The 56561-nt window shown below is 67.2% G+C and carries 50 protein-coding genes, 1 tRNA gene and 2 riboswitches (2 of these 53 cut by a window edge); of the genes, 29 read left to right on the top strand and 22 right to left on the bottom strand.

Annotated features, from left to right (window positions below; genetic code table 11):
* Both KV697_RS07275 and KV697_RS07270 read left to right on the top strand, forming a co-directional pair.
* Positions 1-846 carry the 3' portion of a methyl-accepting chemotaxis protein gene (locus KV697_RS07275; RefSeq protein WP_257575688.1) on the top strand. 411 nt of this gene lie to the left of the window's left edge, so 846 of the gene's 1257 nt are visible here — the last part of the coding sequence; its start codon lies off the left edge, out of view; the stop codon is at positions 844-846.
* 272 nt (positions 847-1118) lie between these two features.
* The gene (locus KV697_RS07270) at positions 1119-2978 is read left to right on the top strand and encodes a glycoside hydrolase family 35 protein (protein WP_257575686.1); all 1860 of its coding nucleotides are present in this window, start codon (positions 1119-1121) and stop codon (positions 2976-2978) included.
* Positions 2979-3106: 128 nt separating this feature from the next.
* Here the strand turns inward: KV697_RS07270 and KV697_RS07265 are convergent, their stop codons facing one another.
* Positions 3107-3412 (bottom strand): hypothetical protein, encoded by a 306-nt coding sequence (locus KV697_RS07265; RefSeq protein ID WP_219020726.1) that lies wholly within the window; start codon positions 3410-3412, stop codon positions 3107-3109.
* A gap of 134 nt (positions 3413-3546) precedes the next feature.
* Here KV697_RS07265 and KV697_RS07260 point away from each other — a divergent pair, with 134 nt between their 5' ends.
* Genes KV697_RS07260 through KV697_RS07250 form a run of 3 tightly spaced genes read left to right on the top strand, consistent with a single transcriptional unit; the run spans position 3547 to position 5926 of the window.
* The gene (locus tag KV697_RS07260; protein WP_219020725.1) at positions 3547-4755 is read left to right on the top strand and encodes a trans-sulfuration enzyme family protein; all 1209 of its coding nucleotides are present in this window, start codon (positions 3547-3549) and stop codon (positions 4753-4755) included.
* Positions 4752-5150, top strand: coding sequence for a Co2+/Mg2+ efflux protein ApaG (gene apaG, locus KV697_RS07255; RefSeq protein WP_056431721.1), 399 nt, complete (start codon positions 4752-4754; stop codon positions 5148-5150). Before KV697_RS07260 ends, apaG begins: the two co-directional genes overlap by 4 nt.
* Positions 5147-5926, top strand: coding sequence for a LysR family transcriptional regulator (locus tag KV697_RS07250; protein WP_219020724.1), 780 nt, complete (start codon positions 5147-5149; stop codon positions 5924-5926). The genes apaG and KV697_RS07250 overlap by 4 nt, the downstream gene beginning before the upstream one ends.
* Before the next feature lie 212 nt (positions 5927-6138).
* Here the strand turns inward: KV697_RS07250 and hslO are convergent, their stop codons facing one another.
* From hslO to parE, 4 genes are all read right to left on the bottom strand, one after another.
* Complete coding sequence (gene hslO / locus KV697_RS07245; RefSeq protein WP_219020723.1) at positions 6139-7053, bottom strand: Hsp33 family molecular chaperone HslO; 915 nt, start codon at positions 7051-7053, stop codon at positions 6139-6141.
* Between the two features lie 116 nt (positions 7054-7169).
* Complete coding sequence (gene argF / locus KV697_RS07240) at positions 7170-8093, bottom strand: ornithine carbamoyltransferase (RefSeq protein WP_219020722.1); 924 nt, start codon at positions 8091-8093, stop codon at positions 7170-7172.
* A gap of 63 nt (positions 8094-8156) precedes the next feature.
* Complete coding sequence (locus tag KV697_RS07235; RefSeq protein ID WP_219020721.1) at positions 8157-9347, bottom strand: aspartate aminotransferase family protein; 1191 nt, start codon at positions 9345-9347, stop codon at positions 8157-8159.
* Between the two features lie 91 nt (positions 9348-9438).
* On the bottom strand, positions 9439-11418 hold the full coding sequence (parE, locus tag KV697_RS07230) for a DNA topoisomerase IV subunit B (protein WP_219020720.1): 1980 nt from the start codon (positions 11416-11418) through the stop codon (positions 9439-9441).
* A gap of 152 nt (positions 11419-11570) precedes the next feature.
* Between parE and KV697_RS07225 the strand changes: the two genes are divergently transcribed.
* Positions 11571-12431, top strand: a complete 861-nt coding sequence (locus tag KV697_RS07225) for an outer membrane protein (protein ID WP_219020719.1) — start codon at positions 11571-11573, stop codon at positions 12429-12431.
* 185 nt (positions 12432-12616) lie between these two features.
* Here KV697_RS07225 and KV697_RS07220 read toward each other — a convergent pair whose 3' ends face one another.
* On the bottom strand, positions 12617-13276 hold the full coding sequence (locus tag KV697_RS07220; RefSeq protein WP_219020718.1) for a GcrA family cell cycle regulator: 660 nt from the start codon (positions 13274-13276) through the stop codon (positions 12617-12619).
* Positions 13277-13363: 87 nt separating this feature from the next.
* On the opposite strand from KV697_RS07220, the gene KV697_RS07215 reads away from it, so the two are divergent.
* The 3 genes from KV697_RS07215 to queE all read left to right on the top strand — a co-directional run bounded on the left by KV697_RS07215 (position 13364) and on the right by queE (position 15760).
* Positions 13364-14215, top strand: a complete 852-nt coding sequence (locus KV697_RS07215) for an ABC transporter permease (protein WP_219020717.1) — start codon at positions 13364-13366, stop codon at positions 14213-14215.
* Positions 14216-14427: 212 nt separating this feature from the next.
* Positions 14428-15123 (top strand): 7-cyano-7-deazaguanine synthase QueC, encoded by a 696-nt coding sequence (gene queC / locus KV697_RS07210; protein ID WP_219020716.1) that lies wholly within the window; start codon positions 14428-14430, stop codon positions 15121-15123.
* A gap of 4 nt (positions 15124-15127) precedes the next feature.
* The gene (gene queE / locus KV697_RS07205) at positions 15128-15760 is read left to right on the top strand and encodes a 7-carboxy-7-deazaguanine synthase (protein ID WP_219020715.1); all 633 of its coding nucleotides are present in this window, start codon (positions 15128-15130) and stop codon (positions 15758-15760) included.
* A gap of 191 nt (positions 15761-15951) precedes the next feature.
* Here the strand turns inward: queE and KV697_RS07200 are convergent, their stop codons facing one another.
* The 7 genes from KV697_RS07200 to KV697_RS07170 all read right to left on the bottom strand — a co-directional run bounded on the left by KV697_RS07200 (position 15952) and on the right by KV697_RS07170 (position 26966).
* Positions 15952-16749: a LytR/AlgR family response regulator transcription factor gene (locus KV697_RS07200; protein WP_056431755.1), complete on the bottom strand. Its 798-nt coding sequence runs from the start codon at positions 16747-16749 to the stop codon at positions 15952-15954.
* Positions 16746-17885, bottom strand: coding sequence for a sensor histidine kinase (locus KV697_RS07195; protein ID WP_219020714.1), 1140 nt, complete (start codon positions 17883-17885; stop codon positions 16746-16748). The genes KV697_RS07200 and KV697_RS07195 overlap by 4 nt, the downstream gene beginning before the upstream one ends.
* A 104-nt stretch (positions 17886-17989) precedes the next feature.
* Positions 17990-21337, bottom strand: coding sequence for a TonB-dependent receptor (locus KV697_RS07190; RefSeq protein WP_219020713.1), 3348 nt, complete (start codon positions 21335-21337; stop codon positions 17990-17992).
* Between the two features lie 316 nt (positions 21338-21653).
* A complete protein-coding gene (ligA, locus tag KV697_RS07185) occupies positions 21654-23798 on the bottom strand; it encodes an NAD-dependent DNA ligase LigA (RefSeq protein ID WP_219020712.1) in 2145 nt (714 codons plus the stop codon).
* A gap of 65 nt (positions 23799-23863) precedes the next feature.
* The gene (locus tag KV697_RS07180) at positions 23864-24067 is read right to left on the bottom strand and encodes a hypothetical protein (RefSeq protein WP_219020711.1); all 204 of its coding nucleotides are present in this window, start codon (positions 24065-24067) and stop codon (positions 23864-23866) included.
* Positions 24068-24157: 90 nt separating this feature from the next.
* Positions 24158-25819 (bottom strand): DNA repair protein RecN, encoded by a 1662-nt coding sequence (recN, locus tag KV697_RS07175; protein ID WP_219020710.1) that lies wholly within the window; start codon positions 25817-25819, stop codon positions 24158-24160.
* A 211-nt stretch (positions 25820-26030) separates the two neighbouring features.
* Positions 26031-26966: an outer membrane protein assembly factor BamD gene (locus KV697_RS07170; protein ID WP_219020709.1), complete on the bottom strand. Its 936-nt coding sequence runs from the start codon at positions 26964-26966 to the stop codon at positions 26031-26033.
* A gap of 194 nt (positions 26967-27160) precedes the next feature.
* On the opposite strand from KV697_RS07170, the gene KV697_RS07165 reads away from it, so the two are divergent.
* Entirely contained in the window at positions 27161-27985 is an 825-nt protein-coding gene (locus tag KV697_RS07165) for a phosphoheptose isomerase (protein ID WP_219020708.1), read from the top strand.
* Positions 27986-28207: 222 nt separating this feature from the next.
* Here the strand turns inward: KV697_RS07165 and KV697_RS07160 are convergent, their stop codons facing one another.
* The gene (locus KV697_RS07160; RefSeq protein WP_219020707.1) at positions 28208-29653 is read right to left on the bottom strand and encodes a S41 family peptidase; all 1446 of its coding nucleotides are present in this window, start codon (positions 29651-29653) and stop codon (positions 28208-28210) included.
* A 205-nt stretch (positions 29654-29858) separates the two neighbouring features.
* Here KV697_RS07160 and KV697_RS07155 point away from each other — a divergent pair, with 205 nt between their 5' ends.
* Positions 29859-31031 carry a glycosyltransferase gene (locus tag KV697_RS07155; RefSeq protein WP_219020706.1) on the top strand — a complete coding sequence of 391 codons (1173 nt, stop codon included), beginning with the start codon at positions 29859-29861 and terminating at the stop codon, positions 31029-31031.
* 41 nt (positions 31032-31072) lie between these two features.
* Here KV697_RS07155 and KV697_RS07150 read toward each other — a convergent pair whose 3' ends face one another.
* From KV697_RS07150 to yajC, 4 genes are read right to left on the bottom strand one after another with little or no spacing between them, the layout of a single operon-like run.
* Positions 31073-31456 carry an Mth938-like domain-containing protein gene (locus tag KV697_RS07150; protein ID WP_257575678.1) on the bottom strand — a complete coding sequence of 128 codons (384 nt, stop codon included), beginning with the start codon at positions 31454-31456 and terminating at the stop codon, positions 31073-31075.
* A gap of 8 nt (positions 31457-31464) precedes the next feature.
* The gene (gene secF, locus KV697_RS07145; protein WP_219020705.1) at positions 31465-32445 is read right to left on the bottom strand and encodes a protein translocase subunit SecF; all 981 of its coding nucleotides are present in this window, start codon (positions 32443-32445) and stop codon (positions 31465-31467) included.
* Between the two features lie 16 nt (positions 32446-32461).
* Entirely contained in the window at positions 32462-34066 is a 1605-nt protein-coding gene (secD, locus tag KV697_RS07140; protein ID WP_219020704.1) for a protein translocase subunit SecD, read from the bottom strand.
* A gap of 4 nt (positions 34067-34070) precedes the next feature.
* Entirely contained in the window at positions 34071-34421 is a 351-nt protein-coding gene (gene yajC, locus KV697_RS07135; protein WP_056433418.1) for a preprotein translocase subunit YajC, read from the bottom strand.
* 192 nt (positions 34422-34613) lie between these two features.
* Here yajC and KV697_RS07130 point away from each other — a divergent pair.
* Positions 34614-34690, top strand: a tRNA-Pro gene (locus KV697_RS07130).
* 141 nt (positions 34691-34831) lie between these two features.
* Entirely contained in the window at positions 34832-36091 is a 1260-nt protein-coding gene (locus tag KV697_RS07125; protein ID WP_219020703.1) for an aspartyl protease family protein, read from the top strand.
* Between the two features lie 16 nt (positions 36092-36107).
* On the opposite strand, the gene KV697_RS07120 is transcribed toward KV697_RS07125, so the two are convergent.
* Positions 36108-36683 carry a septal ring lytic transglycosylase RlpA family protein gene (locus KV697_RS07120; RefSeq protein ID WP_257575673.1) on the bottom strand — a complete coding sequence of 192 codons (576 nt, stop codon included), beginning with the start codon at positions 36681-36683 and terminating at the stop codon, positions 36108-36110.
* Positions 36684-36782: 99 nt separating this feature from the next.
* Positions 36783-36984, top strand: a riboswitch (cobalamin riboswitch).
* A 173-nt stretch (positions 36985-37157) separates the two neighbouring features.
* Between KV697_RS07120 and KV697_RS07115 the strand changes: the two genes are divergently transcribed.
* The 7 genes from KV697_RS07115 to cobJ all read left to right on the top strand — a co-directional run bounded on the left by KV697_RS07115 (position 37158) and on the right by cobJ (position 46212).
* Positions 37158-38228: a HoxN/HupN/NixA family nickel/cobalt transporter gene (locus KV697_RS07115; protein ID WP_219020702.1), complete on the top strand. Its 1071-nt coding sequence runs from the start codon at positions 37158-37160 to the stop codon at positions 38226-38228.
* Between the two features lie 25 nt (positions 38229-38253).
* Positions 38254-38453: riboswitch (cobalamin riboswitch) on the top strand.
* Positions 38454-38634: 181 nt separating this feature from the next.
* Positions 38635-39672 (top strand): cobalamin biosynthesis protein CobW, encoded by a 1038-nt coding sequence (gene cobW / locus KV697_RS07110; protein ID WP_219020701.1) that lies wholly within the window; start codon positions 38635-38637, stop codon positions 39670-39672.
* A gap of 4 nt (positions 39673-39676) precedes the next feature.
* Positions 39677-42997, top strand: coding sequence for a cobaltochelatase subunit CobN (gene cobN / locus KV697_RS07105; protein ID WP_219020700.1), 3321 nt, complete (start codon positions 39677-39679; stop codon positions 42995-42997).
* A complete protein-coding gene (locus KV697_RS07100; protein WP_219020699.1) occupies positions 42994-44115 on the top strand; it encodes a cobalamin biosynthesis protein CobG in 1122 nt (373 codons plus the stop codon). Before cobN ends, KV697_RS07100 begins: the two co-directional genes overlap by 4 nt.
* Positions 44115-44744, top strand: a complete 630-nt coding sequence (locus tag KV697_RS07095) for a precorrin-8X methylmutase (RefSeq protein WP_219020698.1) — start codon at positions 44115-44117, stop codon at positions 44742-44744. Before KV697_RS07100 ends, KV697_RS07095 begins: the two co-directional genes overlap by 1 nt.
* Positions 44741-45466 carry a precorrin-2 C(20)-methyltransferase gene (locus KV697_RS07090; RefSeq protein ID WP_219020697.1) on the top strand — a complete coding sequence of 242 codons (726 nt, stop codon included), beginning with the start codon at positions 44741-44743 and terminating at the stop codon, positions 45464-45466. Before KV697_RS07095 ends, KV697_RS07090 begins: the two co-directional genes overlap by 4 nt.
* Positions 45463-46212 carry a precorrin-3B C(17)-methyltransferase gene (gene cobJ / locus KV697_RS07085; protein WP_219020696.1) on the top strand — a complete coding sequence of 250 codons (750 nt, stop codon included), beginning with the start codon at positions 45463-45465 and terminating at the stop codon, positions 46210-46212. Before KV697_RS07090 ends, cobJ begins: the two co-directional genes overlap by 4 nt.
* Here cobJ and KV697_RS07080 read toward each other — a convergent pair.
* The gene (locus tag KV697_RS07080) at positions 46188-46934 is read right to left on the bottom strand and encodes a cobalt-precorrin-6A reductase (RefSeq protein WP_219020695.1); all 747 of its coding nucleotides are present in this window, start codon (positions 46932-46934) and stop codon (positions 46188-46190) included. The genes cobJ and KV697_RS07080 overlap by 25 nt on opposite strands.
* On the opposite strand from KV697_RS07080, the gene cbiE reads away from it, so the two are divergent.
* From cbiE to cobF, 6 genes are read left to right on the top strand one after another with little or no spacing between them, the layout of a single operon-like run.
* Entirely contained in the window at positions 46933-48132 is a 1200-nt protein-coding gene (gene cbiE, locus KV697_RS07075; RefSeq protein ID WP_219020694.1) for a precorrin-6y C5,15-methyltransferase (decarboxylating) subunit CbiE, read from the top strand. The genes KV697_RS07080 and cbiE overlap by 2 nt on opposite strands.
* Positions 48126-48476, top strand: a complete 351-nt coding sequence (locus tag KV697_RS07070) for a cobalamin biosynthesis protein (protein WP_219020693.1) — start codon at positions 48126-48128, stop codon at positions 48474-48476. Before cbiE ends, KV697_RS07070 begins: the two co-directional genes overlap by 7 nt.
* A gap of 1 nt (position 48477) precedes the next feature.
* The gene (gene cobM, locus KV697_RS07065) at positions 48478-49242 is read left to right on the top strand and encodes a precorrin-4 C(11)-methyltransferase (protein WP_219020692.1); all 765 of its coding nucleotides are present in this window, start codon (positions 48478-48480) and stop codon (positions 49240-49242) included.
* On the top strand, positions 49239-50546 hold the full coding sequence (locus KV697_RS07060; protein WP_219020691.1) for a cobyrinate a,c-diamide synthase: 1308 nt from the start codon (positions 49239-49241) through the stop codon (positions 50544-50546). Before cobM ends, KV697_RS07060 begins: the two co-directional genes overlap by 4 nt.
* Positions 50543-51265, top strand: coding sequence for a uroporphyrinogen-III C-methyltransferase (cobA, locus tag KV697_RS07055; RefSeq protein ID WP_219020690.1), 723 nt, complete (start codon positions 50543-50545; stop codon positions 51263-51265). The genes KV697_RS07060 and cobA overlap by 4 nt, the downstream gene beginning before the upstream one ends.
* Positions 51262-52026 (top strand): precorrin-6A synthase (deacetylating), encoded by a 765-nt coding sequence (cobF, locus tag KV697_RS07050; RefSeq protein WP_219020689.1) that lies wholly within the window; start codon positions 51262-51264, stop codon positions 52024-52026. Before cobA ends, cobF begins: the two co-directional genes overlap by 4 nt.
* Positions 52027-52331: 305 nt before the next feature.
* On the opposite strand, the gene cobO is transcribed toward cobF, so the two are convergent.
* Both cobO and cobU read right to left on the bottom strand, forming a co-directional pair.
* The gene (gene cobO, locus KV697_RS07045; protein WP_374011396.1) at positions 52332-52931 is read right to left on the bottom strand and encodes a cob(I)yrinic acid a,c-diamide adenosyltransferase; all 600 of its coding nucleotides are present in this window, start codon (positions 52929-52931) and stop codon (positions 52332-52334) included.
* Complete coding sequence (gene cobU, locus KV697_RS07040) at positions 52931-53455, bottom strand: bifunctional adenosylcobinamide kinase/adenosylcobinamide-phosphate guanylyltransferase (protein ID WP_219020687.1); 525 nt, start codon at positions 53453-53455, stop codon at positions 52931-52933. The genes cobO and cobU overlap by 1 nt, the downstream gene beginning before the upstream one ends.
* Before the next feature lie 27 nt (positions 53456-53482).
* Between cobU and KV697_RS07035 the strand changes: the two genes are divergently transcribed.
* The 3 genes in view from KV697_RS07035 to KV697_RS07025 are tightly spaced (each overlapping or abutting the next) and all read left to right on the top strand, a layout consistent with a single transcriptional unit that may run on beyond the window.
* Positions 53483-54472, top strand: a complete 990-nt coding sequence (locus KV697_RS07035; protein ID WP_257575663.1) for an aminotransferase class I/II-fold pyridoxal phosphate-dependent enzyme — start codon at positions 53483-53485, stop codon at positions 54470-54472.
* A complete protein-coding gene (cbiB, locus tag KV697_RS07030; protein WP_219020686.1) occupies positions 54465-55403 on the top strand; it encodes an adenosylcobinamide-phosphate synthase CbiB in 939 nt (312 codons plus the stop codon). The genes KV697_RS07035 and cbiB overlap by 8 nt, the downstream gene beginning before the upstream one ends.
* Positions 55391-56561 carry the 5' portion of a cobyric acid synthase gene (locus tag KV697_RS07025; RefSeq protein ID WP_219020685.1) on the top strand. The gene runs 284 nt beyond the window's last position, so 1171 of the gene's 1455 nt are visible here — the first part of the coding sequence; it begins with the start codon at positions 55391-55393; the stop codon falls past the right edge of the window. Before cbiB ends, KV697_RS07025 begins: the two co-directional genes overlap by 13 nt.

Raw genomic sequence — 56561 nt, 5'->3', positions numbered from 1 at the left:
CTGCGCCTTCACTTCAACGAGGCGGCGCAGATGCTGGGCGGATCGATCCAGTCGATCGACTCGTCGTCGCGGCGGGTGCACAGCGCGGCGCTGGAGATCGGCAAGGCGGCCGGCGACCTGTCGCGCCGTACCGAGCATCAGGCCGCCTCGCTGGAGGAAACCGCCGCCGCGATGCGCCAAGTGACGAGCGCGATTCAGGAAACCGCGCAGTTCGGCAACAAGGCCGCGCAGGTCGCCGTCTCCGCACAGGAAAATGCGGCGCAGAGCGGCGTGGTGGTGCAGCGGGCGATGGACGCGATGGGCGGGATCGAGCGCACCTCCAACGAGATATCCGAGATCATCGGCGTCATCGACGGCATCGCCTTCCAGACCAATTTGCTGGCGCTCAACGCCGGGGTCGAGGCCGCGCGTGCCGGTGACGCGGGCAAGGGCTTTGCGGTCGTCGCCAGCGAAGTTCGTGCACTCGCTCAGCGGTCGGCCGATGCCGCCAAGGACGTGAAGAGCCGCATCGGTGCCTCCGACGCGCAGATCCGTTCGGGCGTGCAGGAAGTGGACGCCGCCGGATCGACGCTGCAACGCATCGCGGCACAGGTCAGCGAGATGGCCACGCTGATCGGCGACATCGCCAGCGCATCCCAGCAGCAGGCGAGCAGCGCGTCGCAGATCACGATCGCGATCGGCGACCTCGATTCCGTCACCCAGCAGAACGCTGCGATGGTCGAGCAAGCTTCCGCCGCCGCCCGCGAAATGGTGAGCGAGGCGAGCGCGATGGCCGATCAGGTCGGTCGCTTCCGCGTGGGCAACCACTCCGCCGCGATGGCGCAGCCGATGTGGAAGGCGGCCTGAGCAGCTCATCCTCCCCGGTACGGGGAGGGGGACCGCCGCGAAGCGGTGGTGGAGGCGGCGTGCCGCCAATGATGCCGTGCGTGGAAGCCCCCCTCCGTCAGGCCTGACGGCCTGCCACCTCCCCGTGCCGGGGAGGATAATCTCGTTCATTCGTCAGACAATTTGACGAAACCCCGTCCCGCATGGCACCCATGGGTCCGAAGCGGGGGCGGGATGCGATATGTCCCAAACCCCGTCTGTGCGAAATGCGACAGAATGAACGGGAGAGTGACGTGACGCAGCGGTTCCGACCGATGATCCTGACCCTATTGGCGGCCAGCGCGCTGTCGCCCCTATCGGCGCAAAGTCCTCTATCGAATGACGGTCCGGCCAGGACCTTCGAGGTGAAGGGCAAGGGTTTCCTGCGTAACGGCCAGCCGCATCAGGTGATCTCAGGCGAGATGCATTACACCCGCATCCCGCGCGCCTATTGGCGCGACCGCTTGCGCAAGGCCAAGGCGATGGGGCTGAACACCATCACCACCTATTCCTTCTGGAACGCGCATGAGCCGCGTCCGGACGTCTATGACTTCAGCGGCCAGAACGACATCGTCGCCTTCATCCGCGATGCGCAGGCCGAGGGGCTGGACGTGATCCTGCGCCCCGGTCCCTATGTCTGCGCCGAGTGGGAGCTGGGCGGCTATCCGTCCTGGCTGCTCAAGGACCGCAAGCTCGTGCTGCGTTCGACCGACCCCAAATACACGGCCGCCGTCGATCGCTGGCTGATGCGGCTGGGGCAGGAGGTGAAGCCGCTGCTGCTCAAGAACGGCGGGCCGATCGTCGCGGTGCAGCTCGAGAATGAATATGGCGCATTCGGCGACGATCAGGCCTATTTGCGCGGGCTGGAGGCGAGCTACAAGCGCGCCGGGCTGGGCGACGGCATCCTGTTCACCTCCAACCAGGGGGGCGATCTGGCCAAGGGGTCGCTGCCCAACCTGCCCTCGGTCGTCAATTTCGGGTCGGGCGGCGCGCAAAGCTCGGTCGCCAAGCTGGAGGCGTACCGCCCCGATGGCCTGCGCATGGTCGGCGAGTACTGGGCGGGCTGGTTCGACAAATGGGGCGAGGAGCACCACGAGACGGACGGCAAGAAAGAGGCCGAGGAAATGGCCTATATGCTCAAGCGAGGCTATTCGATCTCGCTCTACATGGTGCATGGCGGCACCACCTTCGGCTGGATGAACGGGGCGGATTCGCACACCGGCAAGGACTATCATCCCGACACCACCAGCTATGATTATGACGCGCCGATCGATGAGGCGGGCAATCCGCGCTACAAATACGGCCTGATCGCCGCCGCCATCGCCGAGGTGACCGGCAAGCCCGCCGCGCCGACGCCTGCGCCCACGGTCGCGACGACCTTCCCGGTTTCGGCGGTGCGGCGCAGTGCCTCGCTGTGGGAGAATCTGCCCGTGCCGGTGCGCGCGGCGCAGCCGAAGACCTTTGAGGAACTGGACCAGAATTACGGCTATGTCCTCTACCGTGTCGCGGTTCCGGCGGGGCCTGCCCAGACGCTGACGCTGAAAGGCATGCACAGCTATGCGCAGGTCTATCTGAACCGCGCGCTGGTCGGCACGCTGGACCGGCGTCTGGATCAGGAAACGGTGGAGCTACCGGCGCGCGCCAAGCCCGCGACGCTCGACATTCTGGTCGAGAATACCGGCCGGGTGAATTATTCGCACGCGATCCGCACCGAGCAGGCGGGCCTGACCGGCGCGGTGACGCTGGCGGGGCAGCCGCTTAGCGACTGGCAGATGTTCCGCCTGCCGATGGATAACCTGTCGTCGCTCAAGCTGTCGGCCAAGCCTTGCACCGGTCCGTGTTTCTACGAGGCGGAGATGACCGTCGCCAAGCCCGGCGACACCTATCTCGACATGCGCGGCGCGCATAAGGGGCAGTTGTGGCTGAACGACCATAATCTCGGTCGTTTCTGGAGCGTCGGGCCGGTCCACACGCTCTACACGCCGGCCCCGTGGCTGAAGGCAGGGGCGAACCGCATCTTGTTCTTCGACCTTACCGGTGACGCCAGCGACAAGCTGACCAGTGTGGCCAAGCCGATCTATGGTAAGGTCACGAACCACCGCGAGGCGCAGTAGTCACAATCCTCCCCTGCAAGGGGAGGGGGACCAGCGAAGCTGGTGGAGGGGTGTCCCCGCTGATGGTGACACCCCTCCGTCAGTCCTGCGGACTGCCACCTCCCCTTGCAGGGGAGGAAATTGCTGCCTCAGCGCACCGCTGCCGCCTGGTTGTCGATGACCGCCTCGCGCTGCTCGGGGCTCATCGCGGCGGCATTGACGTCGGCGGCCTTTATCGCATCGGCGCGGTCCTTGGCATAGTCGCGAGTCTTTTCCGCCTGCTTGTCCAGCATCTTGGCCTGGTTGCGCAGCGCGTCGGCCTGGTCTTCCATGCCGTCGGCGCGGTTGTCGGCGGCCTTTTCGACATTCTCGGCCAGCTTATCGGTGCCCTTGCCGTTGCAGGCGGACAGCGACACCAGGCTGGCGGCCATCAGCAGGCCGATGCGGATCTTCATGACTATTCTCCCTGTTTGGATCGGTGGAATAACCGGATCGGGCGCTTTTCCGTTCCGCTGGCGTAACGCGGACATATCGGGTGCGCGACCGAATATCCTTGAACCCCGCCCCCCGGACCGGCAAATGGACGGGCATGAAGCGCAAGACTGGCCAGGACCGTTCGATCACCTCCCAATGGCGCCCCGCGACGCAGGCCGTGCGCGGCGGCACCGCGCGGTCGGAATATGGCGAAACCTCCGAGGCGCTCTTCCTGACCTCGGGCTATTGCTACGACCGGGCAGGGGACGCGGCGGCACGGTTCGCGGGCGAGCAGGAGGGGATGACCTATTCCCGCCTCCAGAACCCGACCGTCGAGATGCTGGAGCAGCGCATCGCGCTGCTGGAGGGCGCGGAAGCGTGCCGCACCATGGCGTCGGGCATGGCGGCGATGACGGCGGTGCTGCTCTGCCAGTTGCAGGCGGGCGACCATCTGGTCGGCGGGCGTGCGGCGTTCGGGTCGTGCCGTTGGCTGACTGATACGCTGCTCCCCAAGTTCGGCATCGCCACCACCGTCGTCGATGCGCGCGACCCGCAGGCGTTCCTGGATGCGGTGCGCCCCGAGACCAAGGTCTTCTTCTTCGAGACGCCGGCCAACCCGACCATGGACGTGGCCGATCTTCAGGCCATCTGCGACATCGCGCGCGAGCGCGGCATCACCACGGTCGTCGACAATGCCTTTGCGACCCCGGCGCTCCAGCGGCCGATGGATTTCGGCGCGGACGTGACCGCCTATTCCGCCACCAAGATGATGGACGGGCAGGGGCGCGTGCTGGCGGGCGCGGTCTGCGGGACCGAGGATTTCATCACCAACACCCTGCTGCCCTTCACCCGCAACACCGGCCCGACCCTATCGGCGTTCAACGCCTGGGTGGTGTTGAAGGGGCTGGAGACGCTGGACCTGCGTATCCATCGCCAGTCGGAATCGGCGCTGAAGGTCGCGACCTTCCTGGAGGGCCGCGTGCCGCGCGTCCTGTGCCCTGCGCTGCCCAGCCATCCGCAGCATGAACTGGCGATGCGCCAGATGAAGGCGGGCGGCAGCATCTTCGCGCTGGAACTCGATGGCGGTCGCGAACAGGCGCACGGCCTGCTCGACGCGCTGGAGCTGATCGATATCTCGAACAATATCGGCGACTCGCGCTCGCTGATGACCCATCCCGCCTCGACCACCCATGCGGGTGTCGCCGAGGACAAGCGGATCGAGATGGGCATCGGCGAGGGCATGCTGCGCCTGAATGTCGGGCTGGAGGATGCGGACGACCTGATCGACGATCTCGACCAGGCGCTACGCGTCGTGGGTCTGTGAAGGCGCTCTTCCCCCATGCGCTGACCACCGGGCCGGTGACGGTCCGCGTGTCGGTCAGCTATCTGCCCGAACAGTCCGAGCCGCAGCGCGGGCGCTGGTTCTGGGCCTATCATGTCCGTATCGAGAATGAGGGCGACCAGCCGGTCCAGCTTCTCACCCGGCGCTGGATCATCACCGATGCGCGCGGTGCGCGGCATTCGGTCGAGGGCGAGGGCGTGGTCGGCGAACAGCCGGTGATCCAGCCGGGCGCGTCCTATGACTATGTCTCGGGTTGCCCGCTCGCCACGACCAGCGGCGCGATGCAGGGCAGCTATCGCATGGTCGGCGCGGACGGCGTGACCTTCGACGTGGCCATCCCGCATTTCGCGCTCATCGCCCCGGCGGTGGAAACATGAAGCGGACGCACCTGCCGCTCAACGGCCTGCGCGTGCTCGACGCCGCCGCGCGCCATCTGAGCTTCACCCGCGCCGCCGACGAGCTGGCGGTGACCCCGGCGGCGGTCGGCCAGCAGATTCGCGCGCTGGAGGATACGTTGGGCGTCGTCCTGTTCCGCCGCACCACGCGCGGATTGGAACTGACCCCTGAAGCCGAGGCGGGTCTTGCACCGTTGCGGGCCGGTTTCCTGCAATTCGAGGATGCCGTGCGCGCCATGCAGGCGGGGCAGTCGTCCAAGTCGCTGACCATCGCCGCCCCGCGCGACGTGACCGAGAAGTGGCTGATGCCGCGCCTCGCCGCCATCGCCGCAAGCGACCCGGACCTGCGTTTCTCGCTGATCGCATCGGACGAGGGACTGGACTTCACCGAGGCCAATCTCGACCTCGCCATCCGCTGGGGTGACGGACCCGGCGGACTGGAGGGCGAGGCGATCGAGTCGGACGGGATGATCGCGATCGGGCCCGAAGACGCGCCGCTGATCGCCTGGCCAGGTGCGCCGGAGGAGGGGACGCCGTTGGTACGTGTGACGGATGCCGGCCTGGCGATCGACGCGGTCGCGGCGGGGCTGGGCCGGGCGATCGTGCCGCAACTGCTGGCCGAGCGCGATCTGGCCGAGGGGCGGGTGATCGCCACCGGCGAGGCGGTGCCCTCGCGCATGGGCTATTGGCTGGTTGCCCCGCTGCCGCAATGGCGCCAGCAGAAGGTCAAGGCGCTCGTCGAGGCGCTGGGGGGGTAAGCGCCTGCCCCTGTACCCTGGCGAAGGCCGGGGCCCAGTTGCGATACGATTCCAGAGACGGCTTCCCTTTGCATGGGAGGCAAAAGCGAGCGAGGAGCGATGCCTCCCACGCGTCGTACCGCGCCGTCTCCCTGACATGGCAGCTGGACCCCGGCCTTCGCCGGGGAACACGGCGGTATTCTAATCCTCCCCTGCAAGGGGAGGAAGGAGATTTAGGCCGCAGGTTCTGCGTCGAACGGCACCGGAAACTTCTTCGCGCAGAAGGCGCAGTCCACCTGGATCAGGCCATCGGCATCCGCCATTTCGCGCCGTTCCTCGACCGAGAATTTCGTAATGACGCTGGCGATATATTCCGCCGAGCAGCGGCAGCCGCGGACGATGGCGGGGCTTTCCGATACGCGCACGTCCTGCTCCTCATGGAACAGCCGCCACACGAGCGTCTCCAGCGGCAGCGCGGCGTCGGCCAGTTCCTCGACCTGCATCGTCTGGCCGAGCGCCTGGACATGCTCCCATTCGGGATGGTCGAGCTTGACGTGCAGGCGCTCGCGGCCTTCCTCGCCCTCGGGCAGGTGCTGGAGGAACAGGCCGCCCGCGACGGTCCGGCCGTCCGGCCCCTTGCTGATCCCGACGCGCAGCAGGCTGGGGATTTGCTCGGACTGGATGAAATAGCTCTCGGCGGCGGCCGACAGCGTCTCGCCGTCGATCGGTACGATGCCCTGATAGCGCTCGCCCGTCACCGCCAGATCGAAGGTGATCGCCAGATAGCCCTGGCCGAACAGCGCGAACAGGGTCGGGTCAGCGGGCAGCTCGGCGAGCCGTTCCTCGTCATACTGGATATAGCCGCGCAGCTCGCCGCCGCGATAATCGCAGACGAGCAGCCGAATCACGCCGCTGTCGCTGCGCGTCTGGATGGTCAGCTGGCCGTTCGTGTCCTTCAGCGTCGCGCCCATCAGCGCGGTCAGGGTCAGCGCCTCGGCCAGCAACCGCTCGATCACCGGGGGATAGGCGTGCGCCGCCAGAATCTCGTCCAGCACGGGGCCCAGCCGCACCAGCCGTCCGCGTGCATGTTGCTCGGGGATGGTGAACGCGATCGCGCGGTCGAGGTCGGGCAGGGTGATGTCGGTCATGCTCGTGCCTTTACGCACCGGAGGATGTCCGGGCGATATGGTGCCGGTGGGCGGGGAAAGAGAAAAGGCCGACGAACCCGCCGGCCTCTCCATAGATAGTATGAGCTTGGCCGCGATCAACCGATCTGGCCGAAGCACCAGCGCAGTACCGATTTCTGCGCATGCAGGCGGTTCTCCGCCTCGGGCCAGATCAGCGACTGCGGACCGTCGATCACTTGCGCCGTTACTTCCTCGTCGCGGTGCGCGGGCAGGCAGTGGAGGAACTTGGCATCGGGTTTGGCCAGCGCCATCAGGTCGGCATTGACCTGATAAGGCATCATCGCGGCCAGCTTTTCCTCGGCATGGGCCTGGCCCATCGAGATCCAGGTGTCGGTGACGACGATGTCCGCGCCTTCGACCGCCGCACGCGGATCGGTGGTGCAGGTCGCGCGGCCCTGGCCCAGTTCCAGCGTACCCGGCTCCGGGTGATAGCCATCGGGGCAGGCGGCGACCACGTCGAAGCCGAGCAGCCCGCCCGCCTCGACGATCGAGTGCAGCACGTTGTTGCCGTCGCCCAGCCACGCGACCTTCATGCCCGACAGGGTCTTGCCCGCCTCGATCACGGTCAGCAGGTCGGCCATGATCTGGCACGGATGCGACAGGTCGGTCAGGCCGTTGATGACCGGCACGGTGGCATAGTGCGCCATCTCCTCAACCTTGGCATGGTCGTCGGTGCGGATCATGATCGCATCGGTATAGCCCGACAGGATGCGCGCGGTGTCGGCGATCGTCTCGCCGCGCCCCAGCTGCATGGTACCCGCATCGAGCACGATCGAGGTGCCGCCCAGCTGGCGGATCGCCATGTCGAAGCTGACGCGGGTGCGGGTCGAGTTCTTTTCGAACACCATGGCCAGCGTGTGCCCGGCCAGCGGGGCATCGGCATCGACGCGGCCCTTGGTGAAACCGGCGCGCGCGGCCTTGCGGGCCTGCGCATCGGTCAGAATGGCGGTCACACCCTCGGGACCGGCGTCGGCGAGGTTCAGGAAGTGGCGGATCGTCATGGGTCTATACTCCGTCCCCCGGCGGTTTGCCGCCGCCGGGGTGCCAAAGATCAGTATTTGGGATCAGTCGTCGGCGGCGGGGACGTAGACGCGCGCGGCGTCCGACAGCTTCGTCGCGAACTCGGTGATGTGGCTCTCGTCGATGACCAGCGGCGGCAGGATGCGGATGACGTTTTCGCCCGCCGCGACCAGCAGCAGCCCGTGGTTGTCGCGGCAATGTGCGACGAAACGACGGCTGTCACTCTTCATCTTCAGGCCCTGCATCAGCCCGTGGCCGCGCACTTCCTCGAACAGATGGTCAAAGTTCGGGATCATCTGCTCCAGCGTCGAGCGCAGGCGCTGGCCCATCGCCTCGACATGCTCCAGGAAGCCCGGCTCCTGCATCACGTCGAGCACCGCCTCACCGGCGGCCATGGCGAGCGGGTTGCCGCCATAGGTCGAGCCGTGGGTGCCGATCACCATGCCCTTAGCCGCTTCCTCGGTCGCGAGGCACGCGCCGAGCGGGAAGCCGCCGCCGATGCCCTTGGCCGACGCCATGATGTCGGGCTTCACGCCGTACAGCTCATGCGCGAAGAATTTGCCGGTGCGGCCATATCCACACTGCACCTCGTCCAGCACCAGCAGCAGGCCATGCTCGTCGCACGCCTTGCGCAGCCCTTGCAGGAATTCCATGCTCGCGGGGCGCAGACCGCCTTCGCCCTGGATCGGTTCGACCAGGAAACCGGCGGTGTTGTCGTCGATCAGCGCGAGCGCGGCTTCGAGATCGTCAAACGGCGCATAGGCGAAGCCCGGCAGCAGCGGCTCGAACCCGTCGCGCATCTTGGGCTGATTGGTCGCCGAGATCGCGCCCAGCGTCCGGCCGTGGAACGCGTTGTTGAACGTGATGAGCGTGTGGCGTTGCGGATTGCCATTGGCGAAATGATAGCGGCGCGCGGTCTTGATCGCGCACTCGACCGCTTCCGCGCCCGAATTGGTGAAGAACACCGTATCGGCAAAGGTCGAATCGACCAGCCGCTGGGCGAAATGCTCGCCCTGCGGGCTGCCATACAGGTTCGACACATGCATCAGCGTCGCGGCCTGCTTGGCGATCGCCTCGACCAGCTTGGGATGGCCATGGCCCAGCGCGTTCACCGCGATACCGGCGGCGAAGTCCAGATACTGCTCGCCGTCCTCGCCATACAGATAGACGCCCTCGCCTCGGACCGGACGCACCCCGCACCGTGGGTAAACGGGCATCAGGGCGGTGATGGTCACGGGACGTCTCCTTCAAACAGCAAAGGGCGGCACAGGTGGCCGCCCGATGTCACGTTAGCCGATCGCAAAAAGCGAAACAACACCTGGCCGATCAGGCGTCGATGACCTCTTCGTCCAGCCGCGCCGCATTTTCCTGGATGAAGGCGAAGCGGTGCGCCGGGTTGTTGCCCATCAGCCGGTCGACCAGGTCCTTGACGCCTGCGCGCTCCTCATATTCCTGGGGCAGGGTGATGCGGATCAGGCTGCGGGTGGCGGGGTCCATCGTCGTTTCGCGAAGCTGGCCGGGGTTCATCTCGCCCAGGCCCTTGAATCGGGCGACGTCGACCTTCTTGCCCTTGAAAGCGGTGCGTTCCAGCTCGGCGCGGTGGGCGTCGTCACGGGCGTAGAGCGACTTGGCGCCGACCGTCAGGCGATAGAGCGGCGGCTGGGCGAGATAGAGGTGCCCGCGCCGCACCAGATCGGGCATTTCCTGGAAGAAGAAGGTCATCAGCAGCGTGGCGATATGCGCGCCGTCCACGTCTGCGTCGGTCATGATGACGATCTTTTCGTAGCGCAGCTGGGTCGGGTCGCAATCCTTGCGCGTGCCGCAGCCCATGGCCAGCGTCAGGTCGGCGATTTCCTGATTCTGCAGGATTTTGGTCGAGGTGGCGCTGGCGACGTTCAGGATCTTGCCGCGGATCGGCAGGATCGCCTGCGTCTTGCGGTCGCGTGCCTGTTTCGCCGAGCCGCCTGCCGAGTCGCCCTCGACGATGAACAGCTCGGTCCCCTCGGGGCTGTCGGCCGAACAGTCGGTCAGCTTGCCGGGCAGGCGCAGCTTGCGTGCCGACGTGGCGGTCTTGCGCTTGACCTCGCGCTCGGCCTTGCGGCGCAGGCGCTCGTCCATCCGGTCGAGCACATAGCCGAGCAGCGCCTTTCCGCGCTCCATATTGGCCGAGAGATAATGGTCGAAATGGTCGCGCACCGCCTTTTCGACCAGACCGGCGGCTTCCGGGCTGGTGAGGCGGTCCTTGGTCTGGCTCTGAAATTGCGGTTCGCGGATAAAGACCGACAGCATCAGTTCGGAGCCGACCATGACGTCGTCGGCGGTGATGTCCTTGGCCTTTTTCTGGTTCACCAATTCGCCGAACGCACGAAGCCCACGCACCAGCGCCTGGCGCAGGCCCTGTTCGTGGGTGCCGCCATCGGGGGTCGGGATGGTGTTGCAATACCAGCTATAGCTGCCGTCGCTCCACAGCGGCCATGCGACCGCCCATTCGACGCGGCCCTGCTCGGCGGGGAAATCCTGATTGCCCGAGAAGAAATCGGCCGTCGCGCATTCGCGGCCGGCAATCTGTTCCTTCAAGTGATCGGCCAGGCCACCGGGGAACTGGAAGACCGCCTCGGCAGGGGTATCGTCGGTGATGAGCTCGGGCGCGCAATGCCAGCGGATTTCGACGCCCGCAAAGAGATAGGCCTTGGAGCGGACCAGCTTGTGCAGGCGCGCGGGCTTGAAGTGCAGCTCCGGCCCAAAAATCTCTGTATCGGGGGTGAAGGCGACGCTGGTGCCGCGCCGGTTGGGGGCGGCGCCCACCGTCTCCAGCGGACCCAGCGTCGCGCCTTTCGCGAAACGCTGGCGATAGAGGACACGCTCGCGCGCCACCTCGACCACCGTGTCCGACGACAGTGCGTTGACCACCGAAATGCCGACGCCGTGCAGACCGCCGGAGGTCGCATAGGCCTTGCCGGTGAACTTGCCGCCCGAGTGGAGCGTCGAGAGAATGACCTCCAGCGCCGACTTGTCGGGGAATTTGGGGTGCGGATCGACCGGGATGCCGCGCCCATTGTCGACGATGGTCAGGCGGTTGCCCGGTTCCAGCTTCACCTCGATTCGGTTAGCATGGCCCGCCACCGCCTCGTCCATCGCATTGTCGAGCACTTCGGCCGCCAGATGATGCAGCGCGCGCTCGTCGGTGCCGCCGATATACATGCCCGGGCGGCGCCGAACCGGCTCCAGCCCCTCCAGCACCTCGATCGAGGAGGCGTCATAGGCGGGCTGGGGACGGGCACCGCCCGCGAACAGATCATTGGACATAACGGGAACTATAGGCGCTGCGGCGCGCTTGCGCCAGCTTCGTGGCGCGTGGCAGGTTTGCAACAAAACTTTGCCAAAAATCTAACCTGGGATATTTCCACGGGGCCGGACCGTTTGCCCGTCACCTTTATGCCAAGGGTACGGGAGTGATAATGATGAAATTCTGGATGGCGGGGGCCATGGCCTCGGCGTTGATCGCCGCGCCTGCCATGGCGCAGGACGGCACCTATGCGGGCGAGGACGATGCGCCTTTCTCCGGCGTCTATGTCGGCGGCAGCTTCGGCTATGACGTGCAGCCCAATGATGTCGGTTCGCGCTTTCTGTTCGACCGCAATCTGGACGGACGGTTCGGCGACACGGTGACGACCTCGACCGGCGCCAACGCCTTCTCGCCGGGCTTCTGCAACGGCCGCGCGCGCAGCGTGCTCTCGCCGCAGAATGCCGCCACCGGTTGCGACAACGACAAGGACGGCATCGCCTATTATGGCCGTGTCGGCGTCGACCATCAGGTCGGCAACATCGTGTATGGCGCGGTGGGCGAGTTCGGTAAGTCGGAGATCACCGACAGCGTCTCGGCCTTCTCGACCACGCCTGCCTGGTACACCTTCACCCGCAGCATCGACTGGGAAGCCTCGGTCCGTGGTCGCGCGGGTTATGCGGCGAACAACACGCTGTTCTACGGCACGTTCGGCGGCGGCTATGCGCGGATCAACCGCGAGTTCGCGACCTCGAACGGGTCGAACGCCTTCGCCCTCAGCGGCAAGCGCAACCAGTTCGGCTTCCTCGGCGGCGGCGGTATCGAGCAGAAGATCGGGCGCAACTTCTCGATTGGTATGGAATATATGTACCACCAGTATCGCGACGACGATACGCGCGTCCGGGTGACGCAAGGCTCGGCGCCCGCGACCAATCCGTTCGTGCTGGCGCCCAATACGGCGGGTACGGATATCCGGCGGTCGGACGACAAGTTCCGCTGGCACTCGCTGCGCGCGACGGCGGCGTTCCGGTTCTGATGTGAGGGGTGCCCCGCCGCTTTTGGAGAGCGGGGGGGCGTGCACTTCGACTTCGCTCAGTGCGAACGGCGGTGAGGTAGCTTGTCCTGCCCCCGTTCAGCCTGAGCGAAGTCGAAGGCCAAGGGAAACCGCCAAAGAAAAAGCCCGCCGGTCACGAAACCGGCGGGCTTTTCATCAACCCCGACTCAGCGGACGCGCGGGCCGCCAAAGGGCAAAGGCGGCGGCGGGCGACGGTCGCGGCGGGGCAGCTGCGCCTGATAGGCGTGGCCGCAATGCGCAACGCAGTACGGAAAGCCCGGATTCACCTTGTCGCCGCAGAAGTGGAAGTCCGGCTCGCCCGGATGGCCGATCGGCCATTTGCAGATGCGGTCGTTCAGGTCGAGCAGCGAGGTCTTGCCCGCCATTTCGGGGCTCGGCTTGGCGGGCACCAGGCGGCGGGGCGGGGCGGGCGAGGGCGGGGGCTGCTGCTCGCCAGGCGACTGGCGGACGAAGCCGCCGGGGCCGACCGAGCGCAGGATCGGCTGCGGCTCGCGCGCCTTGGCGGGTTCGGCTTCGATCTCCGTGTCCGGTTCATCCTCGGCCACAAAGGGCGAAGGCTCGGGCTCGGGTTCCGGCGCGGGCGGGGGCGGCGGCGGAGCGGCCGCGACCACCGGCTCGGCAACAGGAGCCGCGGCGGGCTCATTGGCCTTCACCGGCGACGGGCGCGCCTGCAGGCCCAGGCGGTGTGCCTTGCCGATCACCGCGTTGCGGCTGACCCCGCCCAGTGCTTCGGCGATCTGGCTGGCGGTCTGACCCGCTTCCCACATCGTCCTGAGCGTATCGATCCGCTCATCGGTCCACGACATTCGAAACCTTTCCTCACTTCATCATCGCAACCGCCAGTCATCGTACCGGGTTGCGGGCGGCCACGGCAACCGTTACGCGCTATGGCGATGAGCAGCCAGCCCCCCCTCGGTGAAATCCACTCGGCGGTGCGCGCCGCCCCCGGTGAACCCGTAATCCGGAACATCAACTGGGGCGGCCTCAAGACCCTCTATATCAAGGAGGTGCGCCGTTTCTTCAAGGTGCAGCTCCAGACGATCTGGGCGCCGTCGGTCACGACGCTGCTTTATCTCATCATTTTCACCACCGCGCTCGGCGGCCGTCATGCCGTGCCGGTGGCGGGCGCGCAGGTGCCTTTCGCCGATTTCATCGCGCCGGGCCTGATCGTGATGGGCATGATGAACAATGCCTTTGCCAATGCCAGCTTCTCGCTGCTGGTCGGCAAGATCCAGGGCACGATCGTCGATTATCTGATGCCGCCGCTTTCCACCGCCGAGCTGCTGGCCGCGCTGGTCGGCGGCGCGGTAACGCGCGCGGTGCTGGTTGGCCTGACCGTCTGGGTCGCAATGGCGATCTGGCCGGGGGTGCATGTGACGCCGCACGCGCTGTTCGCGGTGCTGTGGTTCGGCCTGCTCGGCTCGGTGTTCCTCGCGCTGCTGGGCGTGCTGACCTCGATCTGGGCGGAGAAGTTCGACCATGCCGCCGCCGTGACCAATTTCGTGGTCGTGCCGCTGTCGCTGCTGTCGGGCACCTTCTATTCGGTTGATGGCCTCGCTCCGGCGTTCCGCGCGATCAGCCATGCCAACCCGTTCTTCTATGTCATTTCAGGCTTCCGCTACGGCTTTCTGGGGCTGGCCGACTCGCCGGTGACGCTGGGCGGGTTCGTCGTGCTTGGCATCGACATCGCGATGGCGGTCCTGTGCTACGTCCTGCTGCGCAAGGGCTGGAAATTGAAGAACTGAAACGGATCGGCTTTTCCGTTTTTTAACTATCATGCTGCTACAAGGGGGTTCTGCTTCAGCAGCAGATTTCTCCCTCGCCCGGGTCCTCAGCATGCCCGGTCAGGTCCTTGGCGGGACTGATTGTTCGGTCCCGCCCTTTCTTGCAGCTCCTACGCTCGGCCCCAACGCACCATTGCAACCGCGCGCCAATGGGCGTAGCGATCGGCCCCATCATGACATCTTCTGCTCCTATGGCGGTCGTGCTCGTTTCGGGCGGGCTGGACTCGATGATTTCCGCTGCTTCGGCCAAGGCCGCCGGCTATCGCGTGCTCGCGCTTTCGGTGGACTATAACCAGCGCCACAAGGTCGAACTGGCCGCCGCCGCGCGAGTCGCAGAGGCGCTGGGGGCCGAACGCCATATCGTCCTGCCGCTCGACCTGTCGGCCTTTGGCGGCTCTGCGCTGACCGCGGATATCGATGTGCCCAAGGACGGTGTTCAGCCGGGTATTCCCGTCACCTATGTGCCTGCGCGCAATACCATCTTCCTCAGCCTCGCGCTCGGCTGGGCCGAGGCGGCGGGCGCGCGTGACCTATTCATCGGGGTCAATGCGCTCGACTATTCGGGCTATCCCGATTGCCGCCCCGAGTTCATCGCCGCCTTCGAAGGTCTGGCCGAGATCGCGACCAAGGCCGGCGTCGAGGGCCAACCGTTCAAGATCCATGCGCCGCTCCAGTACATGACCAAGGCCGATATCGTACGCGAAGGCACGCGGCTGGGCGTCGACATGGGGATCAGCTGGTCATGTTACGACCCGACGCCCGAGGGGCTGCATTGCGGCGAGTGCGACAGCTGTCGCCTGCGTTCGCGCGGCTTCGAGGAAGCGGGCATCCCCGATCCCACCGCCTATGCGGTCAAGCCGCAGGGCTGAGCCGATGAGCTATGCCGTCAAGGAAATGTTCCTGACGCTCCAAGGGGAGGGCGTGCAGGCCGGGCGGCGCGCGGTGTTCGTGCGCTTCGCGGGCTGCAACCTGTGGTCCGGCCGCGAGCAGGACCGGGCGAGCGCGATCTGCCGCTTCTGCGACACCGATTTCGTCGGGGTCGATGGCCTGGGCGGCGGGCGTTTTGCCGATGCCGCCTCGCTGGTCGCGGCGGTCGAGGGCTTTTGGGGCGAGTCGCGCGATGAGCGCTTCGTCGTGCTGACCGGGGGCGAGCCGATGCTCCAGGTCGATGATGCACTGGTCGATGCGCTGCATGACGCCGGGTTCTTCATCGCGATCGAAAGCAACGGGACGATCGCCGCGCACCCGCGACTCGACTGGGTGTGCATCAGCCCCAAGGCGGGGTCTGACGTCGTCCAGCGTTCGGGGCAGGAGTTAAAGCTGGTCTGGCCGCAGGCGGGGATCGATCCGGCCGAGGTCGAAGGCTGGGATTTTGCGAACCACCTGCTCCAACCGCTCGACGATCCGCGCGCGGACGAAAACCGGGAGGCGTGCATCGCCATGGTGATGGATCGCCCGCGCTGGCGGTTAACGCTGCAAACTCACAAGATGCTGGGGCTGCGTTAGGGTTTTTCGGCCGCTGTCGGGGCGTGCGCTTCAGCTTCGCTCAGCGTGAACGGCTGTTGGGTTTTGGGTTAGCTTCAAGCCTCCGTTCAGCCTGAGCGAAGTCGAAGGCCACGCTCCTTCCGCTTAATCCAGCGTGGAACGTGCACTTCGACTTCGCTCAGTGTGAACGGAGGTGGGGTCCGGACCTCAGATCAATGAACGAACCGCGCCACGACGTCGCGGTAGCTGCGCGACACCTTCACCTGCGCGCCCGATTCCAGCAGCAGGAAGCATTCGCCATTGGTATGCGGCTTCACCTGCTTCACCAGGTCCAGGTTCACGATGGTCGACCGGTGCACCCGCTGGAAACGGCGCGGGTCGAGCCGCTTTTCCAGGTCCTTCATCGTCTCGCGCAGGACCAGCGAATTGTCGCCGGTGTTGATGACCATATAGTCGCCCGCCGCCTCGATCATCTCGATCGTGTCGACATCGACGCGGAAGATCTGGCCGCGATCCTTGATGTTGATGAGCTTTTCGAACCGGCTCGACGCGACTTCGCCGCCCTCGCTCAGGTCGGTCACCGCGTCGGGGGCGTGTTCGGCGAGCACTTCCTTCAGCTTCTCGACCTCACCCGCGCCGCGCTTCTCGTTCAGGCGCTGGCGCACACGGTCGAGGGTGTCGGCAAGACGCGCCTCCTCGACCGGCTTCATCAGATAGTCGACCGCCTGTGCCTCGAACGCGCGCAGCGCATGGTCGGAATAGGCGGTGACGAAGACGAACAGCGGCGGCTCGACCTCCATCAGGCCCTGGACCACCGAAAAGCCGTCGAAACCGGGCATCTGGATGTCGAGGAAAACGAGGTCGGGTTTGTGCGTCTTGATCGCGCGGATCGCCTCGCGCCCGTTCGAGCAGCGCTCGATGATCTCGACGTCGTCGTGCGCCTGGAGCCGAAGCTCCATGCCCTGGATCGCCAGGGGCTCGTCGTCGACGAGGATGGTACGGATGGTCATGCGGCCTCTCTGTTCACATTCTCAAGCTGGAAGGGGATTTCGATCTCCACCGAGAATCCGCCAGCCGGCGCGGAGCGGGATTCGAAACGGTGGTCCGGGCCATAAGCCTGGGCCAGTCGTTCGCGGATATTGGACAGTCCAACGCCGGTCGAAACGCTTGAGGAATGACGGATTTCGTGCAAGCCGGGGCCGGTGTCGGATACGGCGATCCGCACCCGTTGCCCGACCAGTCGCACATCGACGCGGATTTCCGCGCCTTCCTCCTGTGGCGTGACGGCGTATTTGATGGCGTTCTCGACCAGCGGTTGCAGCAGCAGCGAGGGCAGGCGCGCCCGTTCGGCGCGCGGGTCGATCTCGAAACTGGGACGCAGGCGGTCTTCGAAGCGCATCTTTTCGATTTCGAGATAGAGTTTCAGCGTTTCAACCTCTTGCGCCACAGTGACATGCGCGGTCGGCTCATTGGCCAAGGTGTAGCGGAGGAAGGCTGACAGCCGGCTTAACATCGCATTGGCGCGCTCGGTCTGTTTCAGCAGCACCAGCGTCGAGATCGAGTTGAGCGTGTTGAACAGGAAATGCGGGTTCAACTGATAGCGCAGCATCGCCAACTGCGCGGTCGAGGCCTGCAGCTCCAGCGCACGCATCTCGTCGATCTGGCTTTCGACGATCAAATAATAGTTAATCGCGAAATACAGTGCCGACCAGCCCGCCAGCACCACGAAGGTGATGAACAGGTTGCCGATCAGCAGCGTGACGGTGACGCCCGGCTGGGTCGTGGTGATGAACGAAAAGGAAAAGGCATTGAGCGCGGCGTAGAGGAACGTCGCCGCCGCCAGCGTCGCCAGCGTCAGGAACACCCCCATGATGCGCGGGATGCGCCGATAATAGCCGTACAGCGTCGAGAGCAGCAGGGTGATGCAATAGCCCAGGATCGCCTCGATGATGACGGGGATGATCTTCTCCAGCGAAAAGCCGTTGGAGATGCCGACCACCGATCGCAGCACCAGATAGCCCGACCACCCGGCCGCCTGCAGCGTCCAGAAGGCACGCGCCTTGTTCTCGAAAAAGGGGCGAACCGACAGGGGATCGGAAGCGGGGGGCGAAGCGGAGGACGTCGCGACGGGCGAATGACTGGCCATGGCCGGGTGACATCTACACGGCCTGCGGGGGAAGGGCAAAAAAGAAGGGCCGCCCCTCCCGAAGGAGGGGCGGCCCCGGAATGTCCGTCGCCGGACGCGTCAGCTTAGAAGCTGAAGCGCGCGCCGATGCGGATCTGGTAGAGCGACTCCTGCGACGAGATCGTGTCGGTCGGCGTCGAGTTCGGCGCCAGGTAACGATACTGGGCGCAAGCCTGGCTCGAGGTGGTGGCCACCGCCGAACCCGCCGCCGTGCCGGTCGCGACCGGTGCGGTCAGGCACTGCACGCGCACAGCCGCCTGCGTGTAGGGGAAGCTGTACTGACGCAGCTGGCCCCAGTTCTTGTTGAGCAGGTTCGCGAAATTCTCGATATCCATGAAGACCTGAATGCGCGAGGCACCCAGACCCGTGGGAACTTCCTGCGCCAAGTGAAGGTCGATCTTCGTGAACCACTTCGAGTTGAACGCGTTGCGCGGCGCGATCTGACCACGATACTTGTCCAGGCCGGTGGCGTTGATCAGCGCATTGAAGGTGTCACGCGTCGCAGTGCTGTCATACGACACGCGCGCATCGTCCAGACCGGTCGGCACGTACAGCAGATAACGGCTGCTTGAGCCGATCGTCCCGAAGACCGGGCTGCGCTGGTTCGAGGCGTCCTGCATGGTCCAGCTATACGGACGGCCGATGCGGGTTTCACCGAACAGCGCGAAGGTGGTCTTGTAGTCACCGAAGAACGCGCGCTCGAAGGTCAGGTTGTACTTGATGTTGTACTTCACCTGCTCGTTCGAGATGCCGTACGCCGCCCCGTTGGGATCGAGGAACGCGCCGTTGCCATAGTTGGAGCTGGCGGTCGACGAGGTGGCCGGGGCCTGGTCCTTGATGTCCTGATAGGTGAAGCTGGCGCCCAGGTTCAGGCCCAGATCGAACGTCTTATCCACACGGGCGACCGCGATATAGCTGCGGCCACGGGTCGTGTTGGTCAGGATCAGGTCCGAATTGGTATCGGTGAACGAGGTAAGCGATGCATAGCGCACGCGGCCATCGGGCGTACGCAGTGCGGTCGGCACGACGCGCGCATCGGTGAAGAACACCTGGTTGCGCACCTTCGAGTAGAAGAAGTCGGCACCGAAGTTGAAGCCCGGCAGCGCGTCCGGCGCATAGTCGAACGACAGAGTCGAACGCCACTGCGAGGGCAGCTTGAAGTTGGGGCTGAGCGCGTTGGTCGGCGAGGTCGCCGAGATCGTGCCCGCATTCAGATAGTTGTTCACGACACCCGGAATCTGCGTTCCGTTGACGTTGGTCAGTGCGGCGGCGCCGACGCCCGCCGGCAGGCCGGTGCCCGAATAGGAACCATCGTTGTTCTGACGAATGTCGATCGCGTTCGACAGGAAGCCGGTGTTCGAGAAGCTGTTCGAGACATAGACGTCGGGCGAACCGCCCGAGAAGATGCCGACGCCGCCACGGATCGACAGGTCCTTGGTGGGACGCAGGTCGAAGCCGATACGCGGCTGGGCGATGCCGCGACCGCTGATATAGGCGGTGTTCGCATAGCCGAGGCGGTTGAAGAACGCCTGGTTGAACGCCGGACGGCTATGACCGCCATACATGTCGTAGCGGATGCCATAGTCCAGGCTGAACCAGTCGGTGATCCGCCAATTGTCCTGAATGCCGAACGCATAGGACTGGTAGCGGAAACGCGCGGCCGCATCGACCGGGTTCAGGCTCGGCACGGCGTTACCGTAGCGCAGGCGCTGGGCATTGCCCGCCTGGAAGTCGGCGATCGAGTCGAAATAATAATCGCCCGCCGTACGCTGCAGGAAGACGTTCTCGATCTTCGTGTCCTGGAAATCAGCGAAGATGCGCAGGTCATGATTGTCGCGATTCAGGCGACCCTGCAGCAAGCCGCCATAGGTGCGGCTGGTAAGCGAGTTGGACTGACGCGAAACGTCCGGGCCGAGATAGACCGAAGCATAGCCGGGCGCGCAGGTCGTAGAGGCGTTGGCACCCGCCGAACCGGGGTTGGAACGGTCCGAGGTCGGCGCCGAGCAAACCTGGAACTGGGCGAAGCCGCGACCCAGAACCGGGTCCTGACCGCGCTTGTAATCCTTGTAGAAGGCACGGAATTCGGTCGAGAAATCGTCCGACCAGTCGCTGTTCAGCTGGAACACGCCGGTGTGCAGGCGGTTGCTACCGATATAACCGTTCGATTCTAGACCCAGGCTCGGCGCGGTGACCGAGGCGTTCTGGTTATAGCGGATCGAATCCTTGGTATACAGATAGGTCAACGACGCGCGCTGCGTATCGGACAGGTTGGCGTCCAGGCGGGCGGTCAGGCGGTCGTCGCTGTCCTGCGAGTTGTTCAGGACACCGCCCGCATTGTAATTGTACCGGGACTGCGCGATCGAGGTGATCTGATTGACCGTCGCGTTGGTCAGCAGGCCGCCGGTATCGCCGACGTTCGGGATGACCGTACCGGCGTTGTTCTCAACGGTGCCCTCGACGATCGGAGTGCCCGCACGAATACGCTCACCGGCGACCATGAAGAACAGCTTGTCCTTGATGATCGGTCCCGAGAGTTCGGCGCCGAAATTCTCGATCTTGAACTTGGGCAGGTTGACGCGGCCGGTGGGGACGCCCGGACCCGCCTTGGTCTCGTTGCCGGTCAGCTTGTTCGACGAATAGGAATAGAAGCCGGTGCCGTGGAATTCGTTGGTGCCCGACTTCAGGATGGCGTTGATTGCGCCGCCCTGGAAATTGCCTTCGCGCACATCATAGGGCGCGACCTTGGTCTGGAACTGGCCGATGGCGTCCAGCGGCACGGGGCTGCGGCGGGTCGGCAGGCCATCCGGGTTGAGGCCGAAATTGTCGGTGATCGGCACGCCGTCCACCGAGAAGCGGTTGAAGCGCGCATTCTGACCGGCGAACGAGACGGCGCGGCCCGAACCCGAAGCATAGTCGAGGCGTGCGAAGGGATCGCGGCGCATCAGATCGCGGATGTCGCGATTGACGCTGGCCACCTTGGCGATGTCGGCGGCGGTCAGCACGGTGACCGGACCCAGGCTCTTGCTGCCCGCGCCCACGATCGACGAGGCCGTGACGACGATGTCGCCGCCCGTCTGTCCCTCAGCGGCCAACTCGACCGGCAGTTCATAGGGAAGGCTGGTCACGGTGAAGATGTCCGTGACGCGGGTTTCCGGATAGCCGGGAGCCGAGACGGTGACGGTGAAAGGTCCGCCGACGCGTAGGCCGGTCGACGAGAACGAACCGTCCGCACCCGAAACCGTCGAGGTCGTGGTGCCCGAGGGAACGTTGACGATGGTGACCGTCGCGCCGGCGACCGGCGCGCCGTTGGCGGTCACGTTGCCGCGGATCGACGACGTCGTTTCCTGTGCGGCAGCCGCCGCCGGAATGGCGAGCGCGATGACAGCCGCGCCCAGGAAAAGCGAATTACGCATGAGTTATAGGTCCCCTTTTCGCGCGCGAAGCGGCGCGTTCCGGCCGCTTGTGCGGCTCGGTTGAGCGTGCCCTGCGCTACGAACATTGCCGTTATGTTACAAAGAACGGGGCGGGGACAGGGGGGCTTTCACTCCGTTGGAGGGCGTTGCAGTTTGGCAACGGTTATGGGAGCGATAACAGTCGTATGGCCTTCATTCGACGTCGAAATTTTCGCATCGCTTGCGCGGTTCGGTGGCTTTAGGCGGGGCGTGAACCCCGCCGGGGCGTAACCAGCCAGACCGAAATCGTGACGGGGGAGTCGCGATTCCACCGTGCTCAGCTTGCGGCGACCAGATCGTTCCAGGCGGCTTCGTCGATCACCCGGATGCCCAGATCCTGCGCCTTTTTCAGCTTCGATCCGGCGCCTGGCCCGGCGATGACGAGGTCGGTCTTGGCGGAGACCGATCCCGATACGCGCGCGCCCAGCGCTTCGGCCTGCGCCTTGGCCTCGTCGCGCGACAGGGTTTCGAGCGTGCCGGTGAAGACTAGGGTCTTGCCGGTGACCTCCGACTCGCGGGTCTGGTGGACGGTGTCGGCGGGCGTGACTTCGCTCAGGAGGTCATCGACGACGTCGCGGTTATGCGCCTCGGCAAAGAAGTCGAGCAGCGCGTCGGCGACTTCGGGGCCGATCTGGGGCGTGTCGATGGCGGCCACGATGGCGCGTTGGCGGCGCAACTCGAACTTGCGGTCGGGCTCGCCCAGTGCGGGGACGGTCTCGGCTCGGACCGTCAGCGCCGCGTCGATCATCGCGCGGAAGCCGGCCATCGACACGAAACGGCGGGCTAGGTCGCGCGCGGTGATCTCACCGACATGACGGATGCCGAGCGCGAAGAGGAAGCGGTCGAGCGAAATGTCACGCCGCGCATCGATGGCGGCGAGCAGCTTGTCGACCACGAGTTCCGACATGCGCTCGCGCTGGATCAGCGCCTCGCGGTGCCGGTGCAGGCGAAAGATGTCGGCGGGTGAGGCAATCAGGCCGTCGCGGAAGAACTCCTCGACGCGGACCAGCCCCAGGCCGGTGATGTCGAAGGCATGGCGCGAGACGAAATGGATCAACCGCTCGACCCGCTGCGCCGGGCAGATCAGCCCGCCGGTGCAGCGGATAACGACCTCGCCCTCCTCGCGCGTGGCGAGGCTGCCGCACTCCGGGCAATGATCGGGGAAGACGAAGGGGGCGCGGGGCGTGTCGCGGGTCAGGTTCTCGACGATTTGCGGGATGACGTCGCCCGCGCGTTGCAGGACCACGCGGTCGCCGGGACGGACTCCGAGCCGCTCGATCTCGTCGGCATTGTGGAGCGTGGCGTTGGTCACGACGACGCCGCCGACCGTCACCGGCTCCAGCCGTGCGACGGGGGTCAGAGCGCCGGTCCGGCCGACCTGGATGTCGATCTTCTCCAGCGTGGTCTGGGCGCGCTCGGCGGGGAATTTGTGCGCGACCGCCCAGCGCGGGGTGCGCCCGACGATGCCGAGCCGTGCTTGCCAGTCGAGCCGGTCGACCTTGTAGACCACGCCGTCGATGTCGAAGGGCAGGTCGGCGCGCTGCGCCTCGATGGTGCGATAGATGGCCAGCGCGGCACCGGCACCGGCATCGGGCACGCGGGCAAAGGCATCCGCAATGGGAAAACCCCAGCGGCGCCACGCCTCGACCATGTCGAATTGGGTCTCGACCGGCACGTCGCTTGCCTCGCCCCAGCCATGCGCCAGGAAGCGCAAGGGACGCCCGGCGGTGATCGCCGGGTTCTTCTGGCGCAGCGATCCGGCGGCGGCGTTGCGCGGGTTGGCGAACTGGCGCGCCTCCTTGCCCGTCTCGGCCGCTTCCTGCGCCAGACGCGCGTTGAGCGCGGCGAAATCGGCCTTGCTCATATAGACCTCGCCGCGCACCTCGAAGATGGCGGGCGCGTCGGCGGGCAGGGTCTGCGGGATGTCGGCGATGGTGCGGACATTTTCGGTCACGTCCTCGCCGATCGCGCCGTCACCGCGGGTCAGCGCCTGGACCAGCCGCCCGTCGACATAGCGCAGCGAACAGGACAGGCCGTCGATCTTGGGCTCGGCGGTCAGGGTGACGGGTTCGTCCTCGGGCAGCTTCAGATAGCGGCGGACACGGCCGACGAAATCCTCGACCTCTTCATCGGTAAAGGCATTGTCCAGGCTGGTCATCGGCCGGGCATGGGCGACCTTGGCCAGATGGGCGGCGGGGGCGGCTCCGACCCGCGTGTTGGGCGAATCGGGGCGGATCAGGTGCGGGAAGGCGGCCTCGATCGCCGTGTTGCGACGGACCAGAGCGTCATAATCCGCATCCGAAATCTCGGGCGCGTCGTCGGTATGGTAGAGGCGGTTATGGTGGGCGATCTCCCGCGCCAGGCGGTCCAGCTCGGCGGCGGCTTCGAGATCGGTTTGCGGCAGGGTCTGAGGTGCGGTCACGCCGCCCGTGCTAGTCCAGCGGTGACGGCGGGATCAAGCCGTTGCGCGAAACGCAGTGGCTATCGTCAGGCGAGCTGGTCCGCCGGGCGCGGGCTTTCCGGGGCGAGGCCGTGGTCCGTCATCCAGCTGGATGCTTGTTCGATATGGATCGCGACCATCGGCAGGTCGAGCTTGTCGGCCAGCGTCAGGCAGGACCGAAGGCTCGCGACCAAGGCACTCATATCGTTTGTATCGACGGTCGGAGCGGCAGAGGCGAAATTGTTCGGCATCCGATGGGTCCATCACGTTCAGGGGACAGCCCAACATCCCCAGTCGCCGCTGACTTTATCAGATATAAAATAATTTTCTACGAAAATCCGTCACGATTCCAGCAGCCGGTCGGCCTGGGCGCGCGCTTCGTCGGTGATGGTGGCACCCGACAACATCCGCGCGATCTCCTCGCGGCGTTCCCGGTCGCTCAGCGCGCGGACGCCGGTGCGGGTGACGGTGCCGTCATGGCTCTTGGCGATCAGCAGATGCGCCGCGCCGCGCGCCGCCACCTGCGGGCTGTGGGTTACGACCAGTAACTGGGTGCGCCCCGCCAGCCGGTGGAGCCGGTCGCCGATCGCGGAGGCGACCGCGCCGCCGACGCCCCGATCGATCTCGTCGAAGATCATCGTTGTCGCGCCGCCTTCCTCGGCCAGCGCGACCTTCAGCGCCAGGATGAAGCGCGACAATTCGCCGCCGCTGGCGATTTTCATCAGCGGCGCGAAGGGGGCGCCGGGGTTGGTCGAAATCTCGAACTCCACCCGGTCTTTGCCCGCCGCCGACCAGCCTGATGGCTCGAGGGCTGCGACGATGGTGCGGAAGCGCGCGGCATCCAGCTTCAACGGGGCCAGTTCGCCCTTCACCGCCTTGTCCAGTCGTTCGGCGGCGGCGGTGCGGGCGGCGGTGACCTTCTCGGCCGTTTTGTCATAGGCCGCACGCGCGGTCGAGACCGCTGCCTCCAGCCGCCCAATGCCTTCCTCGCCTGCGTCCAGCCGTTCCAGCCGTCCACGCAACTGCTCGGTCAGCTCGGCGAGGTCGTCGGGCTGGACCCGGTGCTTGCGCGCCATGCCGCGCAGCTCGAACAGTCGGGCCTCGTCTTCCTCCAGCGCGCGCGGATCATAGGCGAGTTCGCGCTGCGCTTCGATCAGCCGCTCCTCGGCCAGCGATGCTTCGATCACCGCACGGTCGATCGCGGCCAGCGCCTCGGCGAGCGCGGGGTGATCCTCGCCGATCCGCTCCAGCACGCGCGCGGCCTGGCGCAGGCCCGCCAGTGCGCCGTCCGACCCTTGCAGATGTTCGTCGATCGCCCCCAGCTCGCCCGCGATCTTTTCCGATCGCTGCATGGTGCGACGACGGTCGGCCAGCGCCTCTTCCTCGCCGGGTTCGGGGGCGAGCTTGGTCAGCTCGGCGACGGCATGTTCCAGCCATTCGCGGTCGCGTGCCGCCGTCTCGATCTCCTCACGCGCGGCGGTCAGCGCGGCTTCGGCTTCGCGATACCGGGCCCAGGCGGCGGCGACCGCGCCGGTGTCGATTCGCCCGAAGCTGTCGAGCATCATCCGGTGCCCGCGCGGGTTCAGCAGGCCGCGATCGTCGTGCTGGCCGTGGATTTCGACCAGGAAGGGCGCGATCTCGCGGAGGAGCGCGGCGGAGGCGGGCTGGCTGTTGACGAAGCCCCGACTGCCGCCATCGGCCTTGACCTGACGGCGCACGATCAGCGGCTCGCCCGGCTCGATTTCGATCCCGGCCTCGTCGAGGATGGAGGCGAGGCGGCTGTCGGGGGCGGGCGCCTCGAAGCTGGCGGTGACGATGGCCTGGCCTGCGCCGTGGCGGACCAGCCCGCTATCGCCGCGCCCGCCCAGTGCCAGCCCCAGCGCGTCGAGCAGAATCGACTTGCCCGCTCCCGTCTCGCCGGTCAGGACGCCCAGGCCCCGGCCGAAATCCAGGTCCAGCGCCTCGATCAGGACGACATCACGAATGGACAACGCGGTCAGCATGGCGCGCGATATAAAGCGAAACGCGGGCCGATGTTATCCCCCGCAGGAAAAATGATCCCGATTTGTTCGGGAGTGCATCTATTCCTCCCCTGCAAGGGGAGGTGGCGCGCCCGCGCGTCGGAGGGGTGTCCCCCTCTCGATAGCGGGACACCTCTCCATCAGGCCTGCGGCCTGCCACCTCCCCTTCCAGGGGAGGAATATCAAGCGTGACTCAGCCCGTCGGCGAGCTGTTGTTACCGGTCGGCGTCGGGCGGCCCGGTGCGGCCGCGCTCGGCGTGGCGGTGTTGCCGCCGCCCGGCAGGCCGATATTGACCGAACCCGGCGTGCCGGTCGGCACCACGGGCTGGCCCGGCTGGATCGCGGGGATCGGCTGCACCGGATATTCGCGCATCAGCTTGTAGGCGCGATTATACCAGTCGCTGCCCGGATAATTGGCGCCCAGCACGGCGGCGGAGCGCTCGGCCTCCGGGCGTACACCCAGCGCCAGATAGGTCTCGACCAGACGCATCAGCGCCTCCGGCGTGTGGCTGGTCGTCTGATACTTGTCGACGACGGTGCGGAAACGCATCGACGCGGCCAGCCACTGATGGCGATCCTCGTAGAAGCGGCCGATCTCCATCTCCTTGCCCGCCAGGTGATCGTTGACCAGATCGACCTTCAACCGCGCATCGGCGGCGTAGCGGCTGTTGGGATAGCGGCGCATCAACTCGCCCAGCGCATCGAGCGCCTGACGCGTGATCTTCTGGTCGCGGGTGACGTCCTGGATCTGCTCGTAATAGCCGAGCGCGATGAGATAATAGGCATAGGGCGCGTCGCGGTTGCCGGGGTGGACCGAGATGAAGCGCTGCGCCGACTGGATCGACTGGGTATAGTCGCGGCCCAGATAATAGCTGAACGCGCTCATCAGCTGCGCGCGGCGGGCCCAGATCGAATAGGGGTGCTGACGCTCCACCTCGTCGAACAGCAGCGCGGCCTCCTTATAGCGGTGCTGGTCCAGCCGGTTTTTGGCGGCCGTGTACAGCGTGCCGACGTCGCGCGCGACATAAGGCAGGTCGGTGCGGTTACGGTTGCGGGCGCAACCCGCGATCGGAAAGGCCAAAGCGGCGATCAGCGCCAGCGACAGCGCACGGGAACGGGGGTTACGCATCGCGCATGTCCTTAGCGCAGCATTGGGGCGGGGAACAGTCCTTCCCGCACAACCGTAACGATAGGTCCCAATGATAGACGACTTGCCATTCCGGTAGCGCTCGCGGCATGGGATTGGGATGCGCCGGGCGACACGGAACGCCGCCCTTGCCCCGACGGTTCTGCCGTCGCCCGATCGGAAGGAATCGAACGACCATGCCCGCCACGATGCTCCATACCCACCGCGTCGAAAAGCCCTGGGGCCGCCACAAGCTGTATCCGGGGTTCGAGGATGTCGCACCGGGCGGCGCGCCTGTGGGTGAGGTGTGGTTCCAGGAGCCGGGCGACACTTCGCCCGACCTGCTCATCAAATATCTGTTCACCAGCGAGAAGCTGTCGGTACAGGTCCACCCCGACGACGAGCAGGCCCAGGCCCGTGGCCTGCCGCGCGGCAAGGACGAGTGCTGGACGATCCTGACCGCCGAGCCCGATTCGACCATCGCGCTGGGCCCGAAGGCGCCGATGACCAAAGAACAGCTGCGCGCCGACGCGCGGGACGGCTCGGTCGAGGCGGATCTCGACTGGGTGCCGGTGAAGGAGGGCGATTTCTATTACGCTCCTTCGGGCACGATCCATGCGATCGGCGCCGGACTGACCGTGATCGAGGTGCAGCAGAACAGCGAAACCACCTATCGCCTCTATGACTATGGCAGCGACCGCGAGCTGCATCTGGAAGACGGCGTCGATGTCGCGCATCTGACCCCGTATCAGCCGATCGTTTCGCCGGGACCGGCAGGCGAGGGGCGCGACATTCTGGTCGAAGGGCCGAAATTCGTGCTCGAACGCTGGGCCGCGGGTGAGCATCCGGTCGCTCTGCCGGAGGGGCGGACGGCGTGGCTGATCCCGATCACCGGATCGGGAGAGGTCGCGGGTGTGGCGTTCCACGCGGGCCAGTGCCTGACCGTGACCGGCGAAGAGACGGTCACCCTGTCGTCGGACGGCGACGCGCTGTTCGCCTATGCGGGCACGACGCGGCTGTAAGAAAGACTTCCCTCTCCCCTGGACAGGGGAGAGGGTTAGCGGAGCTTGCCAGCTTTGCTGGCTAGCGCAGCTTGGGTGAGGGGTTGAGCGAGCCCAAGGCTCGCGCGCGCGCTTGGGCGAGCGCTGCTCCCCTCACCCAGCTCCGACTAGGCCTTTGCTCCCGCAAAGACCAAGTCTGCGCAACCCTCTCCCCTCAAAGAGGGGCGAGGGAAGGGCGACCCCTCAATACAACCCGGGCACGTCGCGTTGCGCGACCGAGGGACGGTCGGGCTGGAGCAGCTTGCGCGGTCCCGTCCCGGCCGCCTGTGCGCTGGCGGACGCGCTGATCGGGGTGCAGCTCTTGCCCTGGAGGAAGTCGAGCGCGGCGCGGGTCGAGGCTTCCTGCGGGTCGCCCATCTTGCGGGTCAGGTCGTCGCCGGCGCGGCAGCTGGCAGGCACGATACCTGCCAGGCCGTTATAATAATCGCCCTGCTTGTTGGCGTTCTGAAGCGAGATGGCGATCACGCGCAGCCGGTCGTCGCACTGGGCATTGTCGCGCGCGATCTGGCCCACCGGCTTGCCGTACGTGTTGGCGCCGATCAGCCCGGTGTTCGCGCCCATATAGGGCAGGGTGCGGTTGAGCACGAGTTCGCTGGCCGAGGCGGTGCCGCCGGTGCCGATAAAGGCGAGGCGGGTCGGCACGATCGACTGGGCTTGCGGCGTGAAATAGGTCGTCTCGTTGTTCGACGCCTTGCTGGCGCGGAAGGCGACATAGCCCATCACGTCCGAGGTCTGGCGATTGCCGCCCAGCAGATTGTTGAACAGATCGGCGATATCGATGCTGCCGCCGCCATTATAGCGAAGATCGACCACGACCTGGGTGATGCCCTGCTGCTTGAAGGTCGCGAAGGCGGCGCGCAGCTGCGGATCGGCGGTGCTGATGAAGGTGCGCAGGTTGATATAGCCATAGCGCTGGCCGTTATCGGTGATGATCTGCGTCCCGTAATTGGGCGACACCGGCTGGAGCGTATAAGTCGATTTGGTCAGGGAAACGACGCGCACATTGCCCGAGGGGTCGGCCACCTGGAAATAGCGCGTCGTGCCGGTGGTGTCGGGGCCGAGCGCGTTGGTCAGGCCGTTATTGGGATCGGCGCGAACGATGTCGGCGATCGACTGGATATTGGTGGAGCTGGTCCCGATGCCCCGAATCTCGGACCCACGGTCGATCCCGGCCGCCAGCGCCGCGCCGCTTTCGAAGGATTCGGCGATCATCAGCTTCGACTGGGTCGAATCAACCGTCAGGCGAAAGCCGAAACCGGCAGAATCGCCCGAGCTGTAATAGGCGTTCTCTTCCTTGATCGACGTCAGATAGGTGAAATACCGATCCTTGCGCTGCGCCCGCGCGGTCGCGGTCAGCGCGTCGATATAGTCGCTGACCGTCGTATAGGCCGAAGGGTCGAGCGAGGCGGGCAGGGTATCCGGGAAGAGATACCATTCGTTCATCTGCGCCGAGACCCAGTTCTGGCGATTGCGCAGCGAGCAGGCGCCGTCCACCGTACCCGTCGCGGTGCCGCCGCTGCCGCCCCCGGTATTCGATCCGATCGCGCTGCTGCTGCCGCCATCGCCGCCGCAGCCCGCCAGCGTCGCACTCAGCGCCAGCGCCGCGCCCAAACGTCCGAATCGGCTCATCGAAATCCCCCACCCAAAAGCTATCGAAAGGATAGCTGGTTGCCTCAACTGTGTCAGGCGCGATCTGTCGCGTTGATGAATGGCGTATATCTTGGTTGTCGGATTTATGATCTTGTAAACGCAAGTCGTGGTTCAGGCGGACGGCGCCGATCATAATGTTCCGATATCGGCGCTTTTTCCGCCTCGACAGGGAGTAAGAGGTCTCATGCTGAACGTGCTGACCCTGTCGAGCCTGTTTCCCGATGCGACGCGGCCCAATTTCGGGATTTTCGTCGAGCGGCAGACCGCAGCGCTGGCGTCGCGTCCGGGCGTCGCCGTCCGGGTGGTCGCGCCGATCGGCTTGCCGGTCTGGCCGCTGGCGCGGTCAGCCCGGTTCCGCGCGCAGGCCGCTTTGCCGCTTCGCGAAGAATGGGCGGGACTGGACGTCAGCCGCCCGCGCTTCGTGACGATCCCCGGCACCGGCGGGCGGTTTCATGTGCCCGCCTTGGTCCGCGCGCTGATCCCGGTGCTCGACCGGCTGCGCGACGAAGCCCGGTTCGACGTGATCGATGCATCCTTCTTCTTCCCCGACGGCCCGGCGGCGGTCGCACTGGGGCGGCGTTACGGCGTGCCCGTCTCGATCAAGGCGCGGGGGGCGGACATCCATCTCTGGGGTCGTGCCCCCGCCACTCGGCAGCAGGTGGCGCGGGCGGCGATGCGGGCCGAGGGCCTTCTCGCGGTCAGTGACGCGATGGCTGATGACGTGGCGGCGCTGGGCGTGTCGCGCCACCGGATTCGCGTCCACCATACCGGCGTCGACCAGAGCCGTTTTCAACCGATCGACCAAGACGCTGCCAAGCAGGCGCTGGGCGTCGCCGGGCCGCTGGTGATCTCGCTGGGCGCGCTGATCCCGCGCAAGGGGCACGGCGTGGTGATCGATGCGGTCGCCCGGCTGCCCGGCGTCACGCTGATGATCGTGGGGGAGGGGGCGGAACGCGGCGCGCTCACCACGCGGGCCGAGCGGGCGGGGATTGCCGACCGGGTGCGGCTGCTCGGGGCAATACCCCATGCCGAGCTGCCTGCGTTGCTGGGTGCGGCAGACGTGATGGCGCTGGCCTCGGTATCCGAAGGGCTGGCCAATGCGTGGGTCGAGTCGCTCGCTTGCGGAACGCCGATCGTCATCACCCCGGCGGGCGGAGCGGGCGATGTCGTGACGAGCCGGGTTGCGGGGCGCATCGCGCAAGCCGATCCGGGCGAGTTCGCCGCCGCGATCCGCGACGTGCTGGACCAGGCGGCCGATCCCTGGGCGGTGCGGGCGGTGGTGCGGGATTTTACCTGGGCGGCCAATGCGGCGGCGTTGCACTCGCATCTGGCGGAACTGGTCGCGCGGGGGTGGTAGGATCACCGATTCCTCCCCTGCAAGGGGAGGAAAAGCCATAATTATGCGTCGAGCGGGTAGAGCGCCGCGCAGATCTTGCGGCCTTCGCTGCGCAGCACGCCCCAAGCACGCGCAGCGGCGCGGCTGTCCATCACTTCGACACCCAGCCCGCGAGCCTCCAGCGCCGCGACGAAGGCGACAGGCGCGCGGCGCAGGTTCGCGCCGGTGCCGAGCAACAGGAATTCCGGCGCTTCATCGACCAGCGCGGCGACCGATTCGGGGCTCAGCGACTCGAGGGGCGGCGGGCTCCAGGGCTCGTGCCAGTCGGGCGACAGGAGCAGCGCGGGATAGGCGATCTCGCCAACCCGAAAGCCCGTGGCGGCAAAGCCACGGACGATCGGGCCGGGCGCGGTGGGATCGCGCGTGATGCGGATCGAAACGCTCACGCTGGTGCTCAGCCCTCGCGCGGGGTGATGCGCTCGGCGTCGGCCACCTTGCGCTTGTCGGTAGTGCCCGGCTTCTCGCGATTCGGCTCGGCGCGCAGGCCCAGCGTGATGAGCAGCGAGGACGAGACGTAGATCGACGAATAGGTGCCGACCACGATGCCCAGGATCATCGCGGCAGTGAAGCCGCGCAGCACATGGCCGCCCAGCAGCAGCAGCGCGATCAGCGCCAGCAGGATCGTGACCGAGGTCATGACCGTGCGCGGCAGCGTCTCGTTCACCGACAGGTTGATGATCTCGCGCATATCCATCTTGCGATAGCGGCGCATATTCTCGCGGATGCGGTCGTCGATGACGATCTTGTCGTTGATCGAATAGCCGATGATGGTCAGGAACGCCGCGATGATCGTCAGGTCCAGCTCGAACTGGGTGATCGCGAAGAAGCCCAGCGTGACGAGAAGATCGTGGACGATGGCGACGATGGTCGACACGCCGAACTGCCATTCGAAACGGAAGATGGCGAACAGGCCGATGCCCAGGATCGCCAACACCACCGCCAGCACGCCGTGCTTGATCAGCTCGTCGGAGACCTTGCCCGACACCGTGTCGTAACGGCTGAAGGTCGCGCCGGGGAATTGCTGGCCCAGCGCGGCTTCGACCTTGCGGACGACGGCGTTGGTGGCGCCTTCGTCCTTCGACGGGGGCACGGGCAGGCGGATGCTGATGGTGCGGCCGTCGCCGACCGTCTGGATATTGGCTTCACCGACGCCCAGGCTGTCGACGACCGAACGGACCCGGTCGGCCGAAGGCGGGGTGGGAAATTTCTCTTCGATCATCAGGCCGCCGACAAAGTCGACGCCCAGATTGAGCCCGCGCGCGAACGTCACGCCGACCGCCAGCAGGGTGAGCGCGAGCGTCAGCCCGAACGCCCAGCCGCGCAGGCGGACAAAGTCGATGTTCGTATTGTCGGGGACGAGTTTCAGGAGGCGCATGATCTGTTCTCCTGCCTCAAATATTGATGGTCTTGGGCTTTTCGCGGCGCAACCACAGCGCCACGAGCATCCGCGTGAAGGTAACGGCGGTGAACACGCTGGTCACGATGCCGATCAGCAGCACGACCGCGAAGCCCTTGACCGGGCCGGAGCCGAGCACGAGCATGATGACGCCCGAGATCGCGTGGGTCACGTTCGCCTCGAAGATGGTGCGGCTGGCTTCCTTGTAACCCAGCTCGACCGCCTGGACGACATTGCGTCCGCGCCGTCGTTCCTCGCGAATACGCTCGTTGATGAGCACGTTCGCGTCGACCGCGGTGCCGATGGTCAGCACGAAGCCCGCGATGCCCGGCAGGGTCAGCGTGGCGTTCAGCATCGCCATCACGGCCAGGATGACCAGGATGTTGATGATGACCGCGATGTTCGCATAGATGCCGAACCGGCCATAGGTGAGGGTCATGAAGATGACCACGGCCAGCGCCGCGATCGCCGAGGCCAGGATACCCGCATGGATCGAGTCCGCGCCCAGATCGGGACCGACGGTACGTTCCTCGACGACCTTCAGATCGATCGGCAGCTTGCCCGAGCGTAGCGAGATTGCCAGCTGGTTCGCGGTATCGACGGTGAAGTTTCCGCTGATCGACGCACGACCGCCGAGGATCGGCTCGTTGATGTTGGGCGCCGACAGCACCTGACCATCGAGAATGATCGCGAAGGGCATGCCGGTATTTTCCTGAGTGATGCGCGCGAACTTGCGACCGCCCTGTGCGTCGAAGGTGATCGCCACTTCCGGCGCGTTGGTCTGCTGGTTGAACTGCTGCTGCGCGTCGATCAGCTGGTCGCCCGAGATGATGACCGGCCGCTTGACCGCGATCACCGGCGCGCCCAGCGGATTGCCTGGATAGGGCAGAACTTGGCTGCCTGCGGGTGCATTGCCCTTGGCCACGTCCACCGGATTGGCGGTGGTGTCGACCAGCTTGAATTCCAGCTTGGCGGTCTTGCCGATCAGGTTCTTCAGCGCCTGCGGGTCCTGAAGACCGGGCACCTGCACCACGATGCGGTTGCTGCCCTGCTGAAGGATCGTCGGTTCCTTGGTGCCGAGCGCGTCGATGCGGCGACGCACGACTTCGGTCGCGGTCTTCATCGCGGTGTCGACCGCCTGGGTCAGCCCCGCCTGGGTCGGTTTCAGCACGAAGCGCGAGGTGTCGACGACCTGGATGTCCCATTCCCGCTGGCCGGTCATGCCCGCGCCGCCGCCGGTGATCGCCAGCAACCGCTCGCGCGCCGCATCCACCTGGGACGGATCGCGCAGCATGAAGCTGAGCTGGCCGTTCCGTACCGAGATGTCGCCGATGTCGATGCGCGGATTGCCGCGGCGCATTTCGGCCGCGACCTGATCGCGCATCGTCTCCAGCCGCGTGTTGGCGAGGTCGGACGTGTCCGCCTCCAGCAGCAGATAGCTGCCGCCAGCCAGGTCAAGGCCGAGATTTACGCGCGGATGGGGGATGGGCCCCCATTTGCTGGTGGTGCTTTCCGGCAGAAAGCTCGGGATCGCGAGCAGGCACAGGGCGGCCAGCAACGCAACGATGGAAGCGACCTTCCAGCGGGGGAAATCCAGCATGGGGTCAGTCGTTCGCGGGTTTGGCGGTGGGGTCGATCACGTCGGTCAGCGTCGCCTTGACCACGCGGACGCGGACGTTCGGCGCGATCTCGACCTCGACCAGCTGGTCCTCGACGCGGGTCACCTTGCCGACGATGCCGCCCGCCGTGGTGACCTGATCGCCCTTCTTGACCGCCTCGATCGACGCCTGCAGCGTCTTCATCCGGCGCTGTTGCGGGCGGATCATCAGGAAATAGAAGACGACGAAGACGAGGAGCAGCGGCGCGAGGCTGAGGAACGAGGCGGCTCCGCTCGATGCGGCGGCCCCGGAAGCGGCTGCCATCGCGGCGACTGGGGCGGTGATGGGAATGAACATTCGGACCCGTCTATGCTGAATGGGCACGGGTACGTGCCGACCGATGACGATCGACAAGCCCCCATGTCGGATAGCCTGCCCGCTACCATCGCAGGCGGACAGGCGCAATGGAGAGGCGGATGTGGTGTCGGCGGTATCGCAACATCAAGGCTTGCATCGCGAAGAAAACCCGCCTAGAGGCCGCCGCTCGGTCGGGGCGTAGCGCAGCCTGGTAGCGCATCACACTGGGGGTGTGGGGGTCGCAGGTTCGAATCCTGTCGCCCCGACCAATCTTCTACTGACATCGGTGGACGACGACGAAGCGGGCGAAAGCCCGCTTTTTTCGTTTCTGGCGTGTTCTGTCCGTTTGGCGCAACGGCGAAGGCAAGTGCTTGCATGCACAACACAAGAGGACGCATTGTGCCAAAGCGGTGACGAAACGTCAGAGGGTTGGGGGGGCGATGGCAAAAAAATTGGGTGCGAAACAGGAACGCACAACACAGGCGGTCTGCAAATTGCTTGCCGCCTGTACGGCGATTTTTGGTGTGTCGTCGTTTGTTGCAGCACAGGAAGTTGCTGCCCCTTTGCCCGCCACGTATACAAACCCGCCGTTATTCTGGATGCCCGATGCCGGATCGGGTTGGATCGACTTCGATCCTGATGGGGACCATATCATCATCCCCGTCATGTTGAACGGTCAGCCAGCTAAAGCCATGGTCGATACGGGATTCGACTATCTCGTCGTCAGCAAATCCTATGCGGATGCCCATCATCTCCCGCTGACGCCATGGGGCAAACCGCTCAGCGTTGGGGGGCCGACCCAATATTATACGACGTCCTCCGTCTCGATCGACGTCGGCGCCTTTCGCACGGTAAAGCCCGGTGCCGTCACCGTCATCGATCTCAGTAAGCTGGCTGTTCTCGATCTGAAGGACGTCGATGTCGTTATCGGCCTGCCCTTGCTTGGCCCATTCGAATGGCAGGTCGATCAGGATCATCATCGCTTCCGATTGATGAAAAGCGGTAAGGTTCCCCTGAAAAACGGCACTCCGATCAGGGTTGGCCCGAACAATTCGAGGCTGGTCACTGACATTTCAATTAACGGCAAATCCGTGTCTCCGGCCATGATCGATACCGGCGCCGATGACCAGGTATCCCTGTCCGTGAATACGGTCGAGGTGACGGGCTTTAAACCTCAGACGGACAAGGCATCCGTCGGTGCGGGTGGCACCATGATCCAGCCGTTCGGACGATTGACGGATTTCAAGATCGGCCAGCAGAAAATTACCGGAGCTTATGCCACCATTGATGCCAGCAATTGGTGGGGAGCAGGCATCCAGGCGCTGGTCGGAATGGGTACCCTGCGGGCCTATAACATGACGGTCGATCTCACGGCAGGCCAGATGACATTGGAGCCCCGGATCCGACCCGTCGCTCCAATCCACAAAAGCCGAGACGGCATACAGGGGTTCGTTCGCGACGGTCGGTGGGCCGTCGCGCATGTCATGCGGAACTCGCCAGCGATGACGGTGGGGCTGAGAACGGGGGCCGAGATATGCGGGATCGACGACAAGCCGGTGTCGCAAGAATTGCTCAATGGCTATTGGAGCCGGGCGGCAACCGGCACGCGCCACATACTGAAGCTTTGCGACGGTACGTCCCGGATCATCACACTCCGCTTATTCTATTGACTTGGGCGGGCATTCTTTACCGCACCGCCATCCCTGCCGCCGCGATCTGTGACAGCAGGTTCGCCCGCACCGCATCCGAAACCGGTGGCAAGGGGCGCGCCGCCTTGCCGTGGCGCAGGCGCTCGCGGTCCTTTTCGTCCGGCTCGACGACGCGCACCCGCACCGCCGCCTTGCCGACCGCGCGCAGGCCGAGCTGCTCGGCGGCACCGCGTGACAGGTCGATGATCCGCGACGATCCCGCGAATGGTCCGCGATCGTTGACCCGCACGATGATCCGCCGCCCGGTGTCGAGCGCCGTCACCTCGACATAGCTGGGCAAGGGGAGGGTGGTATGCGCGGCCGTCGCCCAGCCGGGGCGGAAGCGTTCGCCGTTCGCGGTGCGCTTGCCCGATTCGCTGCCATACCAGCTGGCATAGCCGAGCATGTCATAGGTCGTATCCTCGGCGGGGACATAGGTGATGCCCCGCACCGTATAGGGCTTGCCGATCCGCACCGGAAAATCGCTGACCGGCCGGTAATTGCCACCCGAGCAGGCCGCGACCAGGCAGGCCGCCGCCGGTGTCCATCGGCGCATCGCTTTCCAAACCACCATGCGCTTCGATTAGGCTGACCGCGCGGCGGGATAAAGCCGTTTGCGTGTCCGTTCGGCGCAGACTATTCCCGTGCCGACCGGCAGCGGCTTTCAGCCACGCCGCCGGACTATCGCATCGGTGCCCCTCGGGGCTTCAAACGGGAATATGGTGCAAATCCATAGCTGTCCCTGCAACTGTAAGCGGTGAGCGCGTGATGCCGGTTCCTGCAACAGGGAACAGCCACTGGAGCGATCCGGGAAGGCCGCATTGCCGACGCTTCGACCCGCAAGCCAGGAGACCTGCCGATGCGAGTCGCTCTTGCCGCGATCCAGGGGATGGTCATGGCTAGGATATATTGTATCATGCGAGCGACGCCATCCGGCCGACCCGAATCGGAATCCTGCCCGGCGTGCGCCCGCTCGGGCCTGGGGACCGCCGCGAAAGCGGAGGGGCGGCCTTAGTCGCAACGGCGCTGTGCAAGGCGTGATCCGCCCATGTCCGAAGTTTCCGCCCATCCCCCGCTGACACGCCCTTCGCTCAAGCGTCGCGTCACGCTGCTGATGGGGGCATTGGTCATCGTCAATATCGCCGTCTGGGGCTGGGCGTTCAGCGTCTTTGCGGGCAACAGCCTGATGCTCGGTACGGCTTTGCTCGCCTACAGCCTGGGCCTGCGCCACGCGGTCGATGCCGATCACATCGCCGCCATCGACAATGTCACGCGCAAGCTGATGCAGGACGGCCAGAGGCCTATCGCGGTCGGCCTGTGGTTCGCGCTCGGCCATTCCGCCATCGTCCTGATCGCCGCGACCACCGTGGCGCTGGCGGCGAGCACTCTGTCCGACTTCGAGGCGTTCGGGCAGAGCGGCGGGACCATTGCCACCATCGTCTCGGCCAGCTTCCTTTTCGCCATCGCAATCATGAACCTGATCATCCTGCGCGATGTCTGGACCCGCTTCCGCCGGGTGGCGCGGGGCGAGCCGATGGCGGAGGCCGATGCCGACATGATGTTTTCGGGGCAGGGGCCTTTGTCGCGTCTGTTCCGGCCGCTCTTCCGGCTGATCCGGCGCAGCTGGCACATGGCGCCGCTGGGGTTCCTGTTCGGGCTGGGCTTCGACACCGCGACCGAGGTGGCGATCCTGGGCCTGTCGGGTTCGCACGCGGCGGACGGGGTGTCGCTGGCGACGATCCTGGTATTCCCGGTGCTGTTCGCGGTCGGCATGGCGTTGATCGACACGGCGGATGGGCTGGTGATGCTGGGCGCCTATGAGTGGGCGTTCGTCCATCCGCTTCGCAAGCTCTACTACAACATGACGATCACTTTGGTCTCGGCGCTGGTTGCGCTGGTGATCGGCGGCATCCAGGCGACCGCGCTGCTCGCCGAGCGGTTCGGCTGGACGGCGGGGCCGTTCCGCTATGCGGGCGCGCTGGCCGAGCATTTCAACGTGCTGGGCTTCGCGATCGTCGGGCTGTTCGTGGTCTGCTGGGGCGCGAGCTTCCTCCTCTATCGCTGGCGCGGGTTCGCGGCGATGGAGGCGCGAATTGCCAAGCCCGGCGCGGCGGGATAAATGCCGCTGATCGGAGGGTGATAAGCCGTCCGAAGATCGCGCCGGTGCCCGCAAGGGCTTTAAACGGGAATGGGGTGCAAATCCCCGGCTGTCCCTGCAACTGTAAGCGGTGAGCGAGCGATGCTGGTGCTCTTATGAGGGCACGGCCACTGGAGTGATCCGGGAAGGCGCATCCCTTCGCTTTGACCCGCAAGCCAGGAGACCTGCCGGCGTCATGGTCGCTCTTGCCTGGACCCAGGGGGTGGTCGGGGCACGGTTCTCCGTCGGGGAGCGACGAAGCCATGCGGCCGGGGCCGCATCGGTCGCCGGTTCAGCGGGGTGGACGCATGTCGCGCGCCCGTCCGTCACCGCTCTGGCGATCGGCCCCGCGTCCGCGCTCGCTCGTCCGGCGCGTCGGAGAATTACCATGCGTGACCTTTCCAAGGTCCCCGTCACCATCGTCACCGGCTTTCTGGGCGCAGGGAAAACCACGCTTATCAGCCATCTGATTCGCAACGCGGGCGGCCGTCGCCTGGCGGTGGTGGTCAACGAATTCGGCACTTTGGGCGTCGACGGCGACATCCTGCAATCCTGCGCCATCCCCGATTGCCCGGCGGAGAATATCGTCGAGCTGGCCAATGGCTGTATCTGCTGCACGGTCGCCGACGACTTCATCCCGACGGTCGAGAAGCTGCTGGCCATGGAGCCGCGCCCCGATCACATCCTGATCGAGACCTCGGGTCTGGCGCTGCCCAAGCCGCTGTTGAAGGCCTTCGACTGGCCCGCCATTCGCTCGCGCATCACCGTTGACGGCGTGGTGGCGCTAGCCGATGCCGAGGCCGTCGCGGCGGGCCGCTTCGCCCCCGATCTCGACGCGGTGGAGGCGCAGCGGGCCGCCGACCCCAGCCTCGACCATGAAACGCCACTGTCGGAGGTGTTCGAGGACCAACTGGCTTGTGCCGACATCGTCCTGCTGACCAAGGCGGACCTCGCCGGGCCGGAGGGCGTCGCCAAGGCCCGCGCGATCATCGCCGCCGAAGCCCCGCGCCCGCTGCCGATGGTCGAGGCGGTCGACGGCATCGTCTCTGCCGAGATCGTGCTGGGCCTAGAGGCGGCCGCCGAGGACGACATCGCCGCACGCCCCTCGCATCATGACGGCGCGGACGATCACGAGCATGACGATTTCGACAGCATCTCGGTGATTCTGGGCGAGGTGGACAGCCCCGAGGCGATCGCCACGCGCATCGTGACGCTGGCCGAACAGCAGGATATCCTGCGGGTGAAGGGCTATGCCGCCGTTACGGGCAAGCCAATGCGGCTGCTGGTCCAGGCGGTCGGCCGCCGGGTGCGCACCAGCTACGACCGCCCCTGGGGCGCGGGCGAGCCGCGCGGCACGCAACTGGTCGTCATCGCCGAGCATGACCGCATCGACCGGCCTTCGATCGAGGCCGTGCTGAAGGGCTGAACACGTGCATCTCGTCTTTCGCGAGAGCCATGGGCTGGAGGAACAAGCCGTTCCACAGGATCTGGGGCAGCGCCCCGGTGACGTGGTCGTGCTGTCCTTCTCCGACAGCGACCTCAGTGCCTTTGCGGCGGGCTGGCGGGCGGGGGGATTTTCCTGGTCGCTGCGGCTCGCCAATCTGGCGGCCTTGATCCACCCGCTGTCGGTCGACACCTATGTCGAGCAGACCTTGGTGCATGCGAAGGCGATCCTGATCCGGCTGATCGGCGGCGCGGCCTATTGGGATTACGGCCTGCGTGAGGTCGAACGGCTGGCGCGGGAGCGGGGGATCGCGCTGGCGGTGCTGGCGGCGGACGGGCGCGAGGACCGGCGGTTGGTGGCGGCGTCGACCGTGGATGCCGGGTTGGTTCGGCGGTTGACGGCGTTGTGTGATGCGGGCGGGGCAGATGCGGCGGCTTTGGCTTTGCGTGAAATCGCGGCGTTGTCGCCTGTGGCTCTTGCCCCTCCCCAACCCCTCCCCCTGCCGGGAGAGGGGCTTTTGCGCGAAACAGTCGCCCCGAGCATGCCCCTCCCGCAGGCGGGAGGGGATGGGGGAGGGCCCTCTCCACAAATCGCTCCCGTTGGCAGCTGGTCCCTCGAGGGCGTCGCTTGCCCCGCCGCGACCCTGCTTACGACGACCCGCCCCCGCGTCCTGATCACCTTCTACCGCGCCTATCTCGCCGCCGCCGACATCGAACCCATCGTCGCCCTCCACACCGCGCTGTCCGAACGCGGCTTCGACCCCATCGCCCTGTTCGTCCCCTCGCTGAAAGCCGAGGGCGCAGGCCCCTGGGTCGCGCGCTGGGTCGAAGCCCTCACCCCCGCCGCGATCATCAACGCCACCGCTTTTTCTGCACGCGGCGAGGACGACACCACCTCGCTCGACGGCGCAGGTGTGCCGGTCTTTCAGGTGGCACTCGCCACCAGCGACCGGGCGGGCTGGGAGGGCGCCGCGCGCGGCCTGTCGCCCGCCGACCTCGCCATGCACGTCGTCCTGCCCGAGATCGACGGACGCCTGTTCGCGGGCGTGGTCAGCTTCAAGCAGCCGGGAGAGCGCGACCCCGACTTCGATATCGCCCTGCGCCTCCATCGCGCCGAGCCCGGGCGGATCGCCGCCGTAGCGGACAAGGTGGCGGGCTGGGCGAGGCTGGCGGCGACTCCGGCGGCGGAGCGGCGCCTCGCGATCCTGCTGTCGACCTATCCGGGCAAGGACTGGCAGGCGGCGCATGCGGTCGGGCTGGACGGCTTTGCCTCGACTGCGGCGATCCTCGCCGATCTGGGTGAGGCGGGTTATGATGTGAAACCGCAGCCCGATCTGCCCGCCGCGCTGCTCGGCAACCGGATCGCCTGGCCCGTCGCCGCCTATCGCGAGGCCCTGGCCGCTCTTCCCGAAAGTCTGCGCGTCGACCTTACCGAAAGCTGGGGCGCGGTCGAGGACGACCCGCTGGTCGAGGGCGACTCCTTCCATTTTCCGGCCCTGACGCTCGGCAAGGCCATCGTCGCGCTCCAGCCCGAGCGCGGGCGGCGGGGGGCGCGGGCCGACGATTATCACGACCTCTCGCGCTGCCCGCGCCACGGTTACGTCGCTTTTTATCTTTGGCTCCGCGCGCAACGGATCGACGCGCTGGTCCATGTCGGCGCGCACGGGACGCTGGAGTGGCTGCCGGGCAAGGCGGTCGCGCTGTCCGATGGCTGCTGGCCGGAAGCGCTGACCAAAGACTGGCCGGTCCTTTATCCCTTCATCGTCAACGATCCGGGCGAGGCGGCGCAGGCCAAAAGGCGGCTGGGCGCGGTGACGATCGGGCATGTTCCCCCGGCGCTGGTGCAGGCGGAGACAGGTGCGGGGCTGGGGCGGCTGGAGGCGCTGCTCGACGAATATGCCAATGCCGACGGCCTCGACCCCGCCCGCCGCGACCGGCTGCGCGCCAGCATCGCCGAGGAGGCAGACAGCGTCGGACTGGGCGAGACGCTGGGGCTGGCGGGGGCGGAGGATCCGCTGGCGCGGATCGACGCATTCGTCTGCGACGTGAAGGACAGCCAGTTCGGCGAGGGGCTTCACGTCTTCGGGCGCGGTGAACAGGGCGTGGCGGAGCGGGCGGGGTTGCTCGCCGGGCTGGATGGAAAGCGCGTTCCGGCGGGGCCTTCGGGTTCGCCCTATCGTGGGCGCGCCGATGTGCTGCCCACGGGGCGCAACCTTTACGCCATCGATCCGCGCGCGTTGCCGAGCCGGGCCGCACATCTCCAGGGCGTGAAGCTCGCCGAGGAACTGATCCGCCGCCATATGCAGGAGGAGGGCGATCACCTTCGCACCCTGATCGTCGATCTCTGGGGCTCGGCGACGATGCGCACGGCGGGCGAGGAATTCGCCATGGCGCTGCACCTGATCGGGGTCGAGCCGGTCTGGGACCATCGTTCCGAGCGGGTGACGGGGTTCGAGGTGATGCCGCTGATGCGCTTCGACCGGCCGCGTGTCGATGTGACGCTGCGCGTGTCGGGGCTGTTCCGCGACGCCTTCCCGCATCTGGTCGCGCTGTTCGGGCAGGCGGTGCGCGCGCTCGGCCAGCGGGACGAAACGGCCGAATGGAATCCGTTCGTCGGACAGGCGAGCCCGCGCGTCTATGGCCCCGCGCCGGGACGCTATGGCATCGGGCTGGACCCAAATGCGGGCTATGACGAGGCGGCACGGATCGAGGCGGGGCAGAGCTGGCTCGCGGCTTCGGCGACCGCGCTCGACGATGGCGACCGGCGCGATGTGGCAGGGATCGCCGCGCGGGTGGCGGGGGCGCAGGCGTTCGTCCACCTTCACGACCTGCCCGAAAGCGACCTGCTGCTCGCCGCCGACTATGCCGCGCATCAGGCGGGGTTCGCGGCGGCACGAGCGGCTTTGGGGGAGGGCGGGGCGGCGCTCTATCATCTCGACACGCGCGATCCCGCCAACCCCAAGGCGCGGACGCTCGCCGAGGAGATCGCGCGCACCGTCCATGCCCGCGCCGCCAATCCGCGCTGGGTGGCGGGGATGATGGCGCATGGTTTCCGGGGCGCGGCGGAGATTGCCGCGACGCTCGACCATCTGGGCAGCTTCGCGCATCTGGCGGAGGCGGTGCCCGCCGCGCTGATCGACCTGTATTGGGATGCGACCTTGGCGCAGGATGCCGTGCGCGACTTCATGGCGCAGGCGAACCCGGCGGCGTTGAAGGCGATGGAGGCGCGGTTCGCGGCGCTTCACAAGGCGGGGCTGTGGCGGACGCGGCGCAATTCGGTGCTCGCCATGCTGGACGGCGCGGCATGAGCGGCTTCGTGGTCAAGGGCTGGTGCCCCGATGCGTTCCGGCCGATGATGGCGGGCGACGGGCTGCTGGTCCGCGTTCGGCCGCCGCTGGGACGGTTGACGGCGGAACAGGCCGAAGGGCTGTGCGCGGGCGCGATCCGCCACGGCAATGGCCAGATCGACCTGACGGTGCGTGCGAACCTGCAAATCCGGGGTGTGGCCGAGGCGAACTGGTCCACGCTGCTGGCGGAGTTGCAGGCGTTGGGGCTGGTTGATCCCAATCCGGTGTCGGAGGGGCGGGGGGCGATCCTTATCAACCCGGATTGGCGTGAGGGCGACGATAGTCATGCCATCGCGAGCGAATTGCGGGCGCGCCTGGCCGAACTGCCCGAACTGCCGGGCAAGGTGGGCTTTATCATCGATGCGGGGCCGTCGCCGATAGTCATGGATGCGCCCGGGGATTTCCGTATCGAGAGGACCGCCACTGGCACCCTGGCGCTGCGTGGGGATAGGCGGTCGAGCGGTGTCGCCGTGACGCGGTCCAACGCGGTCGACGCCCTGATTCGGCTGGCGCACTGGTTCAGCGAAAGCGGCGGACACGCGGCCGGGCGAATGGCGCGCCACAAGGTGGCCCTGCCCGACTGGGCCCAAGGCGACGCCGTACCCGCATCCGGCAAACCGATGCAGCCGGGCGCGCATCCGATCGGGGCGGTTTATGGACTGCCCTTCGGCCGGATCGACGCCGCCTCGCTGGCGGCGTTCGTTCGTTCGCATGGTTGCGCCGTTCGCCTCACCCCGTGGCGGTTGCTGATCGCGGAGGGCGTCGCAACCGTGCCCGTCGCCGGAATGCTTCTCGCCGACAGCCCGATCCTGCACGTCGATGCCTGTGTCGGCGCGCCTGCCTGTCCGCAGGCGAGTGTCGAAACCCGTGGGTTGGCCACCCGGCTCGCACCGCTGATCGACGGCCGCCTGCACGTCTCGGGTTGCGCGAAGGGCTGCGCACGGGCACGGGCAGCGGACTGGGTGCTGACCGGGCGGGAGGGGGCTTTCGATCTGGCCAGACACGCCCGCGCCGGGGCCGCGCCCCTTCACACCGGATTGACGCCCGAGCGGGCGGTCGCGCTTCTCGGAGCCTGTTGATGCCGTACACTTACGAAACCGATGGCGCGGCGATCTATCGCCAGTCCTTCGCCATCATTCGCGCCGAGGCGGAGCTGGCGCGCTTCGATGCGGAGGAAGAGCCGGTCGCGGTGCGCATGATTCATGCCGCCGGGCTGGTCGAGCTGGCGCCGTCGATCCATTTCTCCGCCGGTTTCGCGGTGGCGGGGCGGCAGGCGCTGGCGAACGGCGCGGCGATCCTGTGCGACGCGCATATGGTCAGCGAGGGGGTTACGCGCGCGCGGCTGCCCGCCGACAATCCGGTGATCTGTACGCTGCGCGATCCCGCTGTGCCCGCGCTGGCCGAGGAAATGGGCACGACCCGTTCCGCCGCCGCGCTGGAGCTGTGGCGGCCGCATCTGGCAGGCGCGCTGGTGGCGATCGGCAATGCGCCGACCGCGCTCTTCCATCTGCTGACCATGCTCGAAGACCCCCACTGCCCACGCCCGGCGGCGATCATCGGCTGTCCGGTCGGTTTCGTCGGCGCGATGGAGTCGAAGGACGCGCTCTGGGAAGCACAGCCGGTCCCGTGCGCTATCGTGAAGGGCCGCCCCGGCGGCAGCGCGATCACGGTGGCGGCGATCAACGCGCTGGCGAGCCGCGCCGAATGACGGGGACCGTTCACGGCGTGGGCCTGGGGCCGGGCGCGGCGGACCTGATGAGCGTCCGCGCCGACCGGCTGGTACGCGGTGCCAAGCACGTTGCCTATTTCCGCAAGGCCGGACGACGTGGCCATGCGCGCACCATCGTAGAGGGTATGCTCCGCGACGATGTGGTCGAGTATCCGATGGACTATCCGGTCACAACCGAGATCCTGTTCACCGACCCGCGCTACAATGAGTGCCTGTCGGCCTTCTATGCGGCATGCACTGCGCATATCCTCTCGCTGGTGCAGGGCGGCGAGGATGTGGTGGTCCTATGTGAGGGCGACCCATTCTTCTACGGCTCGTTCATGCACCTGCACAGCCGGTTGAAGGATCATGTGCCCGTCGCAGTGGTGCCCGGCATCACCGGCATGTCGGGCGCCTGGACCGCCAGCGGCGCGCCGATCACCTGGGGCGACGATGTGCTGACCGTCGCGATGGCGACCCTGCCCGAGCCGGAACTGACCCGCCGCATCGCCGAGACCGACGCGCTGGTCGTGATGAAGATCGGCCGCCATCTGCCCAAGCTGCGCCGCGCGATCGCGGCGGCGGGACGGACGGAGCAGGCCTGGCTGGTCGAACACGCCGCCCAGGCCGGGGAGCGCGTCCGCCGACTGGCAGAGGTGGAAGATGCTCCCGCCCCCTATTTCTCCATTGCGCTGATCCACGGCCAGGGGCGGCGGCCATGAGCGGCTGGCTGATCGTCGTCGGGCTCGGGCCGGGCGCGGAGGCGATGGTCACGCCCGAGGTGTCGGCGGCGCTCGCCGAGGCGACCGATGTCGTCGGCTATATCCCTTACGTCGCGCGCGTCCCCGAGCGGCCCGGCCTGACCCGCCACGCCAGCGACAACCGGGTCGAGCGCGACCGGGCGCTCCATGCGCTGGAGATGGCGGAGGCGGGGGGGCGCGTGGTCGTCGTGTCTTCGGGCGATCCGGGGGTGTTCGCGATGGCAGCGGCGATCTTCGAGCGGGTCGAGGAAGATCCCGCCCGCTGGCATGACCTCGACATCCGTGTCCTGCCCGGCATCACCGCAATGCTGGCGGCGAGCGCGCGGGCGGGCGCGCCGCTGGGCCATGATTTCTGTGCGATCAACCTGTCGGATAACCTCAAGCCCCAAGCGCTGATCGAGCGGCGGCTGGCGCTGGCGGCAGAGGCGGATTTCGCCATCGCGCTTTATAATCCCCGGTCCAAGGCGCGGCCCGATGCGCTGGACGCGGCCTTTGCGCTGCTGCGCGAGACATGCGGGGATGACCGCCCGGTGCTGTTCGCCCGCGCCGTTTCCACACCCGAGGAGCATTTGCGCATCGTGCCCCTGCCGGAAGCGCGCGGCGAGATGGCCGATATGCGCACCGTCGTCATCATCGGCTCCAGCCGCACGCGGATGATCCCGCACGCCGGACGGCCGATCCTCTACACTCCCCGGACGACGCCGTGATCCAGCCAATCCAGCACGGCGGCGACGCTGCTCACCTGACGGCGGGGCGGGATGAAGGGCCGGTCGATCATCACGACCGGCAGCCCGAGTTCGCGCGCCGCATCCAGCTTCGCCCTAGCGCCGGAGCCCCCCGCGTTCTTAGCGACGACTATCTGGATTCGATGTTCACGCAGCAGCGCCAGTTCGCCAGTCAGCGTAAAGGGACCTCGGTCCACGACCAGATGGTGGCGGGGCAGCGCGGGCGGCGCGGCGGCATCGACGAAGCGCAGCAGGTAGAAATGCTGCGGCGCGCTGGCGAAGTTGTCGATGGTCTGACGCCCGAGCGCCAGGAAGACGCGCGCCGGATCGGAGCCGAGTGCGGCCACCGCCTGTTCGGTATCCGCCACGCGGGTCCAGCGGTCGCCGGGCGTCTCCACCCATTCGGGTCGGGTCAGCGCGAGAAGGGGGACGCCCGCCAACTCCGCCGCCGCAATCGCATTGGCACTGATCCGCGCGGCAAAGGGATGGGTGGCGTCGACCAGATGGGTCACGCCTTCGCGGCGCAGATACTCGGCCAGCCCCTCGATACCGCCGAAACCGCCGACCCGCGTCGGGATCGCCTGCGCGCGCGGGGCTTCGGTACGGCCCGCATAGCTCAACACCGCCCGCTCGCCCCGCGCGGCCAGCGCGGTGGCCAGGGCGCTCGCTTCGGTCGTGCCGCCGAGCAGAAGGATATGGCGCATGGCTGACTCCCAGGCGTGGCTGACGATCGTCGGGATCGGCGAGGATGGCTGGGACGGACTGACCGCCCCCGCGCGCGCCGCGATCCTGGCGGCCGATAGCGTGATGGGCGCGCCGCGTCACCTGTCGCTGCTGGCCGAGCAGGGCCGGGCCGAGCGGATCGTCTGGCCCGTCCCCTTTGCCGATGGCGTTCCCATGCTGCTCGAACGGAAGGCTGAGCGGGTGGTGATGCTCGCCTCGGGCGATCCCTTCTGGTTCGGGGCGGGGTCGGTGGTGACACGGGCGATGGAGCCGGGCGAGTGGATCGCCTATCCGGCCCCGTCCACTTTGTCGCTGGCGGCGGCGCGGCTGGGCTGGCCGGTCGAGACGATCCACAGCGTCGGACTGCATGCGCGTCCCGTCGAGACGCTGCGACCGCTTCTGGCACCGGGGCAGCGGATCCTGGCGCTGATGCGCGATGGCGCTTCGGTGACGGGCTTGGCCGCATGGCTGGCGGAACAGGGCTTCGGCGACAGCGCGCTGACCGTGCTGGAGGCGCTGGGCGGTCCGCGCGAGCGGGTGCGGGCCTGCACGGCGGACGCGCTCGACTGGACCGATATCGCCCACCCGGTCGCGGTCGCGATCGAGCCTGCCGGGTCGGGCCGTATCCTGCCGCGTGCGAGTGGCCTGGACGATGACTGGTTCGCGCATGACGGACAGATCACCAAGCGCCCCGTCCGCGCGCTGGCACTGTCGGCGCTCGCGCCGCGACCGGGCGAGTTGCTGTGGGACATCGGCACCGGATCGGGATCGGTCGCGATCGAATGGCTGCTGAGCGACCCGACCACCCGCGCCATCGGTTTCGAGCGCGATCCCGCACGCCTCGCGCGCGCCGCCGACAATGCCGCACGGCTGGGCCTGACCCGGCTGGACCTGATCGAGGGTGATGCGGTTTCGGAGCTGGCCGAGCGTCCGCACCCCGATGCGGTGTTCGTCGGCGGCGGCTTGTCGCGGCCACTGGTCGAGGCGCTGCGGACTCTGCCGCGCTGTCGCCTGGTCGCGCACGCCGTCACGTTGGAGACCGAGGCGCTGCTGGTCGAATGCCATGCCCGTTATGGCGGGGAGCTGCTGCGCATCGAATTGGCGCGTGCGCGACCGCTCGGCACCAAGCGGGGGTGGAAGGCGAGCTATCCCATAGTGCAGTGGCGGGTCGCATGGTGATCGCCGGGTTCGGATGCCGGGCGGAGGCGACCTCCGAGTCCTTCCGCAGCGCGCTGGCCGCCACCGGCATGCGCCCCGATGCGCTGGCCGTGCCCGCTGACCGGGCCGGGGTGATCGCGCCATTTGCCGAGGCCGAGGGGCTGGTCGTCCACCGCGTCGCCGCCGATCTGCTGTCAGGCATCGACACCCCGACCCGCTCGACCGTCAGTTTGGCCGCACGCGGGGTCGGCAGCGTCGCCGAAGCCGTCGCGCTGGCCGCCGCCGGGCCGGGCGCGCGGATCGTCGGCCTGCGTGTGATTTCCTCCGACCGCATGGCGACCTGCGCCATTGCCCAGGGACATTGAGATGACCGTTCACTTCATCGGCGCCGGACCCGGTGCCCCCGACCTGCTGACCCTGCGCGGCCGCGATCTGATCGCCGCCTGCCCGGTTTGCCTCTATGCCGGATCGCTGGTGCCTGAGGCGGTGCTGGCGCATTGCCCGCCGGATGCGAAAATCGTGAACACCGCGCCGATGACGCTCGATGAGATCATGGCCGAGATTGCGGAAGCCCACGCCAAAGGCCAGGACGTGGCCCGGCTCCATTCCGGCGACCTGTCGGTCTGGTCGGCGATGGGCGAGCAGGTGCGGCGTTTGCGCGAACTGGGCATCCCCGTCTCGGTGACGCCGGGTGTGCCGTCCTTCGCAGCCGCCGCGGCGGTGCTGGAAAGCGAGCTGACCCTGCCCGGCATCGCGCAATCGGTGATCCTGACCCGCACCCCCGGCCGCGCCAGCGCCATGCCGGAGGGTGAGTCGCTGACCGCCTTCGCCGCGACCGGCGCGACGCTGGCCATCCATCTGTCGATCCACAATCTGGACAAGGTCGTCGCCGACCTGACCCCGCATTATGGCGCCGACTGCCCGGTCGCGATCGTCTGGCGCGCCAGCTGGCCCGAGCAGCGTATCGTCCGCGCGACGCTGTCCACCATCGAGGAGGCTGCGGCCGATGGGCCGGAGCGGACCGCGCTGATCCTGGTCGGCCGCGTGCTTGACCAGAGCGATTTCGCCGAAAGCCGCCTGTACGCGGAGGGCTATGACCGGCGCTATCGCCCGGGAAACATCCTCGCATGACGCCGGGATTGATGATCGCCGCGCCCGCCTCGGGCACCGGCAAGACGACGGTGATGCTGGGCCTGCTCCGCGCGTTTCGCGACGCGGGGCTTAGCGTTCAGCCGTTCAAGAGCGGCCCCGATTATATCGACCCCGCCTTCCACCGTGCGGCATGCGGGCGGGCGTCGTTCAACCTCGACGGCTGGGCGATGCCCGCCGCTCTGCTCGATACGCTGGGGCAGCGCGGGGCGGATGCCGAGTTGGTGCTGGCGGAAGGTTCGATGGGCCTGTTCGACGGCGTCGCCAGGCCGGGCGCAACCGGCATGGGCAGCAGCGCGGAGACCGCGAAGCGCATGGGCTGGCCGGTGATCCTGGTCATCGACGTGTCGGGACAGGCGCAGTCGGCGGCGGCGACCGCGCTGGGCTTTGCGCGCTACGACCCCGATTTGCGGGTGGCGGGCGTCATCCTCAACCGGGTGGCGAGCCCGCGTCACGAGCGGCTGGCGAAGCTGGGGTTCGAGGAGATCGGCCTGCCGGTCTTCGGCGCGCTGCCCCGGCGCGGCGACCTGGTCCTGCCCGAGCGGCATCTGGGGCTGGTGCAAGCGGTCGAGCATCCCGAACTCGACCGGCTGATCGGCGACTATGCGGCGTTTCTGGCGGCGCATGTCGATCTGGAGGCGGTCCGCGCGGCGGCCTATGCCAAGCCCGTCACGCCCGTGTCCGGTACGCTCCCCCCGCCGCCCGCGCAGCGGATCGCGCTGGCGCAGGATGCGGCCTTTTCCTTTGTCTATCCGCATATGCTGGAGGGCTGGCGCGCGGGCGGGGCGGAGATATTGCCCTTCTCGCCGCTCGCCGACCAAGCCCCCGATGTATCGGCCGATCTGGTTTGGCTCCCCGGCGGCTATCCCGAACTCCATACCGGACGGCTGGCGGCAGCGGAGACGTTCCGCGCCGGTCTCGCCGCCCATGCCGCGACCAAGCCGATCCATGGCGAGTGCGGTGGCTATATGGCGCTGGGCGAGGCGCTGATCGATGCGGCGGGCGTCAGTCACCGCATGGCGGGGTTGCTCGGCCTTGTCACCAGCTATGCCAAGCGCAAGATGCATCTCGGCTATCGCCGCGCGACCCTGCTCGGCGAGGTCGCGGGGATGCCCGAGGGCGCGGTGCTGGGCGGGCATGAGTTTCACTACTCGACCGTGCTCGAACAGCCCGATGCGCCGCTCGCCCATGTCGTCGATGCGCAAGGCGAGGCGGTGCCCGAAACCGGATCGCGGCGTGGCGGCGTGACCGGCACCTTCTTCCATCTGGTGGCGCGCTGGTGGTGAGCGGATTCGTATCCCTCGTTGGCGCAGGGCCGGGCGACCCCGAGCTGCTGACGCTGAAGGCGGTGCGCTGTCTGGGCGCGGCCGATGTCGTGCTGTTCGACGATCTCGCCGCCGGGCCGATGCTGGCCCATTGCCGCGCCGACGCCGAACTGATCGCGGTCGGCAAGCGTGCGGGCCGTGCCTCGCCCAAACAGGGTGAGATCGACCGGCTGCTGGTTGACCATGCGCTGAGCGGCAAGCGCGTCGTCCGGCTGAAGTCCGGCGATCCGGGTATCTTTGGGCGGCTGGAGGAAGAGATCATCGCCCTGAAGGCTGCCGCCATCCCTTTCGAGATCGTCCCCGGTATCAGCACGGCGAGCGCGGCGGCGGCGGCGGCGGGCCTGCCGCTGACCCGGCGGTCCGAGGCGCGGCGGGTGCAGTTCGTGACCGGCCATGACGTCACCGGCGCGCTGCCCGCCGACCGCAACATGGCGGCGCTGGCGGATGCGGGCGCGACGACCGTGGTGTTCATGCCCAAGCGGACCTTCCCGGCGCTGGTCGAGGCGCTGGTCGCGCATGGCCTGTCGCCGGAAACCCCCGCGCTGATGGCGGAGCATGTCGGCTGTCCCGACCAGCGGCTGACCCGCGCGACGATCGGTGCGCTGGCCGCGCAGCTGGCGGAAGCCGTGTCGGACAAGGCCGCGCTGATCCTCTACGGCCCGCTGATGGAGGATCTGTGATCCATCTCGACCTGATCGGCATCGGCACGGGCAATCCCGATCACCTGACCCGCGCGGCGGAGACGGCGATGCGGAGCGCCGACCTGATCCTGCTGCCGCGCAAGGAAGACAAGGCCGAGCTGATCGACCTGCGCCGCGACATCTGTGCGCAGGTGCTGGCGGGCACAAGCGTGCGGGTGGTCGAGTTCGACCTGCCGGTCCGCGCCGCCGAGGGGGCCTATCTCGATACGGTCGAGCATTGGCACGATGCAATTGCCGAACGCTGGGCGGCGGAGATCGCAGCGCATCTGCCGGGCGGCGGGCGCGTGGCGCTGCTCGTCTGGGGTGATCCCTCGCTGTACGATAGCACGATTCGTATCGCCCGGCGGCTGGCATCGGTCGAGCGGGTGAGCGTGGTGCCGGGGATCACCAGCCTCCAGGCGCTGTGTGCGGCGCATGCGATTCCGTTCAACGCGGTCGGGGCGCCGGTCTTGGTCACGACCGGGCGGCGGTTGCGCAAGGGCGGCTGGCCTGAGGGGGCGGACAGCGTGGCGGTAATGCTCGACGGCGGCTGCGCCTTCACGACGCTGGACCAGCCGGATGCGGCCATCTGGTGGGGGGCGTATCTGGGCATGGGCCAACAGGCGATCGAGGCCGGGCGGCTGGCGGATGTGGCGGATCGGATCGTCGCGCGCCGGGCCGAGCTGCGGCGGGTCCATGGGTGGATCATGGATGTGTATCTGCTGCGGCGGGGTGGGGATTTGGTGGGGGAGGAGGCGTGATAGAGCCCGTCGTTCTGCCACGCACGGCTCCCCTCCCGCAGGCGAGTTGCGGGTCGGCCATGCCCCCGGCATGGCCTGAACGATGCGGGGCATCGTTCACCCGCAACTGGGCTGGGGGAGGGCCTCGCCCCAAGCCGTGTCGCCCGTGGCTTAGCCCCCACCCCAAACCCCTCCCCCCTGCCGGGAGGAGGGGCTTAAAGGGCATCGGCTCGCCCCAAGAATCTCCCCTCCCGCAGGCGGGAGGGGCCGGGGGAGGGAAGGGCCACGGGCGGGACGCCGTTTGGCGCACCCCTCGCAACGTAGGCTTAAAACTCGATCCCCTTCTGCGCCTTGACACCCTGTTCGCGGAAGGGATGCTTCACCTGCGTCATGTCGGTCACCAGGTCCGCCGCGTCGATCAGCGGGTCGGGCGCATTCCGCCCGGTAATGACGACATGCGTCATCGCGCCCTTGGTGCCGAGCACCTCCAGCACCTCGTCCACCGGCAGATAGTCATAGCGAAGTACGATGTTCAGCTCGTCCGCGACGATCAGGTCGTAGGACGGGTCGGCGATCATGCGCTTGACCTCCTCCCACGCGGTGCGCGCGGTGGCGATGTCGCGGCTGCGGTCCTGGGTGTTCCAGGTGAAGCCTTCGCCCATGGCGTGGAAATCCACCTCGGGAAAGCGCGCCAGCACCGCCGCCTCGCCGGTGGTCATCGCGCCCTTCACGAACTGGACCATGCCGACACGCATGCCGTGGCCGACCGCGCGGATCACCATGCCGAGCGCGGCAGTCGTCTTGCCCTTGCCCTTGCCGGTATGGACGATGATCAGGCCCTTTTCGGCGTCGCGGGCGGCGACCTTGCTGTCCTGCGCGGCCTTTTTCTTGGCCATGCGCTCGGCATGTTCGGCGTCGGTTCGCATCATTTCTCTCCTGAAAGCCGCAAGGGAAGCCCCGCCACCACCAGATCGGTCGCATCGCACACCCGCGCCAGCCGCTGGTTGAGCGTGCCTTGCGCATCACGGAAGCGCCGGGCGAGCGCATTGTCGGGGACGATGCCGAAGCCGACCTCGTTGCTGACCAGCACCACCGGGCCGGGCGCGTTTGCCAGCGCCGCGACCAGCGCATCGCCCGCCGCCGCCAGATCGGCCTCCCCCAGCAACAGGTTGGTCAGCCAGAGCGTCAGACAGTCGACCAGCAGCACCCGGTCGGCCCGGCTATGCTCGGCGACCGCTTCCGACAGGGCCATGGGCGCTTCGACGGTCGTCCAGCGTTCGTCGCGATCGGCCTGGTGCCGGGCGATCCGGTCGCGCATCTCGTCGTCCCAGGCCTGCGCGGTCGCGATGAAGCAGCCGGTGGGCGTCATCGCTTCGGCCAGTGCCTGCGCATGGCGGCTCTTGCCCGACCGGGCGCCGCCGAGGACCAACAGGGTGCGGGGCTTCGTCATGCCGGTCCGCATCGCGGGAGCGGGCCGATGACGCAAGCCCAAATGGCGGCGCTGACCCATCATGGCGGCCGGATCGATGCGGCCAGGGCGCTGTTCCCGAACGCGCCCGCGCCATGGCTGGATCTGTCGACAGGGATCAACCCGGTGCCCTGGACCCCGCCCGAGGGGCTGGAGGTCGATCCCGCCCCCTTGCCGGATCGCAGCGCGCTGGCCCGTCTGGAAGCACAGGCGGCGGCCCATTTCGGCGTCGCGGCGGAGCGGGTCGCGGCGGTACCGGGCAGCGAGATGGCGCTTCGCCTGTTGCCGCTGCTGGGCGTGCCGCAGCCGATCGTCGCGGTTCGCCCGAGCTATGGCACCCACGGCGCGGTGGCTTCCGCGCGGGTCGATCAGTCCGCGCTGAACGATTGGGCGGGGCAGGCGGGCAGCCTGCTGATCGCCAACCCGAACAATCCCGATGGCGTCCACCGTTTGCCCGAGCAACTGGCCCGGCTGGCGGCGGCGCAACAGAGGGCGGGGGGCTGGCTGATCCTGGACGAGGCCTTTGCCGATGCGATGCCGGGAAGCGGCTTCGACGGCGGCGATCAGGTCGTGGTGCTGCGGTCCTTCGGCAAGTTCTTCGGGCTGGCCGGGGTGCGGCTGGGCTTCGTGATGGCCGCGCCGGAGATATTGGCGCGACTGCGCGACCTGCTGGGGGACTGGCCGGTATCGGCGCATGCGATCAGCTGGGGCAGCGCGGCCTATGCCGATCGCGCATGGATCGCGGCGACCCGGATCGCTTTGGTCGAACGGGCGGCGGCGTTGGATGCGGTGCTGGCGCGTCATGGCCTGATCGCGCGCGGGGCCTGTCCGCTTTTCCGCATGGTCGAGACACCGGCGGCGGCCGTCATCTTCCGGCGATTGGCGGCGGCGGGCATATTGATCCGGCCCTTCGCCGATGCGCCGGAACGACTGCGCTTCGGCGTGCCCGCTGCGGCAGCGGATCTCGAACGATTGGATGAGGCGTTGCGGCATGGCTGATCCGGTGGCGCTGGTGGCGCTGGCGCTCGATGCCACGATCGGCTGGCCGGACCGGCTTTATGCGCGTGTCGGCCATCCGGTGGGGGCGTTTGCACGGTTCCTGAATCTGGCTGAGCGGTTGGGCAATTCACCGAAGCGGTCCGAAGGCGTTCGGCGGGGCCTGGGTGTCCTGACCATGATCCTGCTGATCGTCCTGACCGGCGGGATGGCATGGGGGCTCGACCACGCGGCGCATATGTGGCTCGGCCGCTGGGGCTGGATCGCCAGCGCCGTGCTGGCCTGGCCCGCCCTCGCGCAGCGCAGCCTGTACGTGCATGTCCGGCCCGTGGCCGACGCGTTGCTGCGCGGTGATCTGCCCGCCGCGCGAGCGCTGGTCGCGCGGGTGGTAGGGCGCGATACCGGGCGGCTGGACCAGGCGGGCGTGTCGCGCGCCGCGATCGAGACGCTGGCGGAGAGCTTTTGCGACGGCATCGTCGCGCCGCTCTTCTGGCTGCTGCTGCTCGGGCTGCCGGGGGTGTGGATGTACAAGGCGATCAACACCGCCGACAGCATCATCGGGCACAAGGAACCGCGCTGGCGGGCGTTCGGCTGGGCGGCGGCGCGGATCGACGACGGGGCGAACTGGGTGCCGGCGCGGATTGCCGGGTTGCTGGTCTGCCTGGCGGGAGCAGGCGGCTGGGCGGTGATGAAACGCGACGCACGCGCCCATGCCTCACCCAATGCGGGCTGGCCCGAAGCGGCGATGGCGGGGGCGCTGGGCGTCGCGCTGGCCGGACCCGTCGCCTATGACGGCGTGACCCAGATCAAGCCGTGGATCGGACGCGAAGGGCGGGCCGCTTCGCCGAAGGACATTGTGACCGCCCTGCAAATCTATGCACGCGCCTGCCTGCTGCTCTGGGTGATCGCGGGGAGTGTCGCATGGCTGGCGTGATGATCCAGGGCACCGGCTCGGACGTGGGCAAGTCGGTGCTGGTGGCGGGGCTGTGCCGCGCCTTCACCAATCGCGGGCTGCGCGTTCGCCCGTTCAAGCCGCAGAATATGAGCAACAATGCCGCCGCGACCCCCGACGGCGGCGAGATCGGTCGGGCACAGGCGACTCAGGCGATGGCGGCGCGGGTGCCCCCCCATGTCGACATGAACCCGGTGCTGCTAAAGCCGCAGGGCGACCGCACCTCGCAACTGATCGTGCGCGGACAGGTGCGGGGGATGCTGCCCGCGTCCAAGTGGCGCGAGGGGCGGATCGGGCTGCTTCCCGAGGTGGTCGACTGCTATCGCCGTTTGGAGGCGCAGTGCGATCTCGTGATCGTCGAGGGCGCCGGGTCACCCGCCGAGGTCAACCTGCGCAGCGGCGACATCGCAAATATGGGCTTTGCTCGCGCGGCGAATGTGCCGGTGGTGCTGGCGGGCGATATCGATCGGGGCGGCGTGATCGCGTCCCTGGTCGGCACCAAGGCGGTGATCGCGCCTGAGGACGCCGCAATGATCCGGGGCTTTTTGGTCAACAAGTTTCGCGGCGACCCGGAACTGTTCGCCGACGGTATGGCGACGATCGCCGAACATACCGGCTGGCATTCGCTGGGACTGATCCCCTGGCTGGCGGACGCGGCGCGATTGCCCAGCGAGGATGCGGTCGTTCTGGAGCGGAGCCGTACGGGCGCCGGGGGGCGGGTGGTCATCGCCTGTCCGGTCACGCCGCGCATTGCCAATTTCGACGATCTCGATCCGCTGCGCCTGGAGCCGCAGGTCGATCTGGTCATGGTCCGCCCCGGCGAGCCGATCCCCGACGCCGCGATGATCGTGCTGGCGGGGTCGAAGGCGACCATCGCTGACCTGGCCTTCATCCGCGAGCAGGGTTGGGACATCGACATCGCTGCGCATCATCGGCGCGGGCGGCCGGTGCTGGGCTTGTGCGGCGGATACCAGATGCTGGGCCGTGTCGTCGCCGACCCGGACGGGATCGAGGGCCCGGCGGGCAGCGTCGCGGGGCTGGGTCTGCTGAATGTCGAGACTGTGCTGACCGGCGAAAAGACCGTGCGGCCGGTGACGGGCGAGGCGCTGGGAGCGTCCTTCTCGGGTTATGAAATCCATC

This window comes from Sphingomonas sanguinis, from assembly GCF_019297835.1.
In the GTDB taxonomy this organism is placed as follows: domain Bacteria; phylum Pseudomonadota; class Alphaproteobacteria; order Sphingomonadales; family Sphingomonadaceae; genus Sphingomonas; species Sphingomonas sanguinis_D.
This window is presented reverse-complemented; position numbering and strand designations above follow the sequence as displayed.

What these genes read in the sequence shown, in the direction of transcription:
- KV697_RS07265 (WP_219020726.1), bottom strand. Translation starts at nt 3,412, where the DNA reads ATGAAGATCCGCATCGGCCTGCTGATGGCCGCCAGCCTGGTGTCGCTG.
- KV697_RS07260 (WP_219020725.1), top strand. Translation starts at nt 3,547, where the DNA reads ATGAAGCGCAAGACTGGCCAGGACCGTTCGATCACCTCCCAATGGCGC.
- KV697_RS07250 (WP_219020724.1), top strand. Translation starts at nt 5,147, where the DNA reads ATGAAGCGGACGCACCTGCCGCTCAACGGCCTGCGCGTGCTCGACGCC.
- hslO (WP_219020723.1), bottom strand. Translation starts at nt 7,053, where the DNA reads ATGACCGACATCACCCTGCCCGACCTCGACCGCGCGATCGCGTTCACC.
- argF (WP_219020722.1), bottom strand. Translation starts at nt 8,093, where the DNA reads ATGACGATCCGCCACTTCCTGAACCTCGCCGACGCCGGTCCCGAGGGT.
- parE (WP_219020720.1), bottom strand. Translation starts at nt 11,418, where the DNA reads ATGTCCAATGATCTGTTCGCGGGCGGTGCCCGTCCCCAGCCCGCCTAT.
- KV697_RS07225 (WP_219020719.1), top strand. Translation starts at nt 11,571, where the DNA reads ATGATGAAATTCTGGATGGCGGGGGCCATGGCCTCGGCGTTGATCGCC.
- KV697_RS07220 (WP_219020718.1), bottom strand. Translation starts at nt 13,276, where the DNA reads ATGTCGTGGACCGATGAGCGGATCGATACGCTCAGGACGATGTGGGAA.
- KV697_RS07215 (WP_219020717.1), top strand. Translation starts at nt 13,364, where the DNA reads ATGAGCAGCCAGCCCCCCCTCGGTGAAATCCACTCGGCGGTGCGCGCC.
- queC (WP_219020716.1), top strand. Translation starts at nt 14,428, where the DNA reads ATGACATCTTCTGCTCCTATGGCGGTCGTGCTCGTTTCGGGCGGGCTG.
- queE (WP_219020715.1), top strand. Translation starts at nt 15,128, where the DNA reads ATGAGCTATGCCGTCAAGGAAATGTTCCTGACGCTCCAAGGGGAGGGC.
- KV697_RS07200 (WP_056431755.1), bottom strand. Translation starts at nt 16,749, where the DNA reads ATGACCATCCGTACCATCCTCGTCGACGACGAGCCCCTGGCGATCCAG.
- KV697_RS07195 (WP_219020714.1), bottom strand. Translation starts at nt 17,885, where the DNA reads ATGGCCAGTCATTCGCCCGTCGCGACGTCCTCCGCTTCGCCCCCCGCT.
- KV697_RS07190 (WP_219020713.1), bottom strand. Translation starts at nt 21,337, where the DNA reads ATGCGTAATTCGCTTTTCCTGGGCGCGGCTGTCATCGCGCTCGCCATT.
- KV697_RS07180 (WP_219020711.1), bottom strand. Translation starts at nt 24,067, where the DNA reads ATGCCGAACAATTTCGCCTCTGCCGCTCCGACCGTCGATACAAACGAT.
- recN (WP_219020710.1), bottom strand. Translation starts at nt 25,819, where the DNA reads ATGCTGACCGCGTTGTCCATTCGTGATGTCGTCCTGATCGAGGCGCTG.
- KV697_RS07170 (WP_219020709.1), bottom strand. Translation starts at nt 26,966, where the DNA reads ATGCGTAACCCCCGTTCCCGTGCGCTGTCGCTGGCGCTGATCGCCGCT.
- KV697_RS07165 (WP_219020708.1), top strand. Translation starts at nt 27,161, where the DNA reads ATGCCCGCCACGATGCTCCATACCCACCGCGTCGAAAAGCCCTGGGGC.
- KV697_RS07160 (WP_219020707.1), bottom strand. Translation starts at nt 29,653, where the DNA reads ATGAGCCGATTCGGACGTTTGGGCGCGGCGCTGGCGCTGAGTGCGACG.
- KV697_RS07155 (WP_219020706.1), top strand. Translation starts at nt 29,859, where the DNA reads ATGCTGAACGTGCTGACCCTGTCGAGCCTGTTTCCCGATGCGACGCGG.
- secF (WP_219020705.1), bottom strand. Translation starts at nt 32,445, where the DNA reads ATGCGCCTCCTGAAACTCGTCCCCGACAATACGAACATCGACTTTGTC.
- secD (WP_219020704.1), bottom strand. Translation starts at nt 34,066, where the DNA reads ATGCTGGATTTCCCCCGCTGGAAGGTCGCTTCCATCGTTGCGTTGCTG.
- yajC (WP_056433418.1), bottom strand. Translation starts at nt 34,421, where the DNA reads ATGTTCATTCCCATCACCGCCCCAGTCGCCGCGATGGCAGCCGCTTCC.
- KV697_RS07120 (WP_257575673.1), bottom strand. Translation starts at nt 36,683, where the DNA reads ATGGTGGTTTGGAAAGCGATGCGCCGATGGACACCGGCGGCGGCCTGC.
- KV697_RS07115 (WP_219020702.1), top strand. Translation starts at nt 37,158, where the DNA reads ATGTCCGAAGTTTCCGCCCATCCCCCGCTGACACGCCCTTCGCTCAAG.
- cobW (WP_219020701.1), top strand. Translation starts at nt 38,635, where the DNA reads ATGCGTGACCTTTCCAAGGTCCCCGTCACCATCGTCACCGGCTTTCTG.
- KV697_RS07100 (WP_219020699.1), top strand. Translation starts at nt 42,994, where the DNA reads ATGAGCGGCTTCGTGGTCAAGGGCTGGTGCCCCGATGCGTTCCGGCCG.
- KV697_RS07095 (WP_219020698.1), top strand. Translation starts at nt 44,115, where the DNA reads ATGCCGTACACTTACGAAACCGATGGCGCGGCGATCTATCGCCAGTCC.
- KV697_RS07090 (WP_219020697.1), top strand. Translation starts at nt 44,741, where the DNA reads ATGACGGGGACCGTTCACGGCGTGGGCCTGGGGCCGGGCGCGGCGGAC.
- cobJ (WP_219020696.1), top strand. Translation starts at nt 45,463, where the DNA reads ATGAGCGGCTGGCTGATCGTCGTCGGGCTCGGGCCGGGCGCGGAGGCG.
- cbiE (WP_219020694.1), top strand. Translation starts at nt 46,933, where the DNA reads ATGGCTGACTCCCAGGCGTGGCTGACGATCGTCGGGATCGGCGAGGAT.
- KV697_RS07080 (WP_219020695.1), bottom strand. Translation starts at nt 46,934, where the DNA reads ATGCGCCATATCCTTCTGCTCGGCGGCACGACCGAAGCGAGCGCCCTG.
- KV697_RS07070 (WP_219020693.1), top strand. Translation starts at nt 48,126, where the DNA reads ATGGTGATCGCCGGGTTCGGATGCCGGGCGGAGGCGACCTCCGAGTCC.
- cobM (WP_219020692.1), top strand. Translation starts at nt 48,478, where the DNA reads ATGACCGTTCACTTCATCGGCGCCGGACCCGGTGCCCCCGACCTGCTG.
- KV697_RS07060 (WP_219020691.1), top strand. Translation starts at nt 49,239, where the DNA reads ATGACGCCGGGATTGATGATCGCCGCGCCCGCCTCGGGCACCGGCAAG.
- cobO (WP_374011396.1), bottom strand. Translation starts at nt 52,931, where the DNA reads ATGCGAACCGACGCCGAACATGCCGAGCGCATGGCCAAGAAAAAGGCC.
- cobU (WP_219020687.1), bottom strand. Translation starts at nt 53,455, where the DNA reads ATGACGAAGCCCCGCACCCTGTTGGTCCTCGGCGGCGCCCGGTCGGGC.
- KV697_RS07035 (WP_257575663.1), top strand. Translation starts at nt 53,483, where the DNA reads ATGACGCAAGCCCAAATGGCGGCGCTGACCCATCATGGCGGCCGGATC.
- cbiB (WP_219020686.1), top strand. Translation starts at nt 54,465, where the DNA reads ATGGCTGATCCGGTGGCGCTGGTGGCGCTGGCGCTCGATGCCACGATC.